Source organism: Neobacillus soli NBRC 102451, from assembly GCF_001591665.1.
Lineage (GTDB): Bacteria > Bacillota > Bacilli > Bacillales > Cytobacillaceae > Neobacillus > Neobacillus soli.
The window spans coordinates 57,672-115,342 of the sequence record NZ_BCVI01000021.1 but is presented as its reverse complement, the minus strand read 5'-3'; the positions used below and the strand labels follow the sequence as shown (position 1 = coordinate 115,342).

The 57,671-nt window shown below is 39.3% G+C and carries 39 protein-coding genes and 1 pseudogene; 5 read left to right on the top strand and 35 right to left on the bottom strand.

Features of this window, described 5'->3' with window-relative positions; genetic code table 11:
* Window positions 1-162 precede the first annotated feature (162 nt).
* From BSO02S_RS08750 to prfB, 8 genes are all read right to left on the bottom strand, one after another.
* On the bottom strand, window positions 163-1,356 hold the full coding sequence (locus BSO02S_RS08750) for a PDZ domain-containing protein (protein ID WP_066065492.1): 1,194 nt from the start codon (window positions 1,354-1,356) through the stop codon (window positions 163-165).
* A gap of 385 nt (window positions 1,357-1,741) precedes the next feature.
* A complete protein-coding gene (locus BSO02S_RS08740) occupies window positions 1,742-3,196 on the bottom strand; it encodes a S41 family peptidase (RefSeq protein ID WP_066065487.1) in 1,455 nt (484 codons plus the stop codon).
* 146 nt (window positions 3,197-3,342) lie between these two features.
* Window positions 3,343-4,653: a murein hydrolase activator EnvC family protein gene (locus tag BSO02S_RS08735; protein ID WP_066065484.1), complete on the bottom strand. Its 1,311-nt coding sequence runs from the start codon at window positions 4,651-4,653 to the stop codon at window positions 3,343-3,345.
* Window positions 4,654-4,812: 159 nt separating this feature from the next.
* Window positions 4,813-5,706, bottom strand: a complete 894-nt coding sequence (gene ftsX / locus BSO02S_RS08730; protein WP_066065481.1) for a permease-like cell division protein FtsX — start codon at window positions 5,704-5,706, stop codon at window positions 4,813-4,815.
* Window positions 5,696-6,382 carry a cell division ATP-binding protein FtsE gene (ftsE, locus tag BSO02S_RS08725; RefSeq protein ID WP_066065478.1) on the bottom strand — a complete coding sequence of 229 codons (687 nt, stop codon included), beginning with the start codon at window positions 6,380-6,382 and terminating at the stop codon, window positions 5,696-5,698. Before ftsE ends, ftsX begins: the two co-directional genes overlap by 11 nt.
* Before the next feature lie 254 nt (window positions 6,383-6,636).
* Window positions 6,637-6,978, bottom strand: a complete 342-nt coding sequence (gene cccB, locus BSO02S_RS08720; RefSeq protein ID WP_066065475.1) for a cytochrome c551 — start codon at window positions 6,976-6,978, stop codon at window positions 6,637-6,639.
* A gap of 51 nt (window positions 6,979-7,029) precedes the next feature.
* Window positions 7,030-7,851, bottom strand: a complete 822-nt coding sequence (locus tag BSO02S_RS08715) for a YitT family protein (RefSeq protein WP_425320391.1) — start codon at window positions 7,849-7,851, stop codon at window positions 7,030-7,032.
* 316 nt (window positions 7,852-8,167) lie between these two features.
* Window positions 8,168-9,269, bottom strand: a protein-coding gene (gene prfB / locus BSO02S_RS08710; protein ID WP_096190833.1) for a peptide chain release factor 2 whose coding sequence is annotated in 2 segments (ribosomal slippage) — window positions 8,168-9,196 and window positions 9,198-9,269 — 1,101 coding nt in all. Because the reading frame shifts where the segments join, the coding sequence is not laid out codon by codon here.
* A 309-nt stretch (window positions 9,270-9,578) separates the two neighbouring features.
* Between prfB and BSO02S_RS08705 the strand changes: the two genes are divergently transcribed.
* On the top strand, window positions 9,579-11,528 hold the full coding sequence (locus BSO02S_RS08705; protein WP_066065467.1) for an SEC-C metal-binding domain-containing protein: 1,950 nt from the start codon (window positions 9,579-9,581) through the stop codon (window positions 11,526-11,528).
* 41 nt (window positions 11,529-11,569) lie between these two features.
* Here the strand turns inward: BSO02S_RS08705 and BSO02S_RS08700 are convergent, their stop codons facing one another.
* From BSO02S_RS08700 to BSO02S_RS08675, 6 genes are all read right to left on the bottom strand, one after another.
* Window positions 11,570-13,486 carry a cytochrome c3 family protein gene (locus BSO02S_RS08700; RefSeq protein ID WP_066065463.1) on the bottom strand — a complete coding sequence of 639 codons (1,917 nt, stop codon included), beginning with the start codon at window positions 13,484-13,486 and terminating at the stop codon, window positions 11,570-11,572.
* A gap of 303 nt (window positions 13,487-13,789) precedes the next feature.
* Window positions 13,790-14,908: a cytochrome c3 family protein gene (locus BSO02S_RS08695; RefSeq protein ID WP_066065461.1), complete on the bottom strand. Its 1,119-nt coding sequence runs from the start codon at window positions 14,906-14,908 to the stop codon at window positions 13,790-13,792.
* A gap of 120 nt (window positions 14,909-15,028) precedes the next feature.
* A complete protein-coding gene (locus BSO02S_RS08690; RefSeq protein ID WP_066065458.1) occupies window positions 15,029-15,994 on the bottom strand; it encodes a 6-bladed beta-propeller in 966 nt (321 codons plus the stop codon).
* Window positions 15,995-16,010: 16 nt separating this feature from the next.
* Window positions 16,011-16,715 (bottom strand): tetratricopeptide repeat protein, encoded by a 705-nt coding sequence (locus tag BSO02S_RS08685; protein WP_066065455.1) that lies wholly within the window; start codon window positions 16,713-16,715, stop codon window positions 16,011-16,013.
* A 135-nt stretch (window positions 16,716-16,850) separates the two neighbouring features.
* A complete protein-coding gene (locus BSO02S_RS08680) occupies window positions 16,851-18,005 on the bottom strand; it encodes a cytochrome c3 family protein (RefSeq protein ID WP_066065453.1) in 1,155 nt (384 codons plus the stop codon).
* A gap of 28 nt (window positions 18,006-18,033) precedes the next feature.
* On the bottom strand, window positions 18,034-19,410 hold the full coding sequence (locus tag BSO02S_RS08675; protein ID WP_066065451.1) for a NapC/NirT family cytochrome c: 1,377 nt from the start codon (window positions 19,408-19,410) through the stop codon (window positions 18,034-18,036).
* A gap of 541 nt (window positions 19,411-19,951) precedes the next feature.
* Here BSO02S_RS08675 and secA point away from each other — a divergent pair.
* Complete coding sequence (secA, locus tag BSO02S_RS08670; protein ID WP_066065448.1) at window positions 19,952-22,465, top strand: preprotein translocase subunit SecA; 2,514 nt, start codon at window positions 19,952-19,954, stop codon at window positions 22,463-22,465.
* A 464-nt stretch (window positions 22,466-22,929) separates the two neighbouring features.
* On the opposite strand, the gene hpf is transcribed toward secA, so the two are convergent.
* Entirely contained in the window at window positions 22,930-23,478 is a 549-nt protein-coding gene (gene hpf, locus BSO02S_RS08665; RefSeq protein WP_066065444.1) for a ribosome hibernation-promoting factor, HPF/YfiA family, read from the bottom strand.
* A 274-nt stretch (window positions 23,479-23,752) separates the two neighbouring features.
* On the opposite strand from hpf, the gene BSO02S_RS08660 reads away from it, so the two are divergent.
* Entirely contained in the window at window positions 23,753-24,250 is a 498-nt protein-coding gene (locus BSO02S_RS08660) for a spore coat protein (RefSeq protein ID WP_066065441.1), read from the top strand.
* Between the two features lie 44 nt (window positions 24,251-24,294).
* On the opposite strand, the gene BSO02S_RS08655 is transcribed toward BSO02S_RS08660, so the two are convergent.
* The 6 genes from BSO02S_RS08655 to BSO02S_RS08630 form a co-directional block, all read right to left on the bottom strand.
* A complete protein-coding gene (locus tag BSO02S_RS08655) occupies window positions 24,295-25,011 on the bottom strand; it encodes a ComF family protein (protein ID WP_066065438.1) in 717 nt (238 codons plus the stop codon).
* Window positions 25,012-25,057: 46 nt separating this feature from the next.
* The gene (locus BSO02S_RS08650) at window positions 25,058-26,551 is read right to left on the bottom strand and encodes an ATP-dependent helicase ComFA (protein WP_084374959.1); all 1,494 of its coding nucleotides are present in this window, start codon (window positions 26,549-26,551) and stop codon (window positions 25,058-25,060) included.
* On the bottom strand, window positions 26,539-27,528 hold the full coding sequence (locus BSO02S_RS08645) for a nuclease-related domain-containing protein (protein WP_142303692.1): 990 nt from the start codon (window positions 27,526-27,528) through the stop codon (window positions 26,539-26,541). Before BSO02S_RS08645 ends, BSO02S_RS08650 begins: the two co-directional genes overlap by 13 nt.
* A gap of 605 nt (window positions 27,529-28,133) precedes the next feature.
* Window positions 28,134-28,973: a DegV family protein gene (locus tag BSO02S_RS08640; RefSeq protein ID WP_066065432.1), complete on the bottom strand. Its 840-nt coding sequence runs from the start codon at window positions 28,971-28,973 to the stop codon at window positions 28,134-28,136.
* 145 nt (window positions 28,974-29,118) lie between these two features.
* Window positions 29,119-29,802, bottom strand: a complete 684-nt coding sequence (locus BSO02S_RS08635; RefSeq protein ID WP_066065428.1) for a response regulator — start codon at window positions 29,800-29,802, stop codon at window positions 29,119-29,121.
* Window positions 29,803-29,847: 45 nt separating this feature from the next.
* The gene (locus BSO02S_RS08630) at window positions 29,848-30,990 is read right to left on the bottom strand and encodes a sensor histidine kinase (protein ID WP_066065424.1); all 1,143 of its coding nucleotides are present in this window, start codon (window positions 30,988-30,990) and stop codon (window positions 29,848-29,850) included.
* A 235-nt stretch (window positions 30,991-31,225) separates the two neighbouring features.
* Here BSO02S_RS08630 and BSO02S_RS08625 point away from each other — a divergent pair, with 235 nt between their 5' ends.
* A complete protein-coding gene (locus BSO02S_RS08625) occupies window positions 31,226-31,861 on the top strand; it encodes a YigZ family protein (RefSeq protein ID WP_066065421.1) in 636 nt (211 codons plus the stop codon).
* Between the two features lie 135 nt (window positions 31,862-31,996).
* On the top strand, window positions 31,997-33,004 hold the full coding sequence (locus tag BSO02S_RS08620) for an LCP family protein (protein WP_066065416.1): 1,008 nt from the start codon (window positions 31,997-31,999) through the stop codon (window positions 33,002-33,004).
* 141 nt (window positions 33,005-33,145) lie between these two features.
* Here BSO02S_RS08620 and BSO02S_RS08615 read toward each other — a convergent pair whose 3' ends face one another.
* The 14 genes and pseudogenes from BSO02S_RS08615 to BSO02S_RS08550 form a co-directional block, all read right to left on the bottom strand.
* On the bottom strand, window positions 33,146-34,201 hold the full coding sequence (locus tag BSO02S_RS08615) for a glycosyltransferase family 4 protein (RefSeq protein WP_066065413.1): 1,056 nt from the start codon (window positions 34,199-34,201) through the stop codon (window positions 33,146-33,148).
* A 224-nt stretch (window positions 34,202-34,425) separates the two neighbouring features.
* On the bottom strand, window positions 34,426-35,169 hold the full coding sequence (locus tag BSO02S_RS08610; protein WP_066065410.1) for a WecB/TagA/CpsF family glycosyltransferase: 744 nt from the start codon (window positions 35,167-35,169) through the stop codon (window positions 34,426-34,428).
* 29 nt (window positions 35,170-35,198) lie between these two features.
* Window positions 35,199-35,984: pseudogene (gene tagH, locus BSO02S_RS08605) on the bottom strand (teichoic acids export ABC transporter ATP-binding subunit TagH); the annotation flags it as partial.
* Window positions 35,985-36,001: 17 nt separating this feature from the next.
* The gene (locus tag BSO02S_RS08600) at window positions 36,002-36,832 is read right to left on the bottom strand and encodes an ABC transporter permease (RefSeq protein WP_066065405.1); all 831 of its coding nucleotides are present in this window, start codon (window positions 36,830-36,832) and stop codon (window positions 36,002-36,004) included.
* Between the two features lie 114 nt (window positions 36,833-36,946).
* Window positions 36,947-38,152, bottom strand: a complete 1,206-nt coding sequence (locus BSO02S_RS08595) for a CDP-glycerol glycerophosphotransferase family protein (RefSeq protein WP_066065402.1) — start codon at window positions 38,150-38,152, stop codon at window positions 36,947-36,949.
* Complete coding sequence (gene tagD, locus BSO02S_RS08590) at window positions 38,145-38,546, bottom strand: glycerol-3-phosphate cytidylyltransferase (protein ID WP_066065399.1); 402 nt, start codon at window positions 38,544-38,546, stop codon at window positions 38,145-38,147. Before tagD ends, BSO02S_RS08595 begins: the two co-directional genes overlap by 8 nt.
* A gap of 225 nt (window positions 38,547-38,771) precedes the next feature.
* On the bottom strand, window positions 38,772-41,042 hold the full coding sequence (locus BSO02S_RS08585) for an SH3 domain-containing protein (protein ID WP_142303691.1): 2,271 nt from the start codon (window positions 41,040-41,042) through the stop codon (window positions 38,772-38,774).
* A 193-nt stretch (window positions 41,043-41,235) separates the two neighbouring features.
* Window positions 41,236-43,446 (bottom strand): SH3 domain-containing protein, encoded by a 2,211-nt coding sequence (locus BSO02S_RS08580; RefSeq protein WP_066065395.1) that lies wholly within the window; start codon window positions 43,444-43,446, stop codon window positions 41,236-41,238.
* A gap of 285 nt (window positions 43,447-43,731) precedes the next feature.
* Window positions 43,732-44,919, bottom strand: a complete 1,188-nt coding sequence (locus tag BSO02S_RS08575) for a CDP-glycerol glycerophosphotransferase family protein (RefSeq protein ID WP_066065392.1) — start codon at window positions 44,917-44,919, stop codon at window positions 43,732-43,734.
* 81 nt (window positions 44,920-45,000) lie between these two features.
* Complete coding sequence (galU, locus tag BSO02S_RS08570) at window positions 45,001-45,885, bottom strand: UTP--glucose-1-phosphate uridylyltransferase GalU (RefSeq protein ID WP_066065389.1); 885 nt, start codon at window positions 45,883-45,885, stop codon at window positions 45,001-45,003.
* A 44-nt stretch (window positions 45,886-45,929) separates the two neighbouring features.
* Window positions 45,930-49,055 carry a CDP-glycerol glycerophosphotransferase family protein gene (locus tag BSO02S_RS08565; protein ID WP_066065385.1) on the bottom strand — a complete coding sequence of 1,042 codons (3,126 nt, stop codon included), beginning with the start codon at window positions 49,053-49,055 and terminating at the stop codon, window positions 45,930-45,932.
* Between the two features lie 168 nt (window positions 49,056-49,223).
* A complete protein-coding gene (locus tag BSO02S_RS08560) occupies window positions 49,224-52,814 on the bottom strand; it encodes a CDP-glycerol glycerophosphotransferase family protein (protein ID WP_066065382.1) in 3,591 nt (1,196 codons plus the stop codon).
* 287 nt (window positions 52,815-53,101) lie between these two features.
* Window positions 53,102-54,280, bottom strand: a complete 1,179-nt coding sequence (locus BSO02S_RS08555; RefSeq protein WP_066065379.1) for a glycosyltransferase family 4 protein — start codon at window positions 54,278-54,280, stop codon at window positions 53,102-53,104.
* 29 nt (window positions 54,281-54,309) lie between these two features.
* Window positions 54,310-57,537: a CDP-glycerol glycerophosphotransferase family protein gene (locus tag BSO02S_RS08550; RefSeq protein WP_066065374.1), complete on the bottom strand. Its 3,228-nt coding sequence runs from the start codon at window positions 57,535-57,537 to the stop codon at window positions 54,310-54,312.
* Window positions 57,538-57,671: the final 134 nt, after the last annotated feature.

Here is a 57,671-nt window from a genome sequence, read left to right as displayed (position 1 = left end):
CGAAATAAAATATTTTTAATTCAAGATAATAATATAATATCCTTCTCATCTTGTCAACAAATTGAATCTTGGGGGATTCCTCCAAAGGGGAAAATAAAAACCACTAAGCTATTTTTACAAGCTAAGTGGTTCTTCATGTGCATGGTGTCAGGCACCACTTTATCATCCGATTTTCTCATCATACTTGTGCTCGTCCGGGACAAAAAGGATGCCTAGTTCATGATGGTCGCCTTCGTAAAGGGCGCGTTGGACGAAGCGGATTTCGCCTTTTGTATCAAAAACCTCCAGCTTACAATGGGCGCGGTTCTTTTGCAGTGCCTCGTACAATGTTTTTTCATCTCGAATCAACACTCCATTGGCTTTTGAAATCAATTCCCCAACCTTGAGCCCCATTTTACTAGCAGGTGATTCCGGAATAATTCCAATAATCATTAACCCATGATTTTTTTTTGAAAAGTAAAACGGCTGACTATCATCCCTCATAAACGCCAGTAAGCTTATTAATTCCCGTCCAATCACAGCAAGGGCGGCTACCACGATGGAAGCGAGCGGATACCAATAGCCAACAGCAGAAAGAAGCGAGATGAACACACCGAGTACGATTACCCGCCGGCCTTGCAATTGAATAGCTTCTTTGGGAAGCATTCCTTTGACTTGCTGATGAAAGCCAATCGCAAAGGGGACAAGGATTGACGTGTACTCTTTCGCTCCCAAATGGAACACCGGCCACCAATCAAATGGAAGCTGTAGCGCATTACCGGGAATAAGCAGAAACAATGGCAGCATCCAGAGGCGTTTCACCTCATGCACCCCGACACTCTGCCCACGTTTACTTTTTGCTAGTTTAGGAGATGTGCCTTTACCGCCATTTTTAAAAATAAGGATTCCCTCTGCAATTAACAAAAGCCCAAGAACTACGACAATGGAAGGATAAACCTTGTCACTGATTGAATGAAATGCCTTAGAAAAAAGCGGGATGGACCAGTTGTTTTGTGAGATTAAAATGATCGAGAAAAAAGTAGCCCCGATAGTGTAGGCAGGCGACATCAATCGAATATTTGTCGTTAGTGACCACAGCAATGTAAAGCCAGCAATTAGGAGTATGGCAACGAAAGGAACAGCAATGCCTGCTGCAACTGCAATCATGGAAAGCAAAAGTCCGATTAAAATACTTGGTCGAAATAACTGCCGAAGCTCAAAATAAGCATCTTGTGCCCGAATATAAAAATTTTTCCGCTCACGTTTCACCCTCATCACGCCTAAAATCCCTGCAAGGAAAACGAGATAGTATAAAACAGGATGAAGAAATAACTTGCCTGTCCCCTTTAGAAGTTCCACAAGCCATGTTTCCACCATAACTGTCACCTGCTTAATCTAAATTTCTAGTAATTGTTTATGAAAAAGTCTCTTAAAGATTATTTTACCAAATTTGAGCCTTAAAACATATTGCTAGTTTCTAGAAATAGTTAAAAATGTCGTAGCGTTCGATCATTCTGGTGGAAACTTTGGGATTTTATAGGGACTGACTTGTTTCGGGTGTGCCGCTCGAAAGTGGATTCCGCCAACTTTTGCCGGAATTACGCCAAATTCTCGATTAATTCCGCCAAACCCTCGACTATTTCCGCGGAAATTCCCGATAATTCCGCCAAACGCGCCACTAATTCCGCCAAACACTAAAACAGTTCAGAAATCACTTTTCAAACAAAATAAAAACAGAGGCTGAAAGCCCCTGTTTGTTAAATTACTTCGTAATCAACCGCAGCGCAACCTGGAGCTGCAGATCGTTTTTCTCTTTTTTCATCTCTTTAACAGCCGCTTCCTCGAGCTTGGCAGCAGTTCTGTCATCAATTCCCCCAGTTTCCTGGATATTATTTTCCTGCTGGAAGGCCTTAACTGCGACGGTAGTTTCAGGACTAAAATAACCGTCTGTCCGACCTGGAGAATATCCCAAGCCTTTTAAAATTTCTTGGGCATTCTTGACCTCCTCGCTATTCATGTCCTCAACCAACGGGGTCTGGACTTGAATTGGGCGGGTTGCAAAAATCGCTGGCTGTTTAATCGCAATATCCGGTTTGATTCCCTTTTTGTGAATCCAATTTCCATCCGGGGTCAGCCATTTATAAAGTGTTAACTTAATATTGCTGCCATCCCCCATTGATAGGGCCTGTTGGACGGTTCCTTTACCAAACGTCGTTTCCCCGACAAGCTGGCTGCCAGCTGCTTCCTGGAGTGAGCCTGCTAAAATTTCCGATGCGGATGCACTGCCTTTATTAACTAGGACAAGTACTGGATAGTCCTTTTTCTCTGTTATAGAGGAGAAATAACGGCTTTTCTTACCGTCACGCATCTGGATTTGGACAAATGGTTTATCCTTCGGAACAAATTCTTTTAAAATCTCATCCACACTGTCTAAAAGTCCGCCAGGGTTCCCGCGCACATCAATAATCAGCCCTTTAATATGGTCATTTTCTAATGCCTTTAATTCCTTTTTAAAATCAGCAGCTGTTTCTTTAGCGAAGGATGTTACTTCAATGTAGCCAATCTTTTTGCCATCATGCTCCTTGATCGACGCATGGACAGTCTCTAGCGGAATCTTATCGCGTAACACGTCAATGAAGAGCGAATCTTTTAATCCCTTTCGAGCAATCTCTAATTGAACCGTCGTGCCTTTTTTACCGCGGATTTTTAATGTCGCCTTGTTCAGGTCAAGTCCCTCAACGCTCTTTCCATCGACTTTGATAATTTGATCATTCGGCTTGATGCCGGCTTTTTCCGCTGGAGAATTTTTAAAGGGCGAGACGATGACAATCTTCCCATCGACCATTCCAACTTCAGCCCCGATTCCTTCAAATGACGAGTCCAAAGTTTGTGAGAATTGTTGGGCTGTTTCTTGGTCCATATAGACAGAATAAGGATCCTTTAAAACTGAAAGCATTCCCTGGATCGCTCCCTCAACCAGTTTGTCCTGATCCACCTTTTCAACATATCTGTCTAAAATCAGGTCATAGGCCTGCCCTACTTTTTCAAGGTTATCAATGTTTGCCTCGGAATTGGTTACTGTATCTTTTGGGATTAGCATTTGCTCGAGTGTGGTGTCTACCTCCTTTTTCTCTAAAAACTGCATCCCGGCGTATGTGCCCCCCGCTCCTGTCAGAAGTGCACCTGTCATCAACAGGGCCATCCATTTACGTTTCATCCCAAACCTCCTCATATTAAAAATGTCTATCATATCTATTTTAATAAAAAGGCCACAAATTCCTGCCCAATTATTAACTTATATGATGGAAGTGGACGAGTTATGAGTAATTAAAAAATGGAAGAAGCAAAAGCTTCTCCCATTTTTTATAGTGGAACTATACCTGATGGATTGATTGCAGAATGATATTGCCATCTGCCTTTGTAAAGTTCAAAGTGCAAATGCTGGCCTCTAGAATCACCGGTGTTACCCATGACTCCAATTTGCTGGCCCTTTTTCACATTGGTGCCTGCTCCCACTAAACTTCTTTGCATATGTGCATAAACGGTTGTATAGGTTTGACCGTTAATGTTGTGTAAAATATAAACGACGTTTCCATATGTTGACGAGTAATGCGAAACATATACTTCTCCATCTGCTGCTGCGAAAATTGGTACATTCCCGCCGCTTTGTGCAATATCAAAACCCCAGTGAAATGATCCGCCCCGTCCTCCATAGCCTGAAGTAATTACACCAGGTGCTGGTCTTGTAAAGCTGCCGCTTGAAACATGAGGTGCAGCTGTAGATCCGCCGCCGCCGCTGCCACCGCTGCCTCCACCGTTAGCTGAATTATTTTTTGCTTGTGCTGCTTTTGCTGCTTGTGCTGCTTGTGCTGCTTGTGCCGCCTCTTTAGCCTGGCGTTCTTGCTCTTGTTTGATCGACCTTTGAATCGCAGCATCTTGAGCAGCAAGGATTTCCGCTTGTTCACTTAAATCCATTGCATGTTCGTGCTCCTGCTCTTCTTTATCCACTAAGACAGCTAATAATTTATCCTTTTCAGCCTTTTGTGTATTCAATTGCTGATTCATCTGTTTTAAATCATCCAGCATCTTTTGCAGGCTGGCTAGGTCATTTTTAACTTGAGTTTGTTTTTTCTCAAGCTCCTTTTCATCGGCCTCATGCTGCTGTATAATATCCTGGTCCGCCTGCATAATCGTTGCGACAGCATTCGCACGGTCTATAAAATCGCTGAAGCTTGTCGAGCCCATTAACACATCCAGATAATTGACCATACCGCCAGTTTCCTGGTAGCTTCGTGCCCGGTCCTTCAGTAGCACATTGCGCTTCTCAATCCGTTCCTTAATAACCTTTGTTTCACCCTGAAGCTTTACAATTTGAACCTTTGTTTCTTTCATTTTAGCAGTTTTATCGTCAATCTTTTCAGTCGCATCACTGATCGCTAAATCAAGGCGTTTCATTTCGCTCTTAACATCCGCCTGCTGATTTTGGAGTTTACTAATTTTATCGTTTGCTTGATTAATACCCGATTTTATTTCGGAGCGCTGATTCTGAATTTTGTTTTGTTCACCTTTCAAACTGGAAATCGATGCGGCTTCTGTTTTAACAGATATTCCTCCAAAAATTGTCCCCAGTCCAACCGCTGCAGCAGCGGCAAACGTGATTATTGATTTCTTCATATTCGAGTTTTCCTCCTACTCTCTCTATGTACAGGTAAATCGTTCTATTTTCTATCTGTCTATGAATCGTTTCATACACCTAATCTTATAAACAACGCTGTCCATGTTTTTAAACCATTAAATCAGGAAGGACTTTACTTAAAGTCCTTCCCGCAACATTTAAACCTTTAAGAACTTTCTCACGGACATCATGCTGCCCCATACGCCAATTAACGCTCCCATTAACATTAGAATCCCAGAGAGCTGATAGACAAATGGATCAAATGGCAGCACTTTGATAAAGGTCCCTACAAGCTTTGGACCAATATAATCATAGGCACGATAATAAGCGATGGAGATGAGGATGATTGGTAAGATTGAACCAAGAATCCCGAGCCATAGTCCTTCTAGGAAGAACGGCCAGCGGATAAACGTATTCGTCGCACCTACTAATCTCATAATCTTAATCTCTCTTCGTCTGGCGATAATTGTAATTTTAATCGTATTTGAGATTAAGAAAATCGCTGTAAAGAATAAGCCAATGATTAAAACAATACCGACATTTCGGCTCGCGTTAATAAACTTAAATAATTTTTCAACCTTGCCCTGTCCATATCTAACCTTCGCTACATAGTTTAGCTTTTCAGCTTTATTAGCAACTACCATGGTATCATTTGGCTTTTTCGTTTTTACAATAAATACATCGTTAAGCGGATTATCCTGTTCAAAAAGTTTAAAGGCTTTTCCATCCTCACCAAGACTTTTAACTAAGTTATCTAATTCATTCCTTTTGGGCGAAAATGTAACACTTTTCACTTCAGGAATTCGTTCAATCTCACTTTTTAATGTTTGCTGATCTTGTTGGGTTGCAGCTACATCGATGTGAACACGAATTTGCACGTCCCCTTCAATCGTTTGTGCCACCCTGTTAAGATTCATCATAATAACGAAAAAGACACCGACTAAAATCAAGGTAACGGTAACAGCACTTACGGATGCAAAAGTCATCCAGCCGTTCCTGCTTATATTCTTTAAACTCTCACGGGCGTGACGGCCAATTGTTCTAATTTTCATAACCGTAATCACCTCTTTGCTCATCGCGTGCAATTTTTCCAGCCTCTATAGCAATAACGCGATGCTTCAATGTATTTACAATCTCCCTGTTATGTGTTGCCATAACAACCGTCGTTCCTCTTGTATTGATTTCTTCAAAAATTTTCATAATTTCCCACGATGTTTCCGGATCAAGGTTACCGGTAGGCTCGTCCGCAATCACCACTTTCGGTGAATTGACAATGGAGCGGGCAATGGAAACGCGCTGCTGCTCACCGCCGGAAAGCTCTCCTGGAAGCATTTTTATTTTATGCTTTAAGTTGACTAGATCAAGAACTTCCATAACCCGTTTTCTAATAAATTTCGGCTGTGCTTCAATTACTTCAAGAGCAAAGGCCACATTTTCATAAACTGTTAAAGTAGGCAGGAGCTTAAAGTCCTGAAAGACAACACCAAGATTCCGCCTAAAAAGGGGGACCTTTTTCATTTTTAATTTGGCAAGGTTTACTCCATTCATCGTGATGGTCCCGGAAGTTGGTACTTCTTCCCGGTACATCATTTTAATGAATGTCGATTTTCCTGCACCACTTGGTCCAACGACATAAACAAACTCACCCTGGTTAATCCGGACATCTATTCCATTTATGGCTGTGACACCATTCGGGTATTTTTTATATACCTCTTGCAGCTCTATCATATTTATCACCTTTATTTAAAGATTACCGTGCTAGTCATTCGACAATAATCTTTATTTATTTGCAAAATAAATCAAAATGCAAATCAATGTGCATAATTTCGCATGTTTTTATTATAACATCATAAATAGCTAAAAAAAGCGGTAAAATTATTACAGTTTCTTTTCAAAGAATACAAAACTCGACAAAATTCATCATTTTTTTTATAAATAAAAAAACGTCCTGCTTTTTCAAACAGAACGTTTTTAATGGTTTTTTACTTTTTAGCAGATAGCCAGTCAGCAACTTTGTTTGCGTCATCGCCTTCAATGAGATTTGGCGGCATTGCGCCTTTACCATTTTTGATTGTTGCCAAAATATCATCCTTGGAGAGTTGTGATCCAATTTTTGTTAAGTTTGGTCCTACTCCACCTTTTAAATCCCCGCCATGACAAGCTGAGCATTTTTGTTGGAAGATCTTGTCGGCGTCTCCGGCTTGAGCCGTATCGGTTCCCCCGCCGTTATTTTTATCTTTCGTTGTGTCACTGCCGCCTCCACAAGCAGCAAGTCCCATTACTAGGGAAGTTCCCATCAATAATGCTAATAGCTTTTTCTTCATTGCCATGCCCCCTACAGAAGTTTATACCATCACTGTACTATTATACCAATCCTATGCGCGTTTGAAACCCTCTCCTAGCACCTCGGCAGCGTCCATAACGACCACAAATGCAGATGGGTCAAGGGTTTCGACCAATTGTTTCAATTTTGTGAACTCCGTTTGATCGACCACACACATTAGGACTGGCCGTTCATGGTCGGTGAAACCACCATATGCTGATAGTTTTGTCACACCACGGTCAATTTTATTCAAAATTCCTGCACGAACTTCTTCTTGTTTACTCGTTATAATCATCGCCATTTTGGACCTGCCAAAGCCAACCTGTACAAGGTCAATCGTTTTGCTTGTCACATAAAGGGCGATTAGCGCGTACAACCCCTTCTCGATATCAAAAACGATCGCGGCAGTTAGGACAATTAATCCATCAATCATCACAACGCAGCGGCCCAGCGTAAAGCCAGTATATTTGTTGATAATCTGGGCGGCAAGGTCAGTCCCGCCGGTCGAGGCTCTCCCCCTAAACACAATGCCAAGTCCAAGTCCGACACCAATTCCACCGAACAAAGCACCAAGAAGCGCGTCATGCGTCCATGGCTCTATATTTTTTGTAAAAAAAACAACCAACGGTAAAAAAATTGTTCCGACCAGCGTCTTTACACCAAATTGCTTTCCTAAAAAAACAACTCCGGCAATAAATAATGGAATATTAAAGGCCCATTGAACATAGGCCGGCTCCAATCCCAGCGTCGTTTTAAGAATCGTACTAATGCCGCTTACTCCACCTGAAGCCACCTGATTTGGAAGCAAAAATACGTTAAATGCCAATCCAATTATTGCGGCTCCAATCAACACAAAAAGGTAATCTATAGCAATTCTCGTTTTTGGATAGGTTTGTATTAGATTGCTTAAAATATTCACGACTTTATTCCCCTCTAAATTCCTTTTTACACTAATAATTTCTATAACCGAAAGTGAGTATAGCATGGGGGAAATATGGTGTAAACGGTAGTCAGTTGCCGCGATAAAGGATTAAAATTTTTACTAGGATTTGCTAATAGTGAAGGTTTCATGAAGAACTCTATATTTATAAAATTTTTGTTCAATTGTAACAACGAAATTGTTACCCTTTTACGAAAAAGACAAAGTAAAAGGCCTTAGCCGACTGGTCGGCAAGGGCCTTTTATACTCATTATGAAATTCTTGAACGAAGATAGGCATTAATAAATTGATCCAAATCTCCGTCCATTACCGCCTGGACGTTTCCGCTTTCCGTACTGGTCCGGTGATCTTTTACCATCGAATAGGGATGGAAGACGTAAGAACGAATTTGACTTCCCCAGCCGATTTCCTTTTGCTCACCGCGAATTTCCAGAAGCTCTTGTTCCTGTTTTTCTATCTCCAGTTGATACAGCTTGGCTTTTAGCATTTTTAGCGCTGCCTCGCGGTTTTTAATTTGTGAACGTTCAGCTTGACATGTGACAACCACCCCAGTTGGAAGGTGGGTAATCCGGATGGCTGAATCGGTGGTGTTGATATGCTGTCCACCTGCGCCTGTCGCACGATACGTATCAACTTTCAAATCCTCTGTCCGGATATCGACATGAATTTCGTCATTAAATTCCGGCATCACTTCACAGGATACGAACGAGGTGTGACGGCGGCCTGAGGAATCAAACGGTGAAATCCTCACAAGTCGGTGAACCCCTTTTTCAGCCTTTAAGTAGCCATAGGCATTATGACCCTTAATCGCGAGCGTGACACTCTTAATGCCCGCTTCATCACCAGGAAGGTAATCAAGCGTCTCCACCTTAAAGCCCTTCTTCTCGGCCCAGCGAGTATACATTCTCAGCAGCATTGAGCCCCAGTCCTGTGATTCCGTTCCACCGGCACCAGGGTGAAGCTCCAAAATCGCATTATTTTTATCATACTCCTCACTTAAGAGAAGTTGCAGCTCATACTGATTCAAGCGGCTCGTCAGCTGCTGAAGCTCTTCCTCGAGCTCAGCTTGCAGTTCCGCATCACTTTCTTCCTTGACAAGCTCATAGGTCAATTCCAGATTTTCAAAGCTTTCGTTAAGATCATGAAACTCATTGACCTGATCCTTTAAACCATTTGCCTCACTAATGACGGTCTGTGCCTTCTCTTGATTGTTCCAGAACTCAGGCTGGAGCATCTCATCATCAAGCTCGGCAATTCTGGCTTCTTTATTTTCTAGGTCAAAGAGACCCCCTAAAGTCCACTAATTTCTTAGCTGATTTTTCAAGTTCATTTCTGATTTCTGCTAATTCCATTTTCGTCACCTCTATAAAAATTAAAATTTTTCCTCAATCATAGTTTATTCTAAAAAAACTAGCCAGTTCTTATCCATTATAGCTTGAGGACAACATAAAATTCAAAGTTTGACGATAATTAGGGACAAGCCAAACCCAATATGCACCTTATAAAAAGTATTTTTATATTTTAAACGGTCAAAAATGGTACTATTGAATATGAAAAGTGTCGATGGAACAAACCCTATAAGAAAAGCGCTTAATACATAATTACATAACCCATTAAAAAAGCCTATGAAAGAAAGAGAATCATAAAAGGAGCGGAGGACTATGGATAAAATTAACAGGAATGCCCCCTGCCCGTGTGGGAGCGGAAAAAAGTATAAAATGTGCTGTGGCGTTAATGAAGCCATATCCATAACCCATATGGTTGAAAGTGAAGTTGACGAATTGCAAAAGCATATCCTTCATTTTTCTGCTTATCACTTCGGACAAGAAATACAAGATGATTTCGAGGACATTGAGGAAATTATTGATATCGATAATGAACAGGAACGGGAATTCTATGAACTGATTCATGCGATTTGGTTTTCGCTATTTGAAGAATTGGATGACGGGGAAACCATTATCAAGAAATTCATTGCCGCTGAATTGGGAAAAATTAAACGCCCTAAGCTAAGAAAAATTTTACAAACATGGACGGATGCAAGAACGATTGCCGGGAAGGTCATTGCCATTGAAAATAACAAGATTACGGTTGAGGATGGTTTTAGCTCGGAACAGCTGGATGCCGTCATTACAAATGTCCCAGTAACGATTGAACCAGGTTCCTTCTTCGTTGGAATCATTGTGCCTTTCGAGCAAAAGTATGTTTTCTTCCCCTCTCCCTTTGATTTACCTGATTTAAAACCTGAACACGCCTTCTCATATATTGAGGATAGCAGTTTAGACGCTAATTACGACTCACCTCAAGAATACTTTACTGACTTTTTTATCGAGGTCTTGAGTGAGCTTCCTTTGATTGAGGGTCTGCTTGAGATTGATGAAATGGAATGGCCTGCGCCTATTTATAAGGAAGTAGCGGATCTATTTAAAAAGAAACTGGAGACGCTTCTCCCTCCACCTATTGTGGACACGGGCATTATTCTCTGGCTTAATTTTTGCCAGAAAAGGCAAAAGCGAATCAAAAATCCAAATCTTTACGTTGCTGCCCTTCATTATTTATTGTCAACAATTGCACCTATAGAAAAAATTTATACCCAAAAAGAGCTAGCTAGGTTGTATGGCGTTTCTACTGGTTCTGTCTCATCGATTTTCTTAGAAATGGAAACGGTATTATCCCAGGAAATTGCGGAACTAGTTGGGCTTGTTTCTGGGATGGACGAGTCTCCTCTAGTGCCGCCAACGAAAAAAACACCAGTTATTGAGTTCCCAAGAAACAGGGGGCAAGTGGCAGTAGAAACAACAACGAAGGAAGACTCACCGGCATCTACCTTACGGCAACTTATTAGTGAGGATGTGTCAAATAAAAAAAAGAAAAGCCCAGTCGTATCTAGACATGATGAAGAACGGGCTAGAAACTTGATCTACGATGCCTTTCAATCAGAGGGGAAACATCGCTATAACCTTGCCGAAGAAGCATTAAGACTAAATCCTAATTGTGTCGACGCTTATGTTCTTCTTGCTGAAAGGACCAAGACCCTTGAAGAAGCAATTTTGCTATATGAAAAGGGAATTCAGGTCGGGGAAAGAGAACTTGGCAAAGCCTTTTTGAAGGAAAATAAGGGCTACTTCTGGGGATTAATCGAAACAAGACCGTTCATGCGGGCAAAGCTTCATTACGCGGAGGCATTGTCACAATTAGGAAAAGTTAATGAGTCATTACAGCAATACGAAGAACTGCTCGAATTAAATCCCATGGATAACCAAGGCGTACGATATTCCTTGTTTGTTGCTTACATTGATTCTGGAGAATTTAAAAAAGCAGGTAACCTGCTGCAACAATACGAAGAGGCTTCTGCACAGGGCTTATATAATAAGCTATTGCTTGAGCTACACGAAAAAGGCTTCACTAAGAATGCTGTCAAACTGCTGAAAGCAGCAAAAAAAGAGAACAAGCATGTGGTTGCCTACCTGACCGACGAGAAAAGACTGCCCGATTATCCACCTGACTATTATGGTTTTGGGGATGAAAACGAAGCGATTGTTTATGCTGACATGCATCTGCGTCTGTGGAGGAAGATTGACGGGGTGCGGGAATGGTTGAAAAGCGTAAAATAAGCGGATAACTATAAAAACGAGAGGGAGCTCCCTCTCGTTTTTTATGGATTTTTAACTCTTTTAGGGGCATGTGCAGCCTCAATAAATGAATCGTTATTGCTATGACATTCGGAACAAGCATTTTCACTTTTGCTTTTATGGCCAATTTTCGTTTGTTCATTCACGGTGTTAAGCGCTGCACCAGTTTCGTCGTAAATTGCTTTACCTGTTTTACCGTAAAGAACAGTTTTGTTATTATGACACGCTAGACAGAAATTGCGTTGAGAGGCAGTATCCCAATCCCCACTTATTTTAGTGAATTTATTAGCATCTGATTGAACATTGCCAAGCTCTTCTCTTAACATTTTGATATTATTGGACCCATGTGTTTCATGACATTCCGCACATGGAAGCTGACCATTTAATTTACTTCCACTATCAACAGTCGCTTGAAAATTATGGCCAGATCGAGCCATATGAGTTACATCTGTGTAATATTTTTCGATATTGGAAGTCTCTTTACCGCTTTCATCCTTAATACCATTATGACAGCTTAAACATAACGAGAAATCATCGGCATTGCCTTTAGCTGTACTAGCTTTGTTATAGGCTTTGTGGTCACTGCCATTACTGTCCAGACTCGGAATACTATGGAAACTGTTTGGATTTTCTTTAGTTCCAGGCTTATGCGGATTATGACAGCTTGAGCAAGAAACACTTGAATCTTTCGTATGTTTATTATTTTCATGAGTATCTACCATCGGTGAGCTATTCCCATTTGTGCCATCATGACACACCATACACAAATCATTTCCATTTGGCCCATATTTACCGCCCTCAAGTTTAGGAGACGTTCCTTTATGAGTACTATGACAATAGGCACAGGAATTTGTTACATTTGAAAATGGTCCATGTATATAATCCTGATTATCCTCGCCCCTTAAATTATTCCCGTCCTCATCTTTAAATTGATAAGTGGCATACGCGGAACTACTAGTGGTAAATTTTAAGAATCTAGGAATAATATATTTATCGGGACCACTTGAGAAGTTTGGATTTAAGTATACATAATAAGTTGTGCCGGATGTAAGTTGATCGGGTGTAAATAAATACACATAAGACCATGTACCATTAGAGAGTTTCTCTTTTTCAACAAACTTTTCTTGTCCTTTTTCTTCAAAAGCTGTTATCAAGGGTTGATTTTGTTTTTCGGCACTTAATTCTTCTGCACTTCTAATCTCCACTAGAATCTGATAATTTACAGGTACTCGGGTCATATCTTCGGCTGGCCGAAACTTATCAAATTCAACTTTCTCATCATCTGTATAAACTCCATTAGGTTTATACATTTGTTCTGAACCTTTTGGTATTAAATACATAGCTTTCATATATGGACGATTCCCAATCTCTTGAGTATCAAGTAAACTACTTTTTAATTCCGCAATAGAAGATTCACTTATTGGGTTTTCTTCAGAAGAAGAAGATTGCGCTTGATTTATTGCCTCTTTATCAGTTGTAACATTTTTTTTGTTCGTTTCTTCTGTTACGGCCTGTTGAACAGTAAAGGAAAGTTCAGCCTTGTTACTTACTCCATCTTGATCAGTGACTACAAAGGTCAGGGTATGGACCCCTTCACTAAAATCCTTAGAATAGGAGAAATCCGCATGATCTTCTAGTGGTTTTGAGCTCGAAAAAATCCCCTCACCAGTGATATCAATAGGTTGCTGTGAATCACCTAATTCAAATACCATTACTGAAAGTTTATCGGGAGCGGTTAAATCATCAGAAATTCTCCCTGTAATTTCTACTGTTGAAACATCTAACACTGCGTCTGCTTCCGGTGTTAATATTTTTATTTCTGGAACACCTGTTGCTGATAAAGCATTGTTATCAGGAGAATACAAAAGGATGGAACTTAAAATAACGCCCAAAATAATAAAGTATGAAATTAATTTTCGTTTGAAGTTTTCCCTCTTCATTATATTCATCCTTTTCTTTTTACCTAGTTAAGTATAAAAAGAGGCTTTTTATTTATAAAATAAGTTTAATTTTGCGACTATGAAAATTGTCCAGCTCCAGCGCCCAGCGGCTAGTGGACGCTTCCGCTTTTCCTATTATATCAACTGAATTAACATTAATTATCGTCGTTAAGTTAAATATTTTTGACAATTTGGCACTGTGCTGAAATAATAAAACAAGGCAGTAATAATTACTATTACTACCTTGTTTATTTACTATTCATTTTTTCGGCTAACTAATAGTGGGCTATTGGTTAGCTTTTTTTAGCGAATTTTTGTTTTACCGCTATAGTCTCCACCTGGTACGACAGGAGTATCAATTTTATGAGTTGATTGGTGACAAGACCAACAAACAGCCATATTTGTGAATTTCTTATTAGCAGAACCGCCAGCACTTACATCTTTCATGTAATCTTTGGCAACAGCTTCAGTCCAATTTTTACCACCTTGGGCCTCAGGCTTTTGTAAATCAGCAATTGTCTTTCCAGCTGTATCCATCAACGTAGTAATATCTGTACCGTGAGCATAGTGACAAGCAGCACAGTTTCTACCTTGTGAACTGGAGTTAGAAGTATGCGTATAAAGGAAATCATGATTGGTGTTACCTGCTGCTTTGCCTGAGTTACTATTTCTACCTGCAGATCGGCTTGCAGCATAATCATCGTGACAAGCTGCACAGAATTGAGCATAGTTAACTTTGTCAGCATTATCCTTAGGACCAATTGATGTAGTTATTTTTAATCCTGAATTGGTTGTAGATGCGTTAATTGCAGCATAAGCAGGATCATCTGTTAATGCAAGGTTAATTGTTTTAATACCGTTTTGAGTAGGCGTTTTAACTCCATTCACCATTGTATAGGCAAATGGTACCCCGCCGATTACGTTTTCTTTTAATAATCTGTCGTTGACAGAGCCGTGCGGGTTATGACAGCTTGAACATGTTAATTCGTTTGTGTCTTTATTAAGGTAAGCACCAGGTGCAGCACCATTTTTGATTCCTGATGATACCTTATGCATGGATTCACTTTCATGAGAAGCGGAGAATATGCCGGCTCCACTTGCTTTTTGCACGTTGTAAAAGCCCATCGTACCGTCATGACAAGTTAAACACATATCATATTCTACATTTTTATATTTTAATAATTTTGCATCTTGCCCGTTATGTGTGCTATGACAGTTTGCACATGAGTTCGTGTTGTTTTGGAAATTACCATGTGTTTTGTGTGCATTTGTATTACCACTATTATCGATTGTACCGACATTAATTCCGGGTGCCGGGTTGCTTGGCGTTGGTGTGAAACCTTCTGCCGATGCCAGGGCAGCAAACATGCCCAACATAACAAGCATAAACAATGCGGAAAAGCCTAATTTAATCTTGCTCATTTCTAAAACCTCCCAAATTTCTTTCTCTCTCTCTCTCTCTCTTTAATTCTCTATAATTTACTTCTACATCTAAAACGATAAATTTACTTTTCCGCATCACCACCCTTAATGAAAAGAAAATTAGTAGAAGACTGAAACTCTTTGATTGATTGTATCCGTTACAAATATTTCATCCTGGTCATCTATAAATAGACCGTTTGGCAGGTACAACTGACCGTTATCTGTCCCCATGCCGCCTAACACTCTTACATCATTTCCATCTTTGTCATAGGCATAGATGTTATGAGATAAATTGCTTACCACATAAACGGTACCGTTGGTATCGACGCCGACTCCTCTTGGGTTAACGAATATTGGTTCACCTTTTCCGTCCTTTGAACCATTAATTATTTTTATAAATTTACCTTCTTTATTGAAAACTTGCACCCGGTTATTTCCTGAATCAGTTACATAAATTTGATTTTCCTTATCTACTGCTACAGCATTAGGAGCAATGAACTTCCCTTCAGCTTGACCGGCGCCACCAATTTCCATTTGTTTTTTACCTTCTAAATTATAGATATACAGCTTATTGGTTTTGATATCAGTAACAAATAGTTTCTCACCGAAAATGCGCAAGCCGCCAGGTGACTGAATCGCTTTTTCTTCGTCAGGGAAGTATTTGATAAATTTCCCTTTTGAATTAAAAATGGAAATGTTGCCATTATACAAATCTGCTACATAAATATTTCCATTTTTATCACCTGAAATTCCATATGGAAATTGAAATTGCCCTTTTTCTGATCCTGTCTTGCCAAATTTCAAGACATTATTTCCAGTTTGGTCAAAAACCTGAACTTGATTGTTTTTTGTATCCGTTACGTAAACGAGATTGCCAATTTTGGCTACGTCCATTGGTTTATTAAGTGGTGCATCAAAGCTGCCATAAAAAGACTGTCTAAATTCAGGTTCACCGCCAGCAGGGTTTGCTTTAGCCACAATTGGCTTCAATGTTGGTGCTAAATCAAAAAAGGTGATGCCGAAGAATAAGGCTGCAGAAAGTACAACCATTGCACTCATCCATATATATACAGTTGTCTTTTTCAATTCTAGCCATCTCCTTTTATTTGTTCTTATCTTTTGCTGCTAATCTAGTTAATGCATCTGAAGCTGGCTTATAAAGGGGGTCATAGCTTAAGGCCTTTTTGTAAAGCTCCTCAGCATCTTTAACTTTACCTTGATCCTCCGCCACTCTACCAATCTCAAAAATAATATCATTATTAACAGGCATTAGTTTATTAGCCTCCTCGAGTGATGCCAATGCCTCTTTGTACATTTTTAGATTTCGATAAACCATTCCTTCTAATAAACGGCCTTTATAATCTCGGGGAGCTAATTCTACAGCCTTTTTAGACTGCTTAAGGGCATCGTCATAGCGTTTTTGATCGTTATACACAAGTCCTAAATTGAAATAGGCCCCGACATTCTTCTTATCTAAATCAATGGCTATTAATAATTGTTTAACGGCGTCGTCATTCTGTCCCTTTAAATTATACGAGTAACCGAGGTTAATCCGATGTTCTGGATTGTTTGGTTCTTTACTAACTAAGCCCTCATAATAGGCCACTTGCTGGTCAATCCTGCTTTGATCTCTATTCGACCAAATATAGTGATCGCTAATAAAATAACCGCCAATCAAGCTAATAAGTAATGTTGCAATGATTAGCGAAAACCCCTGCAATTTAGTAAAACGCCCGTTTCTTTTCTTTGCTCGTGTTTCTTTTTCCGGCTCAGGTTTTTCTATAATAGGGAGTTCTTGGGCCTCCATAAGTATCCTCCTCATTGTCATCAGTTATTTTCTGCAGGATTCCCTAGAAAATCTATTTTTGATAGAAATCTGCACGCTAAATGGTTTGAATCGTTGTTACTGTCAGCATAATCATACTAGTTTGAGCTTTTCCCATTAATTCTTATGGCAGCTTGTGCAGGTTTGTTTGACATGGCAGGTATAGCATCTTACTTCCGGTCTTTTCACATTCTCAACAGGAATAGGGTGACCTTCCTGCCATTTAGTACGATGTTTCATCTGGTGACAGGTAGAGCAGTTAACAGTATTGTCACTAGCGGTATTTGTTTTATTCTGATCATGACAGGTAAAGCATTTTTCTTCATTTTTGCTGGCTTGTGTGCCATGACTACTGAAGAATGTTTTAGTATGGCTTACAGGGCGCGTTTTATGGCACGCCTGGCAAAATGTATTTTCTTTTGCATACATGTGCTCGTTCTTGGCTGTCTTCCCACTGTCTTGGTTTAAATATTTGTCGATGACAGTGACCTCGTCATAACCTTCCAGCGTCGCTGTTGACATATACTTATGACAGGAATTGCAATTCTTTAGAGCAGATTTTGCCTGAATACCATGGCTTTTTGTTTTGAAATCAATCTTTTTATGGCTCTTCGGAACCATACCGGTCGAATGACACGCACTGCATTCCGTGGTTATCTTTCTGGCAATATGACAATCCATGCATGTTTCCATTGTCGGGCTGGTAAATTTTAAATCAGCCATCGCCGCGGTCCCTACCTTACTATCCCATTTTCCATAGTCGGTTTTGAAGGTCATATTTCGGTCGGCAATTTTGCCGTGGGCAACGCTACTATGGCATTGTATACATTTAATGTTTTTCTCCAAATGTTTATCATGCGGAATAATAATATCCCCTGAGGCTGTGACATCACGTGTTGTAATATTGTGACACTTTTCACAGGCGCTATTTGGAATTTCCTTAGTCATTCGAATGATTGCTGCCGTTGTAACCTTTTCATTTCGTAAATCCTTTATCATTCCTTCTGCTTTATCCTTTGCTATCTGTTTGACCCCTGGTTCGATATGACAATTAACACAATCCACCTCGCTGTGGGTAGATGCTTTCCAGGTATAATACTCTGGCTTCATCTCATGGCAAGAGGAGCAAAACTTTGAGCCGGAAGTTGCTTCCAGCCCAAAGGCCCCAAGAGAGAAGAAGATGACTAAAAACAACAAGGTAAGTGTCATAATTTTGATTAACTTATAACGAAAACGGGGAGGGTCCGACAGCTGTTTTTGCTCTTCATCCATAAAAGCGTCCCTCCAGATTAAGAATTAACTAATTTTTCACATCATCTTTAAAGCCGGTTCTATGACAATATTGGCAATATACATCTGTAGATGCTTTGATTTCAGTTGATCCTGCTTTCGGTTTGTTACGGTCATGGCAGACGAAGCATTCTGATTTTGCTTCAGGTGTTTTGGCCTTAGCAGCGTGAGCTGTCAGCCATTGATCACTTTCAACGTGTCCCGCCGGACGATCTGAGTGACAAGCGCTGCAGAATTTGTTGATACGCGTTTGTTCTTTTACAATGTTGATGTTTGCTGTATATTTTGTTTTTGATTCTTTCATCTTAAGTAAAGAGATAATGTCTTCTTTCGGGATTTCTCTGACCCATTTAGAATCTTGGTGACAGTTCACACATTTATCAAGTTCATTAATGGCTGTACCGCCATGTTTTTGATTCCATTCAGCTGTTTTGTGTGACTTTGGAACTTTAACTTGTTTATGGCATGTTCCACATGCCATCGAAACCTTTACATCTTTCTGCTGCTTGCCAATTGCTTGTAAAATGATCTTTTGTGTTTTTTCATCATGCTTAGTAATGGCCACTTCCGTATTTTCGCCCTTTGCTGTTTCAGCAGTTCCTGAACCTTCTTTTTCTTTTTCTTGGAGCTTTTTCTCCATTTCTTCAGGGTTTGGCGGAACGTTGTACGCAACATCTTTCCAAGGCTTTTCGCCGTTGTTCACTTTGTCATGGCAATCAATACAAGTTCCCATATTTGGTCTTAAATATTTCTTTTCAATTAATTTTTGCGCATTTTTCTCCGTCCAATGTCCACGTGCGTCTTCGGTATTGATACCGCGAGCTGCAATTTTTGAATGGACGACACCGGCGTGACAGCTTATACATGGAATATCTTTTTCAATATGTCCTTTGTGATTTACTTTTAAGTCACCAGATGCCGTAACAAGCCGGTTTTTCGAGTGGCATTGTAAACAGTTTTCGTTGGATACGGCTTCTTCTTCAGTTTGAACAATTTGCTTAGGCACGCCAGTTACATGGTAGTAAACCTCTTTCAAGGATTTCATTTTGTGTGTGATCATGTTCGTAAACCCTGGCTTGATATGACACTGAACACATTGGATATTACTGTGGGCACTTGCGGTATAGGTTGAATACTCCGGTGCCATTTCATGACAGCTTGCACAGAATGTCGGTGAGTTTGTTAAGGAAAGCACTCCATATCCTCCACCAAAAACAACGATACATCCGACCAGTGAGACGAATAGTAATTTCCATCTGTTAACTGGATTCTTCCAATCTATACCTTTGAACTTGCGCCAAACCTTGCGTATCAGGCCAACTTTTTTTCTATCTTCTCTAGAATCGGGATCAGTTTCTTTATTTTTCTTTTTCCCCCAAAAGGCCACTTAACTCACCCTTCCCATTTTGGACTCATTCTCTATTTATTTTCCTTAATTACCTCTCTAAAGGTAGTATCTAACAATGTCAGAGTATATTCCAATGTACAATTTGTGAATATTTTTTCATAGCCAAAAAAAATGAATTTTACCCTAAAAGCAACTTAAAAACGTTGTTTTATAAGCATAGATTAACACTATTTATGAATTAGAAACGTGAATGAGTATTAATTTTTATACATTAATAGGTGTATTTATTCAATTTCCCTTAGATTTTAAAAGCCATGTTTCTGATTGATATACATTCTCGAGTAAAATGACATAAGTCTGTCATAATTGACAAAAAACCGAACACAACTTAAAAGTTTATTGTTTTCTTAAAGAAGGGCAGCTATATAATAGGTGAATGACAAATTTTGCTCTTAGCTAACATTGTTGTCACTCTATAGCGGAAGTGGTAAGATATATAAAGGAAATTATCGAATATTATAGACATGTTTTTTTACAAAAAGGAATGTATTTAGTCTCGATATAAAGGAGCGTTCATCAGATGATGGGGATTTTAAATAAAGTATTTGATTTGAACAAACGCGAGCTGAAAAGGTTAGACAAGCTTGCTACGAAAATCGATGCACTTGCTGCTGAAACAGAAAAATTAACCGACGAACAGCTGCGCGAAAAAACGGAAGAATTTAAAGCCCGCTATCAAAAAGGGGAAACACTTGACGACTTGCTAGTTGAAGCCTTTGCTGTTGTCCGCGAAGGTGCCCGCCGTGTACTTGGTTTGTATCCGTATCATGTTCAGCTTATGGGGGGTATCTCACTCCATGAAGGGAATATTTCGGAGATGAAGACGGGTGAAGGTAAAACGTTAACCGCAACAATGCCAGTATACCTGAATGCACTTTCAGGTAAAGGCGTTCACGTTGTAACGGTCAACGAATACTTGGCAAGTCGGGATGCGGAAGAAATGGGCGCACTCTATCAATTCTTAGGCTTAACGGTTGGTTTGAATTTGAATAGCATGGATAAGGAAGAAAAACAGGCCGCCTATTCGTGCGATATTACTTATGGGACAAATAACGAATATGGCTTCGATTATTTGCGTGATAACATGGTCCTATATAAGGAACAAAAAGTACAGCGGCCGCTATTCTTTGGCGTTATTGATGAGGTTGACTCGATTTTAATTGACGAAGCGCGGACACCATTAATTATTTCAGGTTCTGCGGCCAAGTCAGCTGTCCTTTATATTCAAGCTAATGGCTTTGTCCGGACGCTGACAAAGGAAAAAGATTATACGTACGATGAAAAAACAAAGGGCGTTATGCTGACAGAAGAAGGGATTAGTAAAGCCGAGAAAGCTTTCGGAATTGAAAACCTTTTTGACATGTCGCACGTTACCTTAAACCATCATATTAACCAGGCATTGCGAGCGAACGTCAGCATGCATCTTGATGTTGATTATGTCGTCCAAGAAGGTGAAATCGTTATTGTTGACCAGTTCACTGGCCGTTTGATGAAGGGCCGCCGTTATAGTGAAGGCTTGCATCAGGCGATTGAAGCAAAAGAAGGTCTTGAAGTTCAAAACGAAAGCATGACCATGGCAACGATCACCTTCCAAAACTACTTCCGGATGTATGAAAAATTAGCCGGTATGACTGGAACAGCGAAAACGGAAGAAGAGGAATTCCGCAACATTTATAATATGAATGTTATTGTTATTCCTACGAATAAACCGATTATCAGGGATGACCGTGCCGATTTAATTTACTCATCGATGGAAGGTAAGTTCAGAGCGGTTGTCGAAGATATTGCTGAGCGTCATCAAAAAGGACAGCCGGTGCTTGTTGGTACGGTTGCCATTGAAACGTCAGAGCTGATTTCCAAGCTTTTATTAAAAAAGGGCGTTCGTCATAATGTCTTGAACGCGAAAAACCATGAACGCGAAGCGGAAATCATTGCAGAAGCAGGTCACCAAGGTTCAGTAACGATTGCAACGAACATGGCAGGTCGTGGTACAGACATTAAACTTGGTGAAGGTGTGATTGAGCTAGGCGGGCTTGCCGTTATTGGTACCGAGCGTCATGAAAGCCGACGGATTGATAACCAGCTCCGTGGACGGTCCGGCCGTCAGGGAGACCCAGGTATCACTCAATTCTATTTATCGATGGAAGATGAACTGATGCGCCGCTTCGGCTCTGACAATATGAAGTCGATGATGGAGCGCCTTGGTATGGACGACACCCAGCCAATTCAGAGTAAAATGGTTTCTAGGGCTGTAGAGTCTGCACAAAAACGCGTCGAGGGTAACAACTTTGATGCTCGTAAACAGTTATTGCAATATGATGATGTTCTACGCCAGCAGCGTGAAATCATTTACACCCAGCGTGATGAGGTACTCGAATCTGAAAACCTTCATGACATCGTTCAAAAAATGATTTTAGGCTCGATTCAGCGTAATGTCGAGGTCCATACACCGCGAAGTGAGGACGAAGAAGAATGGAATCTTCAAGCCATTATCGATTACGTAAATGCCACCCTTCTCCAAGAGGGCGACGTAACGGCCGATGATTTAAAAGGAAAAGATCAAGAAGAAATTACCGATACCATTTTTGCAAAAGTGAAGGAACGCTACGAGGAGAAAGAGCAAATTCTTTTCCCAGAGCAAATGCGCGAATTTGAAAAAGTTGTTACACTTCGTGCTGTCGATTCAAAATGGACGGATCACATTGATGCGATGGACCAGCTCCGTCAAGGAATCCACTTACGTGCATACGGACAAATCGATCCACTTCGTGAATACCAGCATGAAGGGTTCGCGATGTTTGAGGCGATGGTCCAATCCATCGAGGATGAGGCTGCCATGTACATCATGAAGGCGGAAATTCGCAACAACCTTGAGCGTCAAGAAGTGGCTAAAGGTCAGGCGGTTAATCCGAAAGAAGATGGCGAAGCAGTTAAGAAGAAGCCAAAAGTGAAGCAAATCGATGTCGGCCGTAATGATACATGTATCTGCGGCAGCGGCAAGAAATATAAAAACTGCTGCGGGGCAGGGAAATAAATAATGTTTTTGGGGGGCGGCGAAGTGAATTGCCGGCTCCCTTTTTTAGCGCCAGTAATAGAATCGCGCTTTAAAGGATGGAAGAAAAAGATTATCCTGTTTCGGAGGAAAAAATCGATTCTCAAATGACTGTCGGTTAACCTGTTAATTCTGTGTACTTTGTGCATAACATCTGCAGTATTTGTGGGTAATTACCGGAATTTACGGTTATCCACATGGGGATAATTTTCGATGTTATTTATCCACAATCTCTTGGAATGAAAAACAGCCATCATTGCTGATGGAAAAATAACTAGCAATTTTTCCCCATGAATCCAAAACTATTTCGAACACTTCTGTCTAGTAACCTAGTTTTATTTTTATTATATAGTAGATTTAGACTTTGTAAGTTTGGTGCTCTGTTCATTTAAAACTAACTAAAAACGCTGCTCCATTTTCCGGAGCAGCGTTCACTTACATTGTTATTATTGTGCTTCAATTAAACCGTAGCGCCCGTCTTTACGCTTATAAACAACGTTAGTACGGTTAGAATCAGCATTAGTGAACACGTAGAAGCTATGTCCCAGCATATTCATCTGGAGGATTGCTTCTTCACTGTCCATCGGCTTAAGATCAAAGCGCTTTGTTCGAACTAACTCAAGATCGTCTTCATCGAAATCATGAACTTCCGTGTTTTCAACGGTTGAAAAAGTAACCGGAAAATCACCCTTCTCGCGGAACTTACGGTTTACTTTTGTTTTGTGCTTGCGAATTTGGCGCTCTAGCTTGTCAGTAATCAAGTCAATTCCAGCATACATATCAACATTAGTTTCTTCAGCACGCAAAACTAATTGCTGGAGTGGGATGGTTACCTCTACCTTTGAAGTTTTATCTTGATTGAATTTTAGATTCACATGTACCATTGCATCTGGTGCTTCAGTAAAATAGCGTTCCAGTTTAGTAATTTTCTTTTCCACATATTCTCTAATTGCTGGAGTTACCTCAATGTTTTCACCACGAACGTTATATTTCATCTGTGGACTCCTCCTTTTATTAAGGCTATGTATTAACATTTCTATTTTACCCTATGATTCTCCTGCAAAGTCAGAAGATAAATTTTGTCGAATTATTGACAAAAACATCAGGAAAATAGTGACAATGTTTGACATCACCTTTGACTTTTAAAGATAAATTTTGCTAAGGTGTATGGTTGTTCATAATTATTGTAATATTTTAGGGGACAAATTACCACAAAAATGCTCATGGAATAGGCTAAATGGATGTAAAACCGATTGGAGGATTATACAAATGGATCACGAAGAAAGAAAATTACTTGCCTGGCATGAAACAATGGAATTGCACGAATTGGTAGCATTTCAATCCATGGGGTTATTAAAACTGAAAATGTCCATCAATAAAGTAACTGACCAAGAGCTTAAAGAACTTTATAAAAAATGTATTCATGACCTTGAAAGTAACCTAAAGGAACTACTTAAGTTTTATCCCTCGGCACCGGGCTATCAAGCAAGGGAAGAAGAAGATCTGCGCGAGGATATAGGCTTTTTCGCCGGCGACCTGCTTGGGCTCTCCAAAACATTGGTGCGGAATCTTGCCGCAGCAATTACCGAAACAGCTACCCCTGCGTTGCGAAAAACCTTCACCAATCAGCTGATGGGTGCCATCCATGGCCATGAAAGAGTCTATAATTACATGCACAAACACGGCTATTACCCATCCTACGATTTAGGCCTCTTGCTTGGTCATGATATTGAAAATGCTCAAAAGGCGCTTCGGATGAAGCTTTGAGATGGTTGGAAGGCGAGGCATTGTTGCCCCGCCTTTCCAATTCACTACCTCGCCAATGTCAGCGATTGAATGCTTGCTGCTCCTGCCTCTTTTAAAAGCTTCGCAGCGTGCCGAAGCGTTGAACCCGTGGTGTAAATATCATCAATCAGGACAATTCTTTGCCCCTCTAAATTCATGTCGGGAAGGATCTTGAAAACTTGAGGAACGTGGATCCGCTCTGACCTTGATTTCTTTGATTGTTTTTCCGAGTGAATGCGGTTGAGTATTTCTGAAGGGGTAAATCCTGCTACAGCGAGTAGTGCCGCTGCCTGGTTAAACCCGCGCTCATAAAGACGCTCTTCACTTAATGGAATCGGTACAAGTTGGTCAAAGGCCATTTGGGTAAGCTTTCCCCTGATAGAATCCGTAAATACCTTCGCCAGTAAATAGTCTCCGCGAAATTTAAACTTTGCAATCACTTCTTTTAAAAAATCATTATAGAGGAAAAGGGAAGTATTTTTCTCGAGAAAGCCTTGCCATTCGATATCCCCCTCCCAGCGAAAGCAATCATGGCATAAATCCCCGTCGCGGAATTGTTCATCGAGCTGACGGAACGACCGGCTGCAAATTCTGCATGTGTCTCCCTCAATTTTTTCAAGCTTCCCTTCGCAAACTAGACAAATGAAGTGTTCCTTTTCAATTGAGAAAAGGGCTCTCCAGCCAATGGCTGGCAGGATTATATCATGACAGATTAGACAGTGATCTTGGGAGAATGAATTCATTGGTTTCAGCTCCTTTTTTATGTGGAAGAGAGACGGAGCTACGTTGTTATGTATTAAGCAAACCCCGTTCGATCCCTTCACGGTTCAATGAAACAATTTGCCTTCTTGCCTTAAGCATTTCGTCCGTTTTTCCATAATGAAAAAATGTCACCACACCAGAAGGATGATCCTTGCTCCTCCCTGCTCTTCCGGCAATTTGCACAAGGGCACTTTCTGTAAAAATGGTATCTTCCGCACCGATAACAGCCACATCGATATTAGGAAAGGTCACACCGCGCTCAAGAATAGTCGTGGTCAGCAGTAATGGAATTTCCTTCGCCCTCATTTTTAGAACCTTGTCTTTCCGCTCAGGGTCCTCGGCATGGACCGCTTCAATTTTCGGTGCAAACTGGCGCAGGATGGGCAGTGCTTTTTCCATTAAAGCGATATGCGGAAAAAAGACTAAGGCTTGTTTGTTTGCTTCGAGTCGTTCCGTAATCCATCTTAGAGCATTTGCTGGCAGTTTCTTCTTTTTGAGCTGCTTTTGCCAGTTTCCAGACCAGACAAATTCGGGGACCGGCAGCGGGTGGCGGTGAAATCGGGCTGGGATGGTTGTGAAGAGACGTTTGCCTGTACGGCATTCCCTTTGCCATTTTTCATTTGGCGTCGCGGTCAGGTAAATCATCGCTGAGATGGGCTTCCGCGCCTGGACGGCCGCGTGCTGAAGGGATTCCTCCACAGTATAGGGAAAGGCATCGACCTCGTCCAAGATGATTGCATCAAAAGCATGGTAGAAACGGTGTAGCTGGTGAGTGGTTGCTATCGTCAGCGGGGCGAAAAGGTGACGGTCCTCACTCCCGCCGTAAAGGGAGGCCACGGTAATTTCGGGAAACGCTGCCTTTAGACGGGGCGTAAGTTCTAAGACGACATCCGTTCTGGGTGTGGCGATGCAGATCCTTTTACCTGCGGCTATGGCGGCTTCAATTCCAGCAAATAGGACCTCCGTTTTTCCGGCCCCACAGACTGCCCAGACAAGGTGCTCCTCATTACGAAGGATTGCCTCAACCACATGATTTGAGGCCTCCATTTGCCCTTTTGAGAGCGTTCCCTGCCATTGATTGAGTTTAGCTGGTGGTTTGGTGTCAGGCACCGGGCCATTCCAGCCAATTAATGGGGTACATTCAGAGATTCTCCCCATCATGATGCAATGGCGGCAATAGTGGCAGGTTTCTCCGCACCGTGAACAAGGAGAGACCGCAAACCAATGCGGGTCCTTGTTGCCGCACCGGGTGCAAACTGGCCTTTTCCCGTCGTAGTCAATTCCTTTGCGGTAAGTAACATATCCACTTTCGTAATGGGCCTGAATTTCATCGAGTGGGAATGGAATATCGTCGAAGAGGAGCTGTTTACCAGTAAGGAACTGCTGCAGGTCGGGGTTGTAAGTGAATTCGGTGTTCAGCGGCGGCTGCTGCGGGATGGTTTCTAGCTGCGAAATGGGCAGAGAATCTCCTTTATGAAGTTTTTGCGGGATTAGCTTCTCATTTTTTATTACAAAACGCACGGAGTCACCTTCTTTGGCGAGAGATAGTACAAACGGCTTTTGGTTTTGCCTGTCGTAGGAAGATTTAATTTAAAGAGAATTTTTTGGGAGGTATCATATGTTGGCAGATGAAGAAAGTTCCGACATTCAATGTTCGTCATTGTTGGCTTTATCAAGTAGAAGTGGTCACCGAGGGCTTCTAAATGGGCATCATTTGAAGTAGTATGACAGGCTGGGCAATTCCATTTTCCTCTTTTATAATTCATCGGGATAAATCGGCAGGTTTCAATTGGGCAGCAGACTCCACTTCGAATATCCTTTGCTGTAAGTTTATATTCCTCAAGAATATTAATTGGTTTCGGGCTTTGTTGACTTAAGAGTAATTTTCCCATTTGGATAATTGTTTCGTTATTTACTTTTACTTGGTTATAACGCTGTTCCAGCTTTTCAATTTTGTTAAATAGGTCCCTTCCTTTACATACTTTATTAAAATCAGCATTATCAGCGGAATTGGTTTTCAAAATCGTATTGGTGCTTTTTAAAAAAACGAGGGTATCTATCGGCAGCAACTTGCAGCCATTTTTAACCATCCATCTTCGTAAGAGGGATTGAAGTCGCTCACATTGAACTCGTGGATCTTCGAATGATTCTTCCGTGCCATCCTTATGGATGCGAATAAGCTGTTTGAATACATTATCAAACACCAAGGTACCAGATATGTTTTTTGCTTCGATGATGAGGATGTAGTTTTGTGAGAGAAGAAGAGTGTCAATTTGAAAGTAGATGCCGTGGATTTGTAGTTGGAGATCGTGAAAGATGTAGTATTTATCTTGTGGAAGTTCTTTTACGTAGTTAGCTAACGCAATTTCTCCCCAGTAGCCAGCCCATCTTTTGGCTAAATCTCTTTCGACTTCTTGATATTTCCTATTGGTAATTTCTAGGAGTCTTCTTAAGATTTCGGTTAAAAGTAACCTTTGCGGAGGTGTCAGTTCTTGCATGATCAATTGGGTTCGTCACTCCTTTTTCTTTTTTAAAATTATACCTTGAAAAGATTCTGCAAGTATTGGAGAATTTCCTGCTTATTTGTCGAAAATATTATTATTTTTTCTGGGAAAATGGTTAGGTGGTAATTGCTTGGGAAGGTTCGTCCGGGGATTCAGCTTATTTTACGCGGGAATTCTCCAACCGTGTCGGCAATTCCGCCAACTTAGACGGGAATTCCGCCCAACTAGCCTAGGATTTCGCCAAACTATGTTTTATTCCCGCCAACTTTTGTATTTATTCCGCCAACTGCCCTATTTATTCCGCCAAACCCTTTTAAATGACCTATTTTTAATAGTTCTCAAGCTTAGACTTCACTCTTTTTGCATCTAGGAAGCTCCATGTTTCGTGGATTCCGCCAACTTAGACTGGAATTCCGCCAAACTAGCCTAGGATTCCGCCAAACTATATTTAATTTCCGCCAACTTTTGCTTTTTTTCCGCCAACTTCTACATTTATTCCGCCAATTTCCCTATTTATACCGCCAAACCCTTTTAATTACCCAACCAACAAAAAAGGCCATTCCGGCCCAATCGCCGGAATGGCAGCTAACTAAAGTAGTTTACTTTTTCATCCAGCCCATGCCCATGGATCCTTCACCGAGGTGGGTGCCGATGACAGGACCGAAGTAGCCGATGGAGAATTCGACGTTCGGATACATGGCTGCGAGCTCGTTCCGCCATTCCTTTGCCTCTTCCTCACGATTGCCGTGAATAATGACAGCTTGATAGTTTCCGCCGCTTAATGCATCTTGAGCGAGCAAGTCTACCATTCGTTTCATGGCTTTCTTCCGAGTCCGGATTTTTTCAAAAGGGACAATGACCTTATTTTCGAAATGAAGTAGTGGTTTGACCTGCAGCAGGCTGCCGATGAAGGCTTGGGCGCTTGAGAGGCGGCCGCCGCGCTGGAGATGCGACAGATCGTCTACCATAAAATAGGCACGGGCCGTTTCCTTCAATTCTTCTAACCTAGCCATAATTGCCGCTGCATCCTCGCCGCGTGAGGCCCACTTCGCTGCTTCTAATGCATAGAAGCCTTGAACCATACAACTGATTTCAGAATCAAATGGGTAGACTTTGATTCCTTCTACCATCGTACTGGCTGTGACTGCGCCCTGGTAAGTGCCGCTGATACCGCTCGAAAGGTGAATGCTAATAACCGCATCGTACTCCTTCGATAACTGCTCAAACAGTTCAACAAATTGACCAATTGGCGGCTGGGAGGTGGTTGGGAGGTCTTTCGTCTTAACTTCTTCGTAGAAATCGCCTGCGGTTAGATCAATTTCTTCCTGATAGGCCTCGTTAGCAAAGATGACATTTAAGGGGATCATATATATATTCCATTTATCTCGTAATTCTTTCGGTATGTACGCGGTGCTATCCGTGACAACTGCCGTTTTCATAAATGTTTTACCATCCTTGTTTTTTTCTAAGATTTATTTTATATGAAAAAGACATAAATTGCATTCTTTTAAAGAAAATGAAATCTCAAAACGCAAATAGAGCACGCAACTGTTTGCGTGCCCTTCATCAAAATAGCAGGCATTTCTAGCGGACTTCCACCCAGCCATTTTTTATCGCGACAACGACGGCTTGGGTGCGGTCGTTTACGTTCATTTTTTGCAAAATATTGGATACGTGGTTTTTGACTGTTTTTTCACTGATAAATAATGCCTCACCGATACCGCGGTTACTTTTTCCATCAGCAAGCAATTGGAGCACTTCGCATTCACGGCGAGTCAACAAATGCAAGGGACGACGAATTTCGACCGTTGGCACATAGCCCCCGCCGTGAGCAACACCTGCTGCAAGCTTGCGGTACTCATTGACGAGATTATGGGTCACCTTTGGATGCAAATAAGAACCGCCCTCAGCCACGACGCGAACCGCTTCAATCAATGCATCGGCGTCCATTTCTTTTAGCAGGTAGCCACTTGCCCCTGTTTTTAGAGCATGGGTTACATAGTTTTCATCATCATGAATCGATAAAATAATAATCTTTGTGGTTGGATATTTTTCAACCAGCTCACGTGTCGCCTCTACACCGTTCTTTTGCGGCATATTTATATCCATGATTACAACATCAGGCCGGAATTCCTCAACAAGTCGTAAAGCTTCGCATCCATCATCGCCTTCTGCGACAACTTGGAACGTTTTTTCAAACTCTAATATTCTCTTAACGCCTTCTCTAAATAGTTGGTGATCGTCAATAATGACAATTTTGGTAGTCAATTTTTACGCCCCCTAGTTCTTCTAATTTCGATATTTTTCTACTCATTAGTTGATTAATGGAACACAGATCAGTACCGCGGTTCCCTTGCCTATTTTTGAATCAAATGTAATTTCTCCATCGAGCAGGTCGACTCGCTCCCGCATTCCAATCATGCCAAACGACTCTGGTTTCTTATGGTTCGTATCAAATCCAATTCCATTGTCCTTTACCAAGACGGTAATGGCGGCATTGGTAATTTCTAATCTCACTTTAATCTGACAGGCGTTTGCATGCTTAAGTGCATTTTGGACCGATTCCTGAATCATTCGGAACAGGGCGACCTCATACTTTGTTGGCAGCCTGCGTTCTAGGCCAATATTCACAAACTCTATTTTTGAGTGGTTATGATATTCTTCGATGGTCTGTAAATATTTTCTGAGGGTAGGCACAAGACCTAAATCATCTAATGCCATAGGGCGAAGGTCATAAATTATCCGCCGGACCTCATAAAGGGCAGAACGCACCATCTTTTTAAAACTATGGACCTCCGAAAATGCCTCCTCTGGGCCTTTATCCCGGTAAACCCGTTCAATTAAATCGGAACGCAAAATCACATTGGCAAGCATTTGCGCCGGACCATCGTGAATTTCCCTTGATAGTCGTTTCCGCTCTTCCTCTTGTGCTTCAATGATTTTTAAGCCGAAGTCTTGTTTGGCTTTGGCATTTTCTAAAACTTCACCAAACTGTTTCAAATCACTTGTTAAGTAATTCATGACAACTGAAAATTGCGTTAGGAGCTGGTCAGCGCGGTCAATTGTTTCATCTAACCCTAACAGCCTGCGTTCAAGATCATCCCTTTTATCCAAAAGCTGTTTTTTGTACTGCCAGTTGATTGACAGGTCCATTTGGAGTTGATGGGCTTTTTCATATGCATCACGGACCTCTTCTTCAGAATACTGTTTAAAATTCATACTTACTTCTGACAGCATGCCCCGTGCCTCTAGAACCTGTTGTTCGAGCTGTACGCCTTCTTTCATGAGCCTGCCCATCATTTGTTTAATATTCTCTAACTCATTCGTCATGTTTTCATAATCCTGACGGCATTGCTCGCCGATTTGGAAGATGTCACTTTTGCTGCACGTAACAGTTTCAATCATTTCTTCACGAATTTCATCAATCGACTTAACATTAATCTGCTTCATTTTCATTTTATATTCCTCCGGGGATCAATTTTCCCTTTAGGCCTTTTAACATATTTTACAGCGGATTGGCTTAATGTGCTAATATGAACACAGCAAAATCCTAAATTTCCAAGAAAAGTAGTATAATAGTAGCGATTAGTCTATTATTGACACTATCTTGATCACCTCTATTATATCATGCAAACATTACTACGATGTTAAAGTTAGATTACACATTATTTTTATTAGAAAGGATCTTATTATGCTCCCTCATTACCAAACAGTAAAAGAAGCTGGCGCACATGAAATTTCTATTCAAAAATCGCGGTTTATTGCCCATTTCAAGCGGGCTGAGACCGAGCAGGAAGCCCAGGAATTCATTCAGGCATTGAAAAAAAAATACTGGGATGCCACGCATAATTGCTCTGCCTATCTGATTGGCGAGCACGATCAAATACAGAAGGCCAACGATGACGGCGAACCGAGCGGCACGGCTGGCGTCCCTATTCTTGAGGTGTTGAAAAAACGAAAGCTGAAGGATACTGTCGTCGTGGTCACCCGCTACTTTGGTGGGATTAAGTTAGGCGCAGGCGGACTAATCCGTGCTTACGGTAAGGCCACCTCCGAGGGTCTAGCAGCAGTTGGAATTGTCGAAAGAAGGCTGATGCAGGTTATCCATGTTAAAATTGATTACCCGCTGCTCGGGAAGATTGAAAATGAATTGAGATCGTCCATATATACCATCAAAACGATTCATTATCAGGATAAGGTGATCGTTGAAGTATTTGTCGAAGAAGATAAAAAGCTGGATTTCAGTAACTGGATTATTGAAATGACAAACGGGCAGGGAGCCATGGAAGAAGGCGCCCTTATCTATCTAGAATCGCCAATAAAGTAATTTTGCATAGCTTGATAACTAATAAATTATCTTTTTGGAAAAAAATCAATTTACCATTCTTATGATATATTATAAAATAGAATAGATTTTTACAAAACGTGACACTTTTCTACTTTTTCAATATAGGAGGAAATTATGTCTATCAATAGACAGGGTTATAAAAGAGAAAATAAGGTTAAGAAAAAACGAAAGAGAATTTGGGCCTGGGTGATCATGCCCATTCTTGTCTTGGTGTTAGGTGGAACAGCCTACGGAGCATTTTTGTACAATAAGGCCGAATCGGTTATGAATAAATCATACAAACCGATTGACAGGGATTCCAAACAGAAACAGGCCAATGTGAAACTTGAAAATACCTCGATTTTATTTATTGGTGTCGATGACAGTACGAAACGAAAGGCAAACGGTCCTTCCCGTTCAGACGCCTTGTTACTAGCTACTTTTAATAAGGAAGAGAAATCTGTCAAGCTATTGAGCATCCCGCGTGATTCATACGTGCATATTCCGGAGAAGGATATTTATACGAAAATTAATCATGCCCATGCCTATGGCGGAGTAAAACTTACGCTTGAAACAGTCGAAGAATTGCTTGATGTTCCTGTTGATTATTATGTAAAAATGAACTTTAACGCCTTTATTGACGTTGTCAATGCGCTTGGAGGAATTAATGTAGACGTTCCTTATACATTTTCTGAACAAGATTCTAAGGATCGTGCAAAAGCGATTACCTTGACTAAGGGCTTGCAAGAATTAGACGGTGAACAAGCACTTGCCCTTGCACGAACCAGAAAAAAGGATAGTGACATTCAACGCGGACAGAGACAGCAAGAAATATTTAAAGCCATTCTATCAAAAGGGACCTCACTTAAGTCGATAACTAGTTACTCTGACGTCATGGAGGCAGTTGGAAAAAATATGACGACAGATTTGACATTCGCCCAAATGAAATCTTTTATCAGCTATTTGCAAGCGGGAAGCGGCATTAATGTTGAATCGTTATCGCTAAAAGGGGATGACTCCTATATTAATCGTATTTATTATTATCAACTAGATAAAGATTCCTTAGAGCAAACAAAGTTAACACTTCAAAATCATCTTAACCGGACAAATACGTCCAGCAGTAAAGCTGCTGAAAATAACTAAGAATGGACCTGGATAGTTATCCAGGTTTTTTCTTTTATAAAAGTTTAATAGAACAAAAAAAGGATAAGCGACAACCATACGTTGTGTCTTACCCTTATATATATTAGTAGATTTCAAAACGAACCTAACTGTAATTCTTGATTACCTGTTTTTATCATATTTTATGATCCCCAGCATTCGCAGCAGCGGCCTGTAATCTTTGTTAATAAGTCCAATCGTCTCAACAAATAATTCAATCGCCAGGAGAATGATGGTAATCATTAATATCGAACCCCATACGGTTGTTATCGTGAAAATAAACGCTGCCAGTCCAAACATGGCACTCATCGCATAAATTAACAGAACCGTCTCACGATGGGAATAACCAAGTTCCAGCAAACAATGATGTAAATGTGACTTATCTGGTGCTGATAACGGGTTTTTATTGTAAATACGCCTTATGATCGCAAAGAAGGTATCTGATATTGGAACGCCTAAGATGATGATTGGCACAACAAAGGATATTAACGCTACATTTTTAAAGCCGAGTAAACTCAACACCGAAATCATATATCCTAGGAAGAGCGCCCCAGAATCACCCATAAAGATTTTTGCTGGATGAAAATTAAACAGCAAAAATCCTAATGTGCTTGCGAGGAGAATCGCTCCCATTGCCACTACATACCCATTTCCCATAATAATCGCCATTCCGGAAATAGTAATAAAGGCAATTGAAGAAACACCCGCTGCCAGACCATCAAGGCCGTCAATTAAATTAATGGCGTTGGTAACGCCGACAATCCAGATAACCGTAATGGGTATACTAAACATCCCGAATTCTAAAACTCCATTAAACGGCAAATTAATGAATGTAACTTCGACTCCGCCCCATAATACAACGACTAGGGCTGAGGTGATTTGTATTAAAAGTTTCACCTTTGCAGATAATTCATAAATATCATCTAAAATACCAGCAGCAAGGATGATCAAACCGCCAACCATAATGGCCGCATGATATGGACTAGATGGCTGGATAATGAATAGACCTAAAAGAAAGCTAACATATATCGCTAAACCGCCTAAACGGGGCATAATCTTATGGTGTACCTTACGATGATTAGGATTGTCCGTTGCTCCTAATTTAAAAGCCAATTTTTTTACTATTGGAGTGAGTAAAATGGAGCAAAGAAAACATAATATAAAGGTCAGATATAACATAAAGACCCTCCCTATGAATATAATGCCCCATTAATAAACTTCAGAAACAGGTACATATTTCTAAGTACAACGAATATAGTATAGCATATTATAATTGATTTGGTATAAAAAAATGAATTGTCGCAACATTGTCATTCTACGGAGAGGAAAAATAGTATCTCCCCATTTTTTCATCACTCTATTCGACGTTTTATGACGGCAAAAAGTTACATCAATTGAATAACTTACTTTGGATTTATTTTTACTTTGATGATTTGAACCAAGAATCTTGGTAAAGCTAACATCCTCTTCCATCTTGACGGCTGCATCAATAAACGGTAAAACCACTCTAGGTTCATTTTTCGCCAAAACAGTGGTGCCCGCTTAGCTTCGCCAGCCAATACATCAATACTGCCTCCAACACCCATAAATAAACCCTTTGAAAAATGATGAAGGTTTTTTGAGATCCATTTCTCCTGTCTTGGAAAACCAAGAGCAACAAAAACAATGTCCGGTCTTGAGGCCTTGATCTCTTTGATGATGGAATTATTTTTCTCTGAGTCAAAAAATCCATGATGGCGACCGACGAGTTCAACATTAGGAAATTGATTGCAGATATTGTCAGCAGCCTTTTTATTTATCTCTTCCCGTCCGCCTAAAAGGTAGATCCGCCACTTATTTTCATCCCCCAGTTCAAGGAGACGAATCGTTAAATCATATCCTGTTACCCGTTCTTGGATTGGTTCATTCAATATTTTTGAAGCAAGAATAATCCCCGAACCATCGGGAACAACCATATCCGCAGCCTGAACGATGTCTCTATACTCTGGATGTGCTGCCGCATACATAACAATTTCCGGGTTGGCCGTGACGATAAAGGCCTTGCAATTGCTTTTTATTCCTGTGAAAAGCTTCTCCACCACTTCATGAAAGCTTTTATTTACAAAATCAATACCTAATATAGTAACCAAGTTAGCGTTAGTTTTCATTATGACAATCCTTTTTAAATGGTGGCTAAACCTCTTTGTTTTTCCATCACTTTCTCACGGAACTTTTTCTGTTCCTCGTTGGACATCGATTTATATGCCTTTAAGAACTTTTCGTATTCAGGAATCACTTCAGAAACCGGACCAAATTGTTTAATTTCGCCATATTCAAGCCAAACGGCCTTTTCACAAAATTCTTTAATTTGTCCCATCGAATGGCTGACGAAGAAAATCGTTTTGCCCATCTCTTTAAACTCAAACATTTTTTCTTTCGACTTTTGCGCGAAAACTTGATCACCTACGGATAATGCTTCATCAACAATCAGAATATCCGGGTTTACGGTGACAGAGATGGAAAATCCAAGCCGGGATTTCATTCCGCTTGAGTATTTTTTTACAGGTTGGTCAATAAATTTCCCGATATCAGCAAAATCAATGATTTTCGGTTCCATTTCGATAATTTCCTTCTTTTTAAAGCCAAGCATTAGACATTTTAATTCAATATTTTCCCTGCCTGTTAATTGATTATCAAGACCAGACGAGATAGCAATAATCGAGGTTGTCCCCTGTGATTCTACCGTGCCGGAAGTGGGCGGGACCACCCCTGCAATGATATTGGACAAGGTAGACTTCCCTGAACCGTTTACCCCGACAAGGCCAATGACATCTCCCTTTTTAGCTGTAAAAGAGATATCTTGAAGGGCAAAAAAGTCTTCCCCATAGCCCCCTGGTAAAATAACATCAAGCAGCTTCTCTTTCGGAGATTTATGCATCTTATATCTTTTATAAACATTTTTAACAATGACTGTTTCACTCATATAAAGTCAACTCCCGTTTACAAATAATCAACAAAACGGTTTCTAAATTTCAAATGGAGCACGGAGCCGATACTGAACAATACTAAAACGGTGATCCAAAAATATAACGTATATTGCGGATATTCTAGCGGATACCATGTAGTACCCAGTAATGCCGCCCTGTAACCTTCAACAATATAGAATAAGGGATTTAATTTCAACAAAAAGGCAAAGTCTACTCCTTTTATCATTAAATGGTCCGTATGCCATAAGAGCGGTGTTAAATACAGGAGCATTTTTAATATCGACTGAACCACTTGCTGAATATCCCTGACAATTGTCGTAAGGGTAGAGGTAACGAGAGCAAGGGCCAGCAGAAATAGCAAGGTGGCCAGCATAAAGTAAGGCAGCTGAATAAAATAAATAGTTAGTTTGTATTTGGTAAATTGCAAAAAGATTGTGACGACTGCCACTAACATTAAATGTGTATAAAAATTCGCCATAATCACGAATGAAGGAATGGCGCTCATCGGAAAACTCATTTTTGAAATTAATTGAATTCTGGAATAGATTGATCTAGACGTAGCGGAAATCGCTGGATTGATGAAAAACCAGACGATCATCCCTGTAACAAGCCAAATAAAAAAGGGAACTTTCAGTCCATTATCCATTTCAACTTGTTGACCATGACGCACGCCAATCCCAAAGACTAGCCAATAAATCGCAAGCTGAATCATTGGGTTCAAAACTTCCCAAAACCTGCCGAGGTAATTATTCATATTTGCACTTTTCATTTCAAAAGCGGATAATCTCAGGATGAGGTAAAAGGAACTAATCTGCTCCTTCACAATGGTAATCATTGACTTCATTAAAAATTGTCCTTCCTTTAAACAAGTAATAACCTTGTTCATTATACATTAATTTTCCCAAATGGGCATTATAAAAACAAAGCCCCGAGTAATAATTATCTCGGGAGCCGGTGTTCATCTAAGTCTGCCCCTTGCTGTGGCCTTTAAGAACTGTTCCTCAGCAAATATTTTGCATACCAAATTTTGGCTTGAATGGCCTTTAGAGTATTTATTCCACTTTTCAGCGTAATAATCAACAACTTGAAGGTCAAAGCGGTCATTTTTAATGAGGTCAATAATCGCAGCGGTCTCTCTAACCAGTGGGCCCGGCAGGTTTTCTTCAAATCCCTCAGAAATCCCACGCGCCTTTTTATATGCTTCTAAATCATAAGTGAAAAAGATGATGGGTTTACGTAAGAGAGAAAACTCGTATGGAATCGAAGAATAGTCGGTAATCAAATAATCGGCCGTTGCAAGCAAATCATTGATTTCATACTGACTTGAGGATAAATCGACAACAAAATTTGGGTGTCGGTTAGAAAACTGCACGGAATTCTTAATCGCTGGATGTAAACGTAAAATCAACAGATAATCATCGCCAAGTTCTCGAACCATTTTTTCGACATCCAGCTTTAGGGTAAAATAGTCTAATTCATGATCCCGATAGGTGGGTGCATAAAGGATGACCTTTTTAGCTAGTATTGCCGGATGTTTCAGAGCTAATGATGCCCTCGACTTTTGTTTTTCTTTTTCATTGAAAAAGAAATCTGTTCTTGGTACACCCGTCGTTAAGATGGTCTCTTTTTTGAGCTGGAAGGACTTCATAAAAATGTCTGCCATCACATCTGAGCCGACAACCACTTGATCAAATTTACTGTATACCTTCAAAAAGCGCTGTTTGGCCTTTGCACTTCGGTCTTTAACCGATTCATCTTCCAAACCAAATTTCTTCATAGCGCCCGATGCATGCCATAACTGAATGCATCGGACGTCTTTTTTAAAGTTCACTGCGGCCAGAAAACCGAAATAGTTATCAATAAATAGATGACGGGATGTTGCCAAATGGTAAATCGACCTGAACCAATCAAGAAAATGACTCTTTTCGAATGGAAGGATGGTCACGTCATCATAATCCTTAAATTTGGCTAGTGCCTGTTGATTGCAAAGGAATACCACTTCGGTTTGAATGTTTTGCCTGCGCATTTCCGCAAAGATGTACTGGCTGTTATCACCAAAGCTAATAACAAAGGTGGTTTTGTTTTTAAGCGGCAACAGCTTGAAAATGGAAAAGACGCAGTTAAAAACAACCAAATACAAAGAAATGGCTAGTTCCCTAACCATTTGTGACAACATCGTTTAAATCGGTTTTGATTTTTGAAGTAGAGATGCCAATTGTTCTTGGCAGGTAAACTACTTCGCAATATTCCTTAAGAAAGTCGAATTTACCTTTCCAATCGTCGCCCATAACAAACACATCAATGTCATGTTTGATAACATCTTTAATCTTTTGGTCCCATGTATTTTCCGGAATGACTTCATCCACGAAGCGGATCGATTCCAAAATTATTTTTCTGTTTTCAAAGCTGTGGTACGCTTCTTTATTTTTCCCTTTATTAAATTCATCTGTGGAAAGACCGACAATCAAATAATCGCCTAAATCTTTTGCACGGCTGAGTAAATTAATATGTCCAAAGTGTAACAAATCGAATGTTCCATATGTTAAAACCTTTTTCATTAGAGCAATTCCTCCTGCTATTAGTATTAGGATAACGTTTTATGTTTTATTCATCAAAATGTCGATTTCTGCGTTTATGCATTACCAAATCATTATAAGACTATCAAACTTAAATTTCAATCCAATTCCATTCTGTTTCCATTAAAACCCCAAAATCGTGGAACGATTATTGGCAGCACTACAATTTTATAAAAGCTGACTTGAATATTCAAGCCAGCTTGATGTTTATGGAAGTTCTTTTGTGATGTAGACTTTGCTTGCCCAGCCAAGTTTGCCGTTGGATAATTTCACTTGATACCACTTCTGATCTTTATCCATTATTAATTTTTGTTTGCTATCTAATACTAATTGCACATAGCTGTTTAATGGCAGTGTGCCGATAATATTATCTTTTTTAGAGGTATCGGTTGTTGAACGAACATTTAACAGATCAGTTCCAACTCCGGACACTCTGCCTAAGTTAAGGACTGAAATATACTCTTTATATTTATCAAAACGGATTGAACTTAGCCAATAGTCCTTTTTATTTACATTCACCAATACTTTAAAATCATTTGATTTCTCAAGCATGGTAAAAATGGTGCCTTTTTTAACTTCACTTGATAAATCTTTGTTTGCTTTTACTTGAATACCCGCTGGAAATTTGTCACTGCCTGCCGGTATTCCCGGTGAAGCAGGAACATTTGTATTAATCGCCGCTTTTCCATAGTAGTTTTTATCGTACGCTAAGATTTTCTGCATATGCTGGGCAATTTTGTTACCCCAATTAGAATCGCTTGCATACCAAAAGTTCATGCCGATACTTTTACTTGGGATTCTCGTTCCTTTGGAATCCTTTGTCAGATAGCCAAGGAATGGTCCTTCAAAATGGGTGCCATTCGGATTCAGGTAATCCGATTTCATTTTTTGGGCAACATAATTAATACATGCCGCTACGCTTGAAAAACGGTATGCACCAATAAATGGAGCAGCATCATAAGCACCATAACCGAATAAATTCTTTTTTCCTAATGAGATATTAGAAGTCCCATAGCCGCTTTCATGAATCGCATGCGCTGCCAAATATAAGGCATTGACGCCAAACTTATTCCCTGCATCAATAAAGGCCTGTCCTGTATTAAGTAACACACTTGGTCTGCCGTTCACATTTGCTGCGATGTAATCATTGATTTGCTTGGCGGTTACGGAGGACTTGGTACGTAAATCAATAAACCGATAATCGGTTATTTCATATTCCTTTAAATAATCGCCGGAAACATAACCCGTTTTGCCGCTGTATGTTACCCGGTACCAGTCGTCTGCTGTTTTCTCTGCTGATTTAACTGTTGTTCCTTTTGGAATAACCGCTAAAACCGGAGTGCCTGCTCCTGATTGGCGCATATTTAAATCATCTGTCACAAGATAGCTGCTGCCATCTTTTGTGTTTAGATTAGGTGTTTCTGCCGGCTTTTCCGCTGGTTTTTCTGTGGGTTTACTAACAACAGGTGTCTTCGGCGGCGATTGAAGAGATGCTGCAGATACATATCCCTTTTTCCCTTGATAGGTAACCGCAAACCAATCACCAATGCTTGTTACCGAGGAAACGATGGTTCCTTTTGGAATCTTAATTAATTTCGCATATACCGCTCCATAAGATGAAAAGACATAGGTGTCCTGTTTAAGCTGATAATCCTTTTTGGAAAAAGTTTTGACCGACCCTTTACTCACATCGCTGCTATTTACATAAAGCGACTTTCCGTTAAAAGAAACCCGGTACCATGTTTGCCCAATGCTGTTTACGGCCTTTTGGTTAGAGTACAACCCATTTTGACTTGGGAGACTTACGACAGCCTGCTTCTTTGTATCAGGGCTAGAATAAAGCTTACTTGTACGTTTTGTAAAATAATAGGCTGCCGATGTTTTCGTATATTGATTATATTCCTTCACATAGTCGCCATGCACCCAGCCTGACTTCGTTACACTCTTTCCTTTTGAAGTGTAGGTATAGGAAACTTTAAACCATTTTCCAAGCTTCTCTTTCGAGGTAACCGTTGCCCCTTTTTTAAGAGTCAGGACGATTTTACTGCTTGTACTTGCGCCGGTCCGCATGTTGACATTAGTCGATATAGAATAATTCGTTTTCGTAAAGGTTACGGTCTTCGGAGCAGATGATTTAGAAATATAAACCTTTTTCTTTAAGTAAGACCCGCTGACCCAACCTGTTTTTGTCACATTTTTTCCCTTTGATTTATACGTATAAGAGACTTTATACCAATCTCCTTTTTTCTGTGTAGAAGTTACCTCTTTTCCCTTTGGGATGGTGAGGACCGTCTTGTCTTTTGTACTAGGACCCGTCCGCATTCTTAAATTATCTTTTGTTTCATAGGAAGTCTTACTAAAAGATACTAAACTAGCTGCTTCCACCTGGTACAATTGATTGAATCCAAACGGTAATGCCCCGCCAGTACTTAATCCCCCAAATACTAATCCGGTCGATAAGACCATCACTTTCCCCATATTCTTCAATGAATCCACTTCCTTTTCTCTCTCTTCCCGTTTTCCTCTTACAACTTTTCTATCACCGTAACGATTCGGGTGACTCTTATACAGAATAGAACGTTCGTATTAGGAGCGATCGCATCACCTCTATTTTTCATGAATGATATGAAACTACTTTTTTAAAAAAATAGTGAAAAACAATGGAATCCTTCTATTTAAAGTCTTTCGTATAGACAAAACCCGTACTAACCCATGCTTTTGTTCCATCAGCTAATTGGATTTGATACCATGATTTTGAGGCATCCATGACCAGCGAGCCATCCTTGTTGATAACTATTTGCACCAAATCGTTTAATAATAAGCTGCCGATTGGTGAATTGTTCACAGTTGAAGGGACAGAACGGACATTTAATTGACCTGTTGTTACTCTGCCTAAATTTTGAACAGATAAATAGTTTTGATAGTTACTAAAATCAAGATTATTTGTCCAGTATTCCTTCTGATCCACTTTGACACGCAGCCAAAAATCGTTTGTCTTTTCTAGGATAATAAATGATGCCCCTTTACTGATTTTGTTTATTGCATCATGTACGCCTTTTTTGCTATCAAGAACAATGGCCTGTTTGGCAATGGCCGTAATATTGGCAGGAAACAAGTCACTGCCTGCAGGAACGGATGGTCTTGACGGGATGACGCTATCCACTTTGGCCTTCGCATAAAAGCCTTTATCGTACTTCAGAATTTTCTCCATATGCTGGGCAATCGCTTTGCCCCAGTTCACATCACTGGCATAATAAAAATTCATGCCTTCACTATTTGCATCAATTCGAGTGTTAGTAAGCGTTTTTGTACTAAAGCCCAGGTAAGCCCCGCGGTATTTCCAGTTGGCCGGATTTAAATAGGTCGCCTTGATTTCACGTGCAATATAATCGATGCATATTTCAACACTGCCAAAACGATACGCCGAGATAAATGGCGCGGCATCGTAGGCACCAAATCCAAATAGGTTGTTTTTCGCAATAGAAATTGCTGATGTACCGAATCCGCTTTCGTGAATAGCATGAGCGGCCAAGTACAGGCCATTGACTCCATATTTTTGACCGGCATCAATGAACGCTTGTCCCTTCCCGGTTAAAATACTAATTTTTCCGGTGGATTGGACGTAACTAGCAAGATATTTATTAATTTGATCAGCTGTTACGGCTGACTGTGTCTGCAAATTAATGAATTGATAACTATCCCGACTCTCGATTGGATCGCCTGTTACCACTTGTTGAATAAATTTGCCGGAAACATAGCCGTCCTTCCCTTGGTAGCTAAGCTTATACCAGCTGTTATCTGCGACTTTACTAGTTGGAAAGACAAATGTTCCTTTTGGAATGACGGCTAAAATGGGCGCAACTGGATCTGCATCCTGCCTGAAATTTAACTGATCCGATACTAAGTATGGCGCTTTCGTAACGGCTACCTCTTTTTTATCCGCTGCTGGTGCTGGCGGAGCAACAGGTCCTGATGAAGGCGGTGTTTCCACTCCTGATCCTGGAACAGATGGGTTTTCTGGCCCAGGTGCTGGCGGGTTTTCCACTCCTGGTACCGCAGGCGTTCCAGGTTGAGGAGCTGGATCCGACACGGGAGGCGTTCCTGGTCCTGATGAAGGGGGAACGACAACCTTCTTTTTCGTAAAATCCCCGCCATAAATATAGCCGGATTTCCCGTTAACGGTTACTTTATACCAATCTCCAATTCTTTGATTTACCGAGATGGTGCTTCCATTCGGGATCTTTACTAGTTTTGAATAAGCTTTACCATAGGAGGCATACAAATACGTATCCCTATTGGAGTAATAATCCGCAGCAGAAAACGAACTTAAGGAGTACTTCTGGACATCCCCGCTGAACACAAACAGGGTTTTCCCATTATAAGAAACCTTGAACCACGTTTGCCCAATACTATTGACGACTTGACTGGCAGAATACAACCCATTGCCGCCGGCAAGGCTGTAAACGGCTTTTTTCTTTTTATCAGCAGTCGAATAAAGGCTGACCGTTTTCTTGGTAAAATAATAGGCACCCGGCTTGCTGCTAGTTTGATAATATTCTTTCAAATAGGCAGCACTTACCCAGCCCGTCACCGTTTGCTTTTTCCCTTTTTGGGTATATTGATAGGAAACCTTATACCAGTTTCCCATTCGTTGTGAAGCAGTGACGGTCTTAGCCTTTGGAATCTTCAGAACGCTTTTGTAAGCTGTCCCTGCACCTTTTCGTAAATTTACTAGATCTGTTGTTTGGTAACGGATATTTGCCAGTTTCAAGACAGCTGCTTCTACATGCCCCACACGAGAAGGAGGCAATGTGGGCAGAATGGTTCCTCCGGCCAATAATATACTTGTCGATAATAGTGCAACTTTCCCGATTTTCTTCATCGAATCCCCCATAATCTGCCAGAAATGGAAACCTACTATAAATCCTTCTACGAAACTACAGATTTCTACATACTTCTTCATTGCTGTTCGCGAAAGATGGAAAAACACCTCGAATTATCCTCTATTATCGCGTATTACGAAGATAATTTATATAGATTCTAATAAATACTTGTCTTTAAATGAAAAAATAGGAAAAATTTCATAGGTTGACTTTTGTCGAAATGCTAGCATAAAAAAATACAAAAAACCCGAAGGGCATATTTTCTTTGCCTTCGGGTTTTTAAGTTATCTAAGCAAACTATTTTTTAGAATGACTTCTTTTACTACTCTTTCGGCTGCATGACCGTCTTCTAAATAACAGAATCGTTGATAAAAGTCATTCATTTTTTCGTTTGAAAATTTCTTGTCAGAAAGGGCCTTTACAGCCTCAATCACTTCTTCCGTTGTTTCCACAAGCGGACCTGGAGCCTTTTCCTCAAAATCAAAGTAAAAACCACGAATATCATCCTTATATTCTTCAAGATCATAGGTAAAGAAAATCATCGGCCGTTTTAAATTAGCATAATCAAAAAACACAGATGAATAATCGGTTATCAGTACATCGCTAATCACGTACAGTTCCTGGATGTCCTCATGTCTAGAAAAATCGTAGGCAAAGCCTTCAAAAGCACTAAGATCAAAGTTCTCAGCAACTAAATAATGCATGCGCATAATAACAATATACTCATCCCCTAATTCTTCTCTAAGCATGTCTAAATCCAGATGTAAATCCAGCTTATATTTCCCTACCTGATAATATTGATTATCCCTCCAGGTTGGCGCATAAAGAATAATCTTTTTATCCTTAGGGAGATGATGAGTTTCCTTGAATTGCTCGGCAATCGCATCACGTTCCGGTTTATAAAAAATATCATTTCGTGGGTAGCCTGATTCAATCATTTCTTTCTCAAACTGAAAGGCCCGCCTAAAAATTTCGGAGGAATAACGATTAGGGGAAATTAAGTAATCCCAGTTCCTCGTTTCTTGAAAGAAGTTTTGCTTATACTGCTCCGTGGTCGTCCCAGGCATTAATACTTCCTTCATATCACCTGCCAGCTTCTTTAAAGGTGTTCCATGCCAGGTTTGCAGGTAAATAGTGTTCTTCGGCTTAGGGATCCAAAGCGGCATTCGGCTATTTGTTACCCAAAACCTTGCCCGGGACATCAAAAAAAGCCATTTAATCGAAAATCTTCGCGCGAAAGGAATCCCTTTATCAATAAAGCCTTTTTCAAAGCGGGGATCGACACTCCAAATCAATTCGTATTCAGGATGATGCACTTTAAGATATTCATAGATAGCCCTTGGGTTACAGCTATACTGCTTACCAAGAAAGCTTTCAAATATGATTAAGTTTTGCTTGCGCGGCAATATCGACACAAATTGAAATAAAATTTTATAAGCCTTTAAAGCTATTTTTTTCAACAATGATACCAATGGAATAGCTCTCCTTATGAATAATCTCGGAACAAACAACTTCAAGGCTGCAGCGAAAGAATCAGCAGCCTTGAGATTTATTTATTTATTTATTTTCATTTCATGACCGACGAGCTGAACTAAGTAGTCAAGCAAGTTCTCTCTTAAGTCATCCCTGCTCAATGCCATTTCGATTGTCGTTTTAATAAAACCTAACTTTTCCCCGACATCGTATCTTTTTCCTTCAAAATCGTAGGCATAGACGTTCTGAGAACGATTCAATCGTTGAATGGCATCCGTTAGTTGGATTTCGCCGCCGGAACCTGATTCTTGGTTTTCAAGCAGCTGGAAAATCTCCGGTGTTAAAATATATCTGCCCATAATGGCTAAATTCGAAGGTGCTAACTCCACGGATGGCTTTTCCACAAAGTTTTTCACTTCATACATGCGGCCATCCTGGCGAATCGGGTCAATGATCCCGTATCGATGGGTTTCTTCTCGTGGGACGGGCTGAACACCAATAACGGAAGAACCGACTTGATCGTAGAGGTTCATTAATTGCTTTAGCGAAGGAACATCTGCCTGGACGATATCATCACCTAATAGTACTGCAAAGGGTTCATTCCCAATGAATTTCCTTGCGCACCAAATCGCATGGCCAAGACCTTTAGGTTCCTTTTGTCTAATGTAATGGATATCGACATTCCCTGGTTTACGGACTTGTTCCAACAGTTCAAATTTCTCTTTACGAGCTAAGTTTTCTTCCAGCTCAAAGGCATTATCAAAATGATCCTCAATCGCTCTTTTCCCTTTACCTGTTACAATGATAATATCCTCAATCCCTGATTCAATTGCTTCTTCGACTATGTATTGAATCGTTGGTTTATCAACGATTGGCAGCATTTCTTTTGGCATTGCTTTGGTAGCGGGTAAAAACCGGGTACCTAATCCCGCTGCCGGGATAATCGCCTTTTTGACTTTACTCATTCAATTTACCTCCTGATTTCAATAAATCTTACCAGCGTTTTTTATCACTCTGCCCTTGTCATTGTTTCTTCTAAAACCCGATAGAATGTATCCATTGCCTTTTTATTGTATTCTTCCGGTATAAATTCATCAAGTTTATTATCAAACTCATTTCTGGCGAGCTGCTGCAGACCTTGCTCAAGCCCCGCAATGCTATTCTCGACTAATAATCCATACCTGCCCTGCTCTAACACCGTTCGATTGGCGACAATGTCGGTTGCGATAATTTTCATTCCAAGTGTCATCGCCTCTAATAACACCATCGGCTGTCCCTCATAATGGGAGGAAAGCACAAAACAATCGCATTTTTTCATGAATGTAAATGGATAATCTAATTGTCCCATAAGGTATACGGATTCTTCAAGATTTAGTTCTGCTATTAAACTTTCGAGGTCCTTCCTTAAGGGACCTTCACCCAGAATATAAAGTTTGCTGTTCTGGAAGTCATCTTGAAATTTCCCAAACGCCTTGATTAAGTTGTCCTGGCCTTTTTCCGGCGATAATCTTCCCATCGTAATGAAATTATAATTTTGTGTTGATGGCTCCGGAATGACAACTTTCTCGGTTTCATCCTTTTCAGGTAGCATTCCGTTAGGGGCAATTCTTTTATATCTTCGAAAGTTTAGTGTTTTATACATCGATTTCTCTAATTTGGCTTTCGCGTTGTTTTTTATATCATATTCCCTGATGGTGTATAATGCCGCTGATTCAATCCAGCCAATCAGCTTTCCACGGATTGAAAACCTGCTATACATCCCCTGCTGCGTTCTTGCTTCAAGATTAACCTCAACTAAGAGCCCTTTAAAATCCTTAGCAGGGGATATCATTTGCGTCCCCTCTGTTTCATAAGGCCTACTCCAAATATCATGATCATTGACATGACGAACAACAGCCAGTTTATTCACCTGTTTTTCAAAAAGGATACTGTCAGGCAGAATCTCAAAACAGTCCTTTGCAAGCCATCCGACAATCCGATCGTCAATAGTGAATTTATAATAATCTGTTGACTCTGTCCGCGCTTCACGTATAATCGCGACGTCTTGATCGACAAAACTGGCAGCCGCAGTAAGCTTTTCGGCACCTTTCAAAACCTCTGGTCTATTCCATACAAACCGGTCTCCGGGATTGTTTATTCGCGCCCGCGCTTTAAAGACTTCATTACTTAAAAGCTGATTTGTTTCAAGGGTGGTGAGCACGCCAGTACTGTCTTCACGAGGATCTTTCAAAATCTTTTTAGGATTAATCGAATTCATCACATAATCAAATTGAAATTCCTCTGCATATTCCGTTAAATGTTGTTTATTTAGTTCCATCGTACCGGCGGAAACGCTGACAAGCTTATCAAACTTATGATAGACAGAAAAAAGCCCTCTTAAATTAATCCGGTGCGGTCTTCGCCCATTGATGACCTTTTCACTATCAGTGCGGATATCATTATGCATATAACAAATTTTTTTGGGGGCATCAGAAGCAAGTAAATACTTTGCCCAATACAAACTATAGCCGCTGAAATCAATACAATAATCAAATTGCGCTCTCCCAAAATATCTTTTGAATTCCCGCTTATAGGCCTTCTCAGGGTACAGTCTTTTAGTTAGATAACTATGAGCTCCTCGATTATGTACGAATTTATCACGATACACCTCAAAAATACTATTGACAGCTGTCCCATTTTGAAAAAGGAACCGTGCCTGTTTATTGACCTTAGCGACATTATTCAACGCTTCGTTTGTTTTCGGTGTCTTCATAAAAATACTTACATCATACTTACTAAAATCAATGTTATCCATCAGATTAATAAACGAAGAGGTAATCCCATTATTCATCATCCCGCCAGGATAAATCAGGATTCTTTTTTTCCCTGTCTCCAACGGTTTGATTACATTTAGAGGGGCATTACTTCTATTAAAAATGTAACCGGTAATTCTGTTTGTTACTTTTCCATCATCGTAGGCTGTAAACCTATTTTGAGCAGCGTGATAAGCAGGTTTGTAATCTTCTATTATCTTAAGGATATTTTGCACTGCTGCGGCCACTTCCTGGATCGTAAAAAGGGTCGGCCCGGGTAATTCATCATCAGCCAAATAAAGGCCTCTTTCCTCATTATAATCATCATAATCCCAAATATAGAATAAAACAGGTTTGTTTGTTACGAGATAATCAAAAAAGATACTGGAGTAATCCGTGATTAAGAGATCGACCATACTTAACAATTCATTCGTGTCGACAAAGTCCGGAATTAAGATATCTTTAATTTCGTCAAATTGCTTCGCCTGTTCGTATAAAAATGGATGTACTTTGATGAATAAATTATACTCTTCACCAACTTGAGCCTTCAAATGGGTCATATCACTAATAATTTGAAACATATCATTTTTGGCCTTTGAAATATTGGACCCTTTCCAGGTTGGTCCATAAAGAATCGTCTGTTTATTTTTATCCAGATTTAAGGCTAATCCAGCTAAAAAGGACTTGAACGTCTCCTGGTCTGTATTTAGTGTAAGGTCAATTCTTGGATATCCTTCTTGAATAATTTCGCCATTATACAAACCGTTCAGTTTATAGCTGTTAAGAAACATGTTTGTCGTATGCTCATTTGGGCTTAATAGATAATCAGCACTGAGAAAATTCCGGACGACATTCTGTGAATGGGCGGGACTGCCGGGGATATCAAATCCCATGCTTTTCAGCGGTGTCCCATGCCATGTATTCACATATACCTGTTCCTTTTTCGGGATAAAAAAGGACTGAAAGGTAGAGTTATTAATGAGATATTTACACGTTGCTAAACATTTGAGATATTCTTTCGAATTACGTTTGACAAAGGTGACATTTTTCAATCCTTTATATCGACCAATCACAGTTTTTAATTCCTCAAAGCTGCTTACCGACCAAATATGGTTAAAGTCCTTAAAATCGGGGTTATCTAAGAGGTATTTAAAAATTGCATAGGGACTATCTGTTAAACTTTTTCCATCCCTGCTCTCATACAATATCGTGTTGTTAAGCACCTTTAACTTTTTAAAATACCTTGTATATTGAAAATTCCTACGCCGATGTGCCTTTCGAAAATAATAATAAATTGGTTCAATGATAAACTTGATCCTTCTTTTTAACACCTTTCTATTCATGAAACACTACAGCTCCCTTACCAATACTCACCATTCCACATTACATATTTTTCCCATTTTCAAGACGATATATGTAAGTATTGATAATTTCGGGGCATCTAATACTGTTTTTATCATAAAAAAAACAGATGGATTACAAAATGATTGGAATCCATCTGCTAAATATGCTTAATTATTTTCTTCTAATACCTTATAGAATGTACCCATTGCTTTTTTATTGTACTCTTCTGCTCTAAATTCATCTGGCTGATGTGCCAACTCATTGTTAGCCAGTTGATTTAGACCTTTCTCAAGACCTTCAATGCTATTCTCGACTAATAGTCCGTACCTGCCCTGTTCCAATACTGTTCGATTGGCGACAATATCGGTGGCGATAATCTGCATCCCAAGTGTCATTGCCTCCAATAAAACCATCGGCTGCCCCTCGTAATGGGAGGAAAGGACAAAACAATCACATTTTTTCATCAGCTTAAATGGGTTTTCTACTTGTCCGACAAGATAGACGGAATCTTCCAGATGATGTTCTTCAATCAGGGCTTCAAGGTCCTTCCGTAATGGTCCTGCGCCCAAAATATATAGCTTGGACTTTTCTGAGCCATTCAGGAATTGGGCAAAGGCTTTAATTAAATTATCCTGGCCTTTTTCCGGTGATAATCTTCCCATTGTAATGAAATTATAGTTTTCCTGCGATGGCTCCGGAATAAACGTCGTTCCTGTTTCAATCCCCAGTGTTTCAATGATCTGGAAGGCACGTTTATCTAACCAGCCAATAGACCTCTCTTCATAAACAAAATGACAGTAGGTCCCAGCCATCGTTCTTGCTTCCTTGTCAACGGTTACCGTTTTTCCGTTAAACTCCCGGTAATTCTTTACTATTGTTTCAGCGGATTCCGGCCCATTCAGGCTGCTCCGGACAATATCTTCGTCTAACAAGTTAATTATCGCAATCCTGCTGACCGCTTTTTCTGCAATAATACCCGGTTCCTCTATCAATGAAAAAGCACGCTGATCTAACCAGCCAACTTGTTTTCCATTAAGATAGAACAAGTAAAAAGTTCCCTTTGCCGTTTTATTAGATTTCATCACGGTTACCTCTGAATCTAGTAATTCAGCCGCATCCATAATCTTTTTACAATCGATGTTAGGGTAAGCTTTGCTCCAAACTACATAATTTCCCCGATTTGAAATAATCGCCAGTTCGTATAAATTATTTTCCTCGACCGTTCGGTTATCTAAATGGCGGATGATATTTTTATGCTTTTGATCATTCAACATTTTATAGATAGTCCGTTTAAAACTATTATCAATAGTAACGGTTTTCAATGCAGATGAATCAATCCAGCCAATGTACGTTCCATTAATAGAAAAGCGGCTATACATGCCATGCTGGGTTCTCGCTTCACGATCAACATCAACTAAAATTCCTTTATAATCCTTACTGGAGGACACTTTTTGAATGTCTTCGGTTTTATATGGTTGGTTCCAAATATCATTTCCCGATACATTTTGAAGAATTGCTTGTTTGTTGACGTGATTTTCGAATATTATACTATCCGGCAGTAGTTCAAAACATTCCTGGTCAAGCCATCCGATAATCCGATCGTCGATGCTGAATTTGAAATATTCATTTGTTTCGGTATGCGCCTCATGTAAAATAGCAGCCTCTTTATTTAAAAAGTCTGCAGCAGGAGCGATTTTTTCTGCCCCATTCAAAACGGCCGGCCGATTCCAAACGAAATGATTTTTCGGATTTATTAGAACCGCTCGTGAACGAAGAATAAGATTGTCTATGGATGGTTCGGTTTGGTCTCCAACTTGATTCTCAGCATTCCCTTGATTACTTAATGTCAGAATTTTCTCCATATTAATCGAGTTCATGACGTAATCAAATTTTGACTCATCCGCATATCTCAGTAAATTCTTTTTATTCAGCTCCATCGTTCCTGCGGAAACACTGACAAGCTTATCAAACCGATGATAGACTGAAAAAAGTCCTCGTAAATTAATCCGATGCGGCCTGCGGCCATTAATCGTTCTTTCACTGTCTGATAGTAAATCATTATGCATATAACAGATTTTTCTGTTTGCATCCGTAGCAAGTAGATATTTTGCCCAATACAAACTATAACCACTAAAATCGATGCAAAAGTCAAAATGTGATCTTCCAAATAGCCTTTTGACCTCACGTCGATAAGCCGTTTCAGGGTAGAGCATTTTGGTTAGAGTGCTATGCGCGCCACGATTATGAACGAATTTATCACGATAGACTTCAAAAATACTAAATACTGCCAGGCCATTTCGAAAAACGAATCTAGCATTTTTATTCACCTTTTCAATATTATTTAAAGCCTCTTTTGAAGTAGGTGTATTCATAAAGATACTGACATCATAGGTATGATAGTCAATGTTATCCATCAGATTGATAAATGAAGAAGTGATTCCATTGTTCATCATCCCGCCCGGATAAATAACAATTTTCTTTTTAGCTAAGTCGACATGTTTAATGACATTTAGAGCCGCCGCATTGTTAGCATGAAAAATATAATCGACGATTCGTTTCGTTACCTGCCCGTCATCATGGCCTACAAACCTATTTTTTGCGTTCTTATATACCTCTTTATAATCCGCACTTACCTTAGGAATATCGTGAACCGCTGCTGCAACTTCCTTTATTGTAAAAAGAGTTGGACCAGGTAATTCATCATCCGTCAGATAACGGCCTCTTTCTGCATTATAATCGTCGTAATCCCAGACATAGAACAAGATTGGCTTATCCGTCACTAAATAATCAAAAAAGATACTTGAATAGTCGGTTATTAACAGATCTACCGTACTTAACAACTCGTTTGTGTCGATAAAATCAGGAATGAGAATACTGCTAATCTCATTAAATGTTTTAGCCTGGTCATATAAAAAGGGATGGACTTTAATGAATAGATTATATTCCTGCCCAACCTGACTCTTTAAATAGGTCATATCGGCAATGATTTGGAACATATCGTTTTTGGCTTTGGAGACATTGGTCCCTTTCCAGGTCGGTGCATAAAGAATCGTTTTTTTGTTTTTGTCGATACTTAGACCTAATCCGGCTAAATAAGCGTTAAATGCTGCTGAATCCGTATGAAAGGTAAGGTCAAGTCGCGGATATCCTCCTTCAATGACTTCGCCGTTATACACACCGTTTAGCTTGTAGCTGTCAAGGAACATTCTAGTTGTATGCGGATTGGGACTTAATAAAAAATCAGCACTAAGGAAATTCCTAACAACATTCTGCGATACCGATGGGTTCCCAGGGATATCAAACCCCATACTCTTAAGCGGCGTCCCGTGCCAGGTATTAATATAAACTTGATCACCTTTTGGGATAAAAAATGATTGGAAGGTAGAGTTATTAATTAGATATTTACTAGTTGCCAAACATTTGAGATACTCTTTCGAATTCCGTTTGACAAATTTTACATTTGGCAAACTTCTATATTGGTCAATCACACGTTCCAATTCTTCGAAGCTGCTTACCGACCAAACATGTTTGTAATCCTTATAGTTGGGGTTAGTGATTAGGTATTTAAAAATAGCATAGGGGCTATCCGTTAAACTTTTCCCATCCCTGCTCTCATACAAAATCGTATTGTCGATGACGGCTAATTTTTCAAAATATCGTCTATATCGATAATTCCGACGGTGATTTTCTTTAGCAAAATAATTATAAACCGGATCTATTATAAATTTAATTTTTCTTTTTAGAACCTTTAGATTCATTAAAAGTACGCTCCCTTATCAACTTACCAATTTTGCAGCCAACATGAATCTATTTATTTCCCCATTGTGAAATGAGTGAAGGTCATACAAAATATACATTTTCAATTAATTAACAGACATGATTATAGCACAGATTTTTTTGTCAAACTACAAAATGTAATTATGTCATTAACATTTAACACATGGTAAAAGTTGGAGACACGGCAACGTTTAAAATGACCCTGGTACACACCAGAGTCATCAGGTATAAATATTGGTTATCATTATATCCTGTTCATTCACAGCTATTACGATTTTTGTTTTTGTTTCACTTGTTCCTGGATCAATTCTTCCCATTTACCGCCTACAATGTTAAATGTATATCGCTCTACATTCTCTTTCGCCTTTGTTCCCATTTCTTTTCTTAATGATTCAGATTCAATCAAGGTCAATAAACTATTGGTAAAATCCTCAATATTTCCTTCCTCGACAAGTAATCCGTCAACATGATCTAAGATTACTTCTCTTGGACCCGTGCAGGCAAAGCTTACACATGGAACACCAACTGACATTGCTTCAATTAAAACCATCCCGAAGGATTCACTTCGTGAACTTAATGCATAAACTGAGGAATTGATCATTTCTTTAATTATTTTATCTGTTTTTGGCATTAAATAAATATTATTATATGCCTTCTGTTCAAAGATAAGATTTCGTAATGATTCTTCCTCGCCGCCTGTACCGAATATTTTCAGTTTCCAATCAGGATGCTTCTTTATCACTTCAGAAAAGGCAAGGATTAGTAAATCATAGCCTTTTTCATATGAAAAACGACCTGCTGCTATAATAACCTTTTTATCTAATTTAGCAGTTTCCTCCGGTATATGGGTCGCATTTTCAATTTTATATATTTTTACTTGGCCTTCTTTAAGAACATCTTCATAATTAGCTTTATCTGAACTGGTCAGGCATGTCAAACCATCCAATTTTCCGTAATATTTTTTAATTTTTTTCTGAAGTCCTTCCGGATGAGCCTCAAAAAATTTATGCTCTTGGCCAATTTTAATGACAGCCTTATTGGAATACTTTACCGATAATATATTGAAGGAAGGTATGGTTGTAATTAAAACCCCTTTATTAATTCTTTTTATTACTGATCGTAATTTTAAATCAATAAATAAATTAAACATTTTATAAAGGTCTTCATTTTTATCAATAAGAATGCTTGGAATTTTTAATAGCAAATTTATTAGAAACTTTTTGTATCCTGGAGTATTTGCCCTGAACAGCATTCCTCTTCTAGCATCAATTAATGGAGTTAGTTTAATTTTGGGATCTAGAATAAATAATGGGTTTTCACTAGTTCTTCTTATACTTATTATTTCTACAAGATAATCTTTTGAAGCGAAGAAATTTGCTATATTAGCGACTGTTCTTACTGTACCACCCATTCCGTAAATATTATAAACCAAAAATGTAATTTTCAATTCTTCCGTCGCTCCCGCTCTTTAACGAATCATTTAATTTTTTTTATTTCCTCATAAATTCTTTTTGAATTTTCTTGATCATGATACGCATAATATTTCTTAGATTTAATATTATATATCGGTTTATATTTAAAATCAGTTTTTACATATTCTGAAATATAATTTAATAACTCCAGTTTTGTATCTGCTATATCACCTATTAAATCTGTTCTCAGATCAACATAAGAACCTCTATGCCTCAAATAATCATGTAAATCAAACTGAAAGAAAACAACCGGTTTTCTTAAATAATTGAAATCAAACACCACACTAGAGTAATCTGTAATAAGTAATGAACTTTCTTGTATCAGGTCCCTTACTGTGGTTTTGTCAATATTCACTACTTCTATCCGCTCATTCAAGGAAGAAAAGGAATCCATGTATTTCCTTTGAATTTCTATATGTGGAAAGAACTTTAAAATTAAATTATACTTCTCCAAAATCCCATGAAGGTGGGGATCACGTAATAACCCTATATACTGATTATAAAATTCTGAAGTTAGAAATTCTGTCTTTGAATCAATGAGCCATTCTCTCCAGGTTGGTATAAGTAAAATTTCCTTTATTTTATTATCCTTACTCTTATCAATTAAATTATCGAACCGGGATAACCCTGTTACCATCACTTGTTTCGGTTTAAAGTTCATTTTTTCAATTAATATGTTTTTCTCATGTACGGAAGACACTACAAATTTTTTAATTTTCCCGTTATAAGAATCCTTATTGAACTGTAATTTTTTCATTGCGATAATTCCATGCTGTAAATAGATGATTCTTTTTGGGTTATTATTCAATTTATTATGAACAATGCTAGGTATTGTATCACGTATACCATGACTAACAATTAAATATTGGCAAACCCAATATAAAAAATAGTGCTTAAAACTATCGTATAATAAGACATTCGCATGATAGGGTTTTATATTCTCCGCATTTTTATTGTCCTGCTTACTCACATAATAATATTTCTCACTATTTTCGGTTTTCATGCAGTACTGGAAAAATGCAAAACCATTATCTTGGGCAATTTCCCCCAGGTTTTCACCAATTAACCAAACTGGCTTTTTTATAAACCTTCTTGTCATTTTAGCAAGACCTTTTGCTAATAGGAATTTTATCTTTTCCCCTGACTTTTCGATAACCTTCAACTCTCTAATTTCAAAGTTCAAGCTTGTACTCTTTTGATCAATAAGCAGCGAATAGTATATATTTTCATTCATTCTAATGGCATTTGATTTAAAGGTAGAATTCCTTTCAATTATCCTAGCATCGATTCCCTTTACTCTTGTCATAACCCCAAAGTTATTCACCTTAATTGCAAAAAATATTTCATAGCTGCCAATTGATAAACCTAAATTTTTTATTAAAGATTCGTTAATTCTGAAAAGGTATTTATTGTTTGCGTTTTTTTGTGGTGATAATTTTATTTCATTATCTAAATTTCTATTTTTCAAAACCAACTCTACATCATTCGAGTTGATTAGTGTTTGGTCTATATCTGATGAAATTTCAAACTCAAGCTCTTTTCTTCTCTTTCTCAAGGCAATACAATAAGCGTTCAGTGTATTTCCTATAGATACAAGAAAGGCATTCTTTCTATTATAAAAATGTCTTACTTGAAGAGGATAACCGTTATTATTAGCCCTCAAAAGCGGATAAATAATTGCCCTGGACTTGTTTGATATATCATCAAAATTAGAGACTAATTCTAATGGATATTCCTTATCTTTAACAATAATGGTAATAATGAATTGGAAGTCAGAGTCGATAATTTCCTTAATATTTATAGTTCCCCAATCAATTTCGGTTTTAAAATAAAAAAGGTTATTATCCTTTTTTACTTCGTTTTTGCAAATAATCTTTTCTTCCCCGTTTATTTTTTGAAGATGAATATCTTTCAGGGAAAAATCAAGATCTCCATTAAAAACAAACCCATTGACAATTGTTCTTCCATCTTCCAATTCAGCTTTAGTAATATCGCATGTTACTATTTGATCTGTAACATGTAGGGCTAAGTTACCGCCAACTGTTTTATAAGAACGTACATTTTTAATAAAACCTAACTGATTATTATAGATTGGTTTTGAGAAACTAATAAATTCCTCACTGGTTTGATTACTATTTATATTTATTCGTGTTAGTTCATTAACACCGCTTATGCATAATGCTGCAAATACATCCCAAGTTCCGTTTTCTTTAATAAGATTATTTTCATCATCGAAAGAAATCTTTGCAGAAAATGCACCATTATTATCTATATCAATGGGAAGATTTACTTTTTCCTTTGTGTCCCTATTCATAAATATTATATTGGTAACCTTGTCTTCTTTACTAGAAATAAGAGAAACCTGAAGGAATCCCTGAATAGTTAGTAAGTTTCTCTCCAAAGCGACCCCGTTAATATCAAACGAAATAAATTTACGTTTGTTTTTCACTATGTGAAAAGCAACTTGTGATTGTTTATTTTCATATACTTCATAGTAATGCAGAGAGTTATTGTATTCTAGGTAATCCCCTTGAAGTTTAGATTGTTCCTTACAAAAAAGAATAGAAGTGATTTCATCCTTGTTATTTACATTAATTGTGCTAAATAAATTCCATTCACCTTCATATAACGGATGAATATTTAAGTTGATGGAAATTTTAAATGTATTCACAGAGTAATTGACTGTGAAATTCTCTATAAATACTTTTTCTTTAGTATCTTCATTCTGTAAATAAACGTTATTTATTTTTGGTTCATGAATATTACTGCCATTATAAAGGATTCCGCTTAATTCAAATCTCTTCCCTTTATATGAAAGAATTTCATCGCACTCGAGTATAAGCCCCTTTGAAGATTTTTTACATACCTTAATCCGATCTTCTTTCTCGCTAATAAGATATGTTTCCCCGCTAAAAGAAACGGAGAATTTCTTTTTTAAATGATTGATTATTTCTATGTATCGGGCCTGATTTTCGGATGTAATCATCAAGCCGATAATGCTTCCATCTGGAATTTTGCTAAATTCTTTATAGCTTATAATAATTTCAAGATTGTTGTCTATAATTTTATAGGAGGAGTTCAAGGAATGTTTAAAAGAATGATCTGCCTTTGGAGTAGGACCAACTATGATACCTACATGGTCTATGGTCTCTCTTGTTTCCATATTTAAAATCAATTTTATACGTCTATTTTTTAGACGGTAAATTTTTTCTAGAAACACATTATTTTTCAATTAACTCAACTCACATTTCCATCTATATTAAAAGGTAAAGTAACCCACGATTCTTATTACATTCTACTTCCACATTTCCCTTTACCAGAGTATCCCAGTCATATCTTTATTTAGTATTTACAACTCCATCAATA

Excerpts from the sequence above, each read along its gene's own strand:
- BSO02S_RS08750 (WP_066065492.1), bottom strand. The coding sequence starts at position 1,356 with ATGGTGGAAACATGGCTTGTGGAACTTCTAAAGGGGACAGGCAAGTTA.
- BSO02S_RS08740 (WP_066065487.1), bottom strand. The coding sequence starts at position 3,196 with ATGAAACGTAAATGGATGGCCCTGTTGATGACAGGTGCACTTCTGACA.
- BSO02S_RS08735 (WP_066065484.1), bottom strand. The coding sequence starts at position 4,653 with ATGAAGAAATCAATAATCACGTTTGCCGCTGCTGCAGCGGTTGGACTG.
- ftsX (WP_066065481.1), bottom strand. The coding sequence starts at position 5,706 with ATGAAAATTAGAACAATTGGCCGTCACGCCCGTGAGAGTTTAAAGAAT.
- ftsE (WP_066065478.1), bottom strand. The coding sequence starts at position 6,382 with ATGATAGAGCTGCAAGAGGTATATAAAAAATACCCGAATGGTGTCACA.
- cccB (WP_066065475.1), bottom strand. The coding sequence starts at position 6,978 with ATGAAGAAAAAGCTATTAGCATTATTGATGGGAACTTCCCTAGTAATG.
- BSO02S_RS08705 (WP_066065467.1), top strand. The coding sequence starts at position 9,579 with ATGGATAAAATTAACAGGAATGCCCCCTGCCCGTGTGGGAGCGGAAAA.
- BSO02S_RS08700 (WP_066065463.1), bottom strand. The coding sequence starts at position 13,486 with ATGAAGAGGGAAAACTTCAAACGAAAATTAATTTCATACTTTATTATT.
- BSO02S_RS08695 (WP_066065461.1), bottom strand. The coding sequence starts at position 14,908 with ATGAGCAAGATTAAATTAGGCTTTTCCGCATTGTTTATGCTTGTTATG.
- BSO02S_RS08685 (WP_066065455.1), bottom strand. The coding sequence starts at position 16,715 with ATGGAGGCCCAAGAACTCCCTATTATAGAAAAACCTGAGCCGGAAAAA.
- BSO02S_RS08680 (WP_066065453.1), bottom strand. The coding sequence starts at position 18,005 with ATGGATGAAGAGCAAAAACAGCTGTCGGACCCTCCCCGTTTTCGTTAT.
- secA (WP_066065448.1), top strand. The coding sequence starts at position 19,952 with ATGATGGGGATTTTAAATAAAGTATTTGATTTGAACAAACGCGAGCTG.
- hpf (WP_066065444.1), bottom strand. The coding sequence starts at position 23,478 with ATGAAATATAACGTTCGTGGTGAAAACATTGAGGTAACTCCAGCAATT.
- BSO02S_RS08660 (WP_066065441.1), top strand. The coding sequence starts at position 23,753 with ATGGATCACGAAGAAAGAAAATTACTTGCCTGGCATGAAACAATGGAA.
- BSO02S_RS08655 (WP_066065438.1), bottom strand. The coding sequence starts at position 25,011 with ATGAATTCATTCTCCCAAGATCACTGTCTAATCTGTCATGATATAATC.
- BSO02S_RS08645 (WP_142303692.1), bottom strand. The coding sequence starts at position 27,528 with ATGCAAGAACTGACACCTCCGCAAAGGTTACTTTTAACCGAAATCTTA.
- BSO02S_RS08640 (WP_066065432.1), bottom strand. The coding sequence starts at position 28,973 with ATGAAAACGGCAGTTGTCACGGATAGCACCGCGTACATACCGAAAGAA.
- BSO02S_RS08630 (WP_066065424.1), bottom strand. The coding sequence starts at position 30,990 with ATGAAAATGAAGCAGATTAATGTTAAGTCGATTGATGAAATTCGTGAA.
- BSO02S_RS08625 (WP_066065421.1), top strand. The coding sequence starts at position 31,226 with ATGCTCCCTCATTACCAAACAGTAAAAGAAGCTGGCGCACATGAAATT.
- BSO02S_RS08620 (WP_066065416.1), top strand. The coding sequence starts at position 31,997 with ATGTCTATCAATAGACAGGGTTATAAAAGAGAAAATAAGGTTAAGAAA.
- BSO02S_RS08615 (WP_066065413.1), bottom strand. The coding sequence starts at position 34,201 with ATGTTATATCTGACCTTTATATTATGTTTTCTTTGCTCCATTTTACTC.
- BSO02S_RS08610 (WP_066065410.1), bottom strand. The coding sequence starts at position 35,169 with ATGAAAACTAACGCTAACTTGGTTACTATATTAGGTATTGATTTTGTA.
- BSO02S_RS08600 (WP_066065405.1), bottom strand. The coding sequence starts at position 36,832 with ATGAAGTCAATGATTACCATTGTGAAGGAGCAGATTAGTTCCTTTTAC.
- BSO02S_RS08595 (WP_066065402.1), bottom strand. The coding sequence starts at position 38,152 with ATGGTTAGGGAACTAGCCATTTCTTTGTATTTGGTTGTTTTTAACTGC.
- tagD (WP_066065399.1), bottom strand. The coding sequence starts at position 38,546 with ATGAAAAAGGTTTTAACATATGGAACATTCGATTTGTTACACTTTGGA.
- BSO02S_RS08585 (WP_142303691.1), bottom strand. The coding sequence starts at position 41,042 with ATGGGGAAAGTGATGGTCTTATCGACCGGATTAGTATTTGGGGGATTA.
- BSO02S_RS08580 (WP_066065395.1), bottom strand. The coding sequence starts at position 43,446 with ATGAAGAAAATCGGGAAAGTTGCACTATTATCGACAAGTATATTATTG.
- galU (WP_066065389.1), bottom strand. The coding sequence starts at position 45,885 with ATGAGTAAAGTCAAAAAGGCGATTATCCCGGCAGCGGGATTAGGTACC.
- BSO02S_RS08565 (WP_066065385.1), bottom strand. The coding sequence starts at position 49,055 with ATGAATAGAAAGGTGTTAAAAAGAAGGATCAAGTTTATCATTGAACCA.
- BSO02S_RS08560 (WP_066065382.1), bottom strand. The coding sequence starts at position 52,814 with ATGAATCTAAAGGTTCTAAAAAGAAAAATTAAATTTATAATAGATCCG.